General features: G+C 63.3%; 48 protein-coding genes and 1 tRNA gene. 29 read left to right on the top strand and 20 right to left on the bottom strand.

The genetic code is table 11. From position 1 onward, the window contains the following. Positions 1-799: putative DNA modification/repair radical SAM protein (locus I6E39_RS06750; RefSeq protein WP_235380844.1), on the bottom strand; the 799-nt coding region annotated here is incomplete at its 3' end. A 249-nt stretch (positions 800-1,048) separates the two neighbouring features. Here I6E39_RS06750 and acpP point away from each other — a divergent pair. The 13 genes from acpP (at position 1,049) to I6E39_RS06685 (ending at position 12,045) form a co-directional block, all read left to right on the top strand. Then, a complete protein-coding gene (acpP, locus tag I6E39_RS06745) occupies positions 1,049-1,285 on the top strand; it encodes an acyl carrier protein (RefSeq protein ID WP_268842221.1) in 237 nt (78 codons plus the stop codon). Between the two features lie 90 nt (positions 1,286-1,375). Beyond that, positions 1,376-1,801 carry an acetyl-CoA carboxylase biotin carboxyl carrier protein gene (locus I6E39_RS06740; protein WP_235380843.1) on the top strand — a complete coding sequence of 142 codons (426 nt, stop codon included), beginning with the start codon at positions 1,376-1,378 and terminating at the stop codon, positions 1,799-1,801. 4 nt (positions 1,802-1,805) lie between these two features. Continuing rightward, positions 1,806-3,191, top strand: coding sequence for an acetyl-CoA carboxylase biotin carboxylase subunit (accC, locus tag I6E39_RS06735; protein WP_235380842.1), 1,386 nt, complete (start codon positions 1,806-1,808; stop codon positions 3,189-3,191). 42 nt (positions 3,192-3,233) lie between these two features. Next, positions 3,234-4,088, top strand: a complete 855-nt coding sequence (accD, locus tag I6E39_RS06730) for an acetyl-CoA carboxylase, carboxyltransferase subunit beta (RefSeq protein ID WP_235380841.1) — start codon at positions 3,234-3,236, stop codon at positions 4,086-4,088. Next, positions 4,088-4,912 (top strand): acetyl-CoA carboxylase carboxyltransferase subunit alpha, encoded by an 825-nt coding sequence (locus I6E39_RS06725; RefSeq protein ID WP_235380840.1) that lies wholly within the window; start codon positions 4,088-4,090, stop codon positions 4,910-4,912. The genes accD and I6E39_RS06725 overlap by 1 nt, the downstream gene beginning before the upstream one ends. Beyond that, positions 4,909-5,847, top strand: coding sequence for a beta-ketoacyl-ACP synthase III (locus I6E39_RS06720; RefSeq protein ID WP_235380839.1), 939 nt, complete (start codon positions 4,909-4,911; stop codon positions 5,845-5,847). The genes I6E39_RS06725 and I6E39_RS06720 overlap by 4 nt, the downstream gene beginning before the upstream one ends. 270 nt (positions 5,848-6,117) lie before the next feature. After that, positions 6,118-7,053, top strand: a complete 936-nt coding sequence (locus tag I6E39_RS06715; RefSeq protein ID WP_235380838.1) for a nitronate monooxygenase — start codon at positions 6,118-6,120, stop codon at positions 7,051-7,053. Next, a complete protein-coding gene (locus tag I6E39_RS06710) occupies positions 7,044-8,135 on the top strand; it encodes an NAD(P)H-dependent flavin oxidoreductase (protein WP_235380837.1) in 1,092 nt (363 codons plus the stop codon). The genes I6E39_RS06715 and I6E39_RS06710 overlap by 10 nt, the downstream gene beginning before the upstream one ends. Then, on the top strand, positions 8,132-9,064 hold the full coding sequence (fabD, locus tag I6E39_RS06705; protein WP_235380836.1) for an ACP S-malonyltransferase: 933 nt from the start codon (positions 8,132-8,134) through the stop codon (positions 9,062-9,064). Before I6E39_RS06710 ends, fabD begins: the two co-directional genes overlap by 4 nt. Then, positions 9,061-9,804, top strand: coding sequence for a 3-oxoacyl-[acyl-carrier-protein] reductase (fabG, locus tag I6E39_RS06700; RefSeq protein WP_235380835.1), 744 nt, complete (start codon positions 9,061-9,063; stop codon positions 9,802-9,804). The genes fabD and fabG overlap by 4 nt, the downstream gene beginning before the upstream one ends. A 13-nt stretch (positions 9,805-9,817) precedes the next feature. Then, positions 9,818-11,059, top strand: coding sequence for a beta-ketoacyl-ACP synthase II (gene fabF / locus I6E39_RS06695; RefSeq protein WP_235380834.1), 1,242 nt, complete (start codon positions 9,818-9,820; stop codon positions 11,057-11,059). A gap of 4 nt (positions 11,060-11,063) precedes the next feature. Further along, positions 11,064-11,510: a 3-hydroxyacyl-ACP dehydratase FabZ gene (gene fabZ / locus I6E39_RS06690; protein WP_235380833.1), complete on the top strand. Its 447-nt coding sequence runs from the start codon at positions 11,064-11,066 to the stop codon at positions 11,508-11,510. 85 nt (positions 11,511-11,595) lie between these two features. Next, the gene (locus tag I6E39_RS06685; RefSeq protein WP_235380832.1) at positions 11,596-12,045 is read left to right on the top strand and encodes a MarR family winged helix-turn-helix transcriptional regulator; all 450 of its coding nucleotides are present in this window, start codon (positions 11,596-11,598) and stop codon (positions 12,043-12,045) included. A 53-nt stretch (positions 12,046-12,098) separates the two neighbouring features. Here I6E39_RS06685 and ptsP read toward each other — a convergent pair whose 3' ends face one another. The 3 genes from ptsP to I6E39_RS06670 are packed head-to-tail and all read right to left on the bottom strand — an operon-like array spanning position 12,099 to position 14,939. Next, positions 12,099-13,694 carry a phosphoenolpyruvate--protein phosphotransferase gene (gene ptsP, locus I6E39_RS06680; protein ID WP_235380831.1) on the bottom strand — a complete coding sequence of 532 codons (1,596 nt, stop codon included), beginning with the start codon at positions 13,692-13,694 and terminating at the stop codon, positions 12,099-12,101. Positions 13,695-13,716: 22 nt separating this feature from the next. Next, positions 13,717-13,974: an HPr family phosphocarrier protein gene (locus I6E39_RS06675; RefSeq protein WP_235380830.1), complete on the bottom strand. Its 258-nt coding sequence runs from the start codon at positions 13,972-13,974 to the stop codon at positions 13,717-13,719. Further along, on the bottom strand, positions 13,971-14,939 hold the full coding sequence (locus I6E39_RS06670) for a carbohydrate kinase family protein (protein WP_235380829.1): 969 nt from the start codon (positions 14,937-14,939) through the stop codon (positions 13,971-13,973). The genes I6E39_RS06675 and I6E39_RS06670 overlap by 4 nt, the downstream gene beginning before the upstream one ends. Positions 14,940-15,176: 237 nt before the next feature. Between I6E39_RS06670 and I6E39_RS06665 the strand changes: the two genes are divergently transcribed. The 4 genes from I6E39_RS06665 (at position 15,177) to glsA (ending at position 21,219) form a co-directional block, all read left to right on the top strand. Beyond that, positions 15,177-16,559: a sodium-dependent transporter gene (locus tag I6E39_RS06665; RefSeq protein ID WP_235380828.1), complete on the top strand. Its 1,383-nt coding sequence runs from the start codon at positions 15,177-15,179 to the stop codon at positions 16,557-16,559. 466 nt (positions 16,560-17,025) lie between these two features. Continuing rightward, positions 17,026-18,042 carry a TAXI family TRAP transporter solute-binding subunit gene (locus I6E39_RS06660; RefSeq protein WP_235380827.1) on the top strand — a complete coding sequence of 339 codons (1,017 nt, stop codon included), beginning with the start codon at positions 17,026-17,028 and terminating at the stop codon, positions 18,040-18,042. Between the two features lie 146 nt (positions 18,043-18,188). Further along, positions 18,189-20,159, top strand: coding sequence for a TRAP transporter permease (locus I6E39_RS06655; protein ID WP_235380826.1), 1,971 nt, complete (start codon positions 18,189-18,191; stop codon positions 20,157-20,159). 142 nt (positions 20,160-20,301) lie between these two features. Beyond that, positions 20,302-21,219 carry a glutaminase A gene (gene glsA / locus I6E39_RS06650; protein ID WP_235380825.1) on the top strand — a complete coding sequence of 306 codons (918 nt, stop codon included), beginning with the start codon at positions 20,302-20,304 and terminating at the stop codon, positions 21,217-21,219. Positions 21,220-21,271: 52 nt separating this feature from the next. On the opposite strand, the gene I6E39_RS06645 is transcribed toward glsA, so the two are convergent. From I6E39_RS06645 to murJ, 12 genes are all read right to left on the bottom strand, one after another. Continuing rightward, entirely contained in the window at positions 21,272-22,219 is a 948-nt protein-coding gene (locus I6E39_RS06645) for a TIGR03943 family putative permease subunit (protein WP_235380824.1), read from the bottom strand. An 11-nt stretch (positions 22,220-22,230) separates the two neighbouring features. Beyond that, complete coding sequence (locus I6E39_RS06640; RefSeq protein WP_235380823.1) at positions 22,231-23,484, bottom strand: CobW family GTP-binding protein; 1,254 nt, start codon at positions 23,482-23,484, stop codon at positions 22,231-22,233. Between the two features lie 29 nt (positions 23,485-23,513). Next, positions 23,514-25,418: a S41 family peptidase gene (locus I6E39_RS06635; RefSeq protein ID WP_235380822.1), complete on the bottom strand. Its 1,905-nt coding sequence runs from the start codon at positions 25,416-25,418 to the stop codon at positions 23,514-23,516. 91 nt (positions 25,419-25,509) lie between these two features. Further along, positions 25,510-26,802, bottom strand: coding sequence for an adenylosuccinate synthase (locus I6E39_RS06630; RefSeq protein WP_235380821.1), 1,293 nt, complete (start codon positions 26,800-26,802; stop codon positions 25,510-25,512). A gap of 371 nt (positions 26,803-27,173) precedes the next feature. Beyond that, positions 27,174-27,365, bottom strand: a complete 192-nt coding sequence (locus I6E39_RS06625; RefSeq protein ID WP_235380820.1) for a hypothetical protein — start codon at positions 27,363-27,365, stop codon at positions 27,174-27,176. Between the two features lie 90 nt (positions 27,366-27,455). Continuing rightward, a tRNA-Ser gene (locus tag I6E39_RS06620) sits at positions 27,456-27,547 on the bottom strand. 284 nt (positions 27,548-27,831) lie between these two features. Then, on the bottom strand, positions 27,832-30,042 hold the full coding sequence (gene csaB, locus I6E39_RS06615; protein WP_235380819.1) for a polysaccharide pyruvyl transferase CsaB: 2,211 nt from the start codon (positions 30,040-30,042) through the stop codon (positions 27,832-27,834). Positions 30,043-30,064: 22 nt separating this feature from the next. After that, complete coding sequence (locus tag I6E39_RS06610) at positions 30,065-30,565, bottom strand: DUF4330 domain-containing protein (protein WP_235380818.1); 501 nt, start codon at positions 30,563-30,565, stop codon at positions 30,065-30,067. Then, positions 30,562-31,068, bottom strand: coding sequence for a DUF4330 domain-containing protein (locus tag I6E39_RS06605; RefSeq protein ID WP_235380817.1), 507 nt, complete (start codon positions 31,066-31,068; stop codon positions 30,562-30,564). The genes I6E39_RS06610 and I6E39_RS06605 overlap by 4 nt, the downstream gene beginning before the upstream one ends. Continuing rightward, positions 31,069-32,190 carry a glycosyltransferase gene (locus tag I6E39_RS06600; RefSeq protein WP_235380816.1) on the bottom strand — a complete coding sequence of 374 codons (1,122 nt, stop codon included), beginning with the start codon at positions 32,188-32,190 and terminating at the stop codon, positions 31,069-31,071. Continuing rightward, a complete protein-coding gene (locus I6E39_RS06595) occupies positions 32,187-33,647 on the bottom strand; it encodes an O-antigen ligase family protein (protein WP_235380815.1) in 1,461 nt (486 codons plus the stop codon). Before I6E39_RS06595 ends, I6E39_RS06600 begins: the two co-directional genes overlap by 4 nt. A gap of 3 nt (positions 33,648-33,650) precedes the next feature. After that, complete coding sequence (gene murJ / locus I6E39_RS06590; protein WP_235380814.1) at positions 33,651-35,213, bottom strand: murein biosynthesis integral membrane protein MurJ; 1,563 nt, start codon at positions 35,211-35,213, stop codon at positions 33,651-33,653. Between the two features lie 252 nt (positions 35,214-35,465). On the opposite strand from murJ, the gene I6E39_RS06585 reads away from it, so the two are divergent. The 11 genes from I6E39_RS06585 (at position 35,466) to sigG (ending at position 47,421) form a co-directional block, all read left to right on the top strand. Then, positions 35,466-38,345 (top strand): phosphodiester glycosidase family protein, encoded by a 2,880-nt coding sequence (locus I6E39_RS06585; protein WP_235380813.1) that lies wholly within the window; start codon positions 35,466-35,468, stop codon positions 38,343-38,345. 22 nt (positions 38,346-38,367) lie between these two features. Next, complete coding sequence (locus I6E39_RS06580) at positions 38,368-38,871, top strand: O-acetyl-ADP-ribose deacetylase (RefSeq protein WP_235380812.1); 504 nt, start codon at positions 38,368-38,370, stop codon at positions 38,869-38,871. Positions 38,872-39,058: 187 nt separating this feature from the next. Continuing rightward, positions 39,059-39,772 (top strand): ClpP family protease, encoded by a 714-nt coding sequence (locus I6E39_RS06575; RefSeq protein WP_235380811.1) that lies wholly within the window; start codon positions 39,059-39,061, stop codon positions 39,770-39,772. Further along, positions 39,769-40,002 carry a hypothetical protein gene (locus I6E39_RS06570; protein WP_235380810.1) on the top strand — a complete coding sequence of 78 codons (234 nt, stop codon included), beginning with the start codon at positions 39,769-39,771 and terminating at the stop codon, positions 40,000-40,002. Before I6E39_RS06575 ends, I6E39_RS06570 begins: the two co-directional genes overlap by 4 nt. 113 nt (positions 40,003-40,115) lie before the next feature. Continuing rightward, positions 40,116-40,952 carry an undecaprenyl-diphosphate phosphatase gene (locus I6E39_RS06565; protein WP_235380809.1) on the top strand — a complete coding sequence of 279 codons (837 nt, stop codon included), beginning with the start codon at positions 40,116-40,118 and terminating at the stop codon, positions 40,950-40,952. 76 nt (positions 40,953-41,028) lie between these two features. Next, entirely contained in the window at positions 41,029-43,791 is a 2,763-nt protein-coding gene (locus I6E39_RS06560; protein ID WP_235380808.1) for an FtsK/SpoIIIE family DNA translocase, read from the top strand. An 89-nt stretch (positions 43,792-43,880) separates the two neighbouring features. Further along, a complete protein-coding gene (locus I6E39_RS06555) occupies positions 43,881-45,101 on the top strand; it encodes an MFS transporter (RefSeq protein WP_235380807.1) in 1,221 nt (406 codons plus the stop codon). Between the two features lie 18 nt (positions 45,102-45,119). After that, positions 45,120-45,653, top strand: a complete 534-nt coding sequence (locus tag I6E39_RS06550; RefSeq protein ID WP_235380806.1) for a hypothetical protein — start codon at positions 45,120-45,122, stop codon at positions 45,651-45,653. Positions 45,654-45,774: 121 nt separating this feature from the next. Further along, positions 45,775-46,026, top strand: a complete 252-nt coding sequence (locus I6E39_RS06545; protein WP_087393812.1) for an IreB family regulatory phosphoprotein — start codon at positions 45,775-45,777, stop codon at positions 46,024-46,026. 59 nt (positions 46,027-46,085) lie between these two features. Further along, positions 46,086-46,520 (top strand): 2-thiouracil desulfurase family protein, encoded by a 435-nt coding sequence (locus tag I6E39_RS06540; protein WP_235380805.1) that lies wholly within the window; start codon positions 46,086-46,088, stop codon positions 46,518-46,520. A 130-nt stretch (positions 46,521-46,650) separates the two neighbouring features. Continuing rightward, the gene (sigG, locus tag I6E39_RS06535) at positions 46,651-47,421 is read left to right on the top strand and encodes an RNA polymerase sporulation sigma factor SigG (protein ID WP_235380804.1); all 771 of its coding nucleotides are present in this window, start codon (positions 46,651-46,653) and stop codon (positions 47,419-47,421) included. Positions 47,422-47,498: 77 nt separating this feature from the next. Here sigG and I6E39_RS06530 read toward each other — a convergent pair whose 3' ends face one another. The 3 genes from I6E39_RS06530 to dinB form a co-directional block, all read right to left on the bottom strand. After that, positions 47,499-48,299, bottom strand: coding sequence for a ZIP family metal transporter (locus tag I6E39_RS06530; protein ID WP_235380803.1), 801 nt, complete (start codon positions 48,297-48,299; stop codon positions 47,499-47,501). Between the two features lie 131 nt (positions 48,300-48,430). Continuing rightward, positions 48,431-49,468 carry an inorganic phosphate transporter gene (locus I6E39_RS06525; RefSeq protein ID WP_235380802.1) on the bottom strand — a complete coding sequence of 346 codons (1,038 nt, stop codon included), beginning with the start codon at positions 49,466-49,468 and terminating at the stop codon, positions 48,431-48,433. A 27-nt stretch (positions 49,469-49,495) separates the two neighbouring features. After that, positions 49,496-50,749: a DNA polymerase IV gene (dinB, locus tag I6E39_RS06520; RefSeq protein ID WP_235380801.1), complete on the bottom strand. Its 1,254-nt coding sequence runs from the start codon at positions 50,747-50,749 to the stop codon at positions 49,496-49,498. A 196-nt stretch (positions 50,750-50,945) separates the two neighbouring features. Between dinB and I6E39_RS06515 the strand changes: the two genes are divergently transcribed. Then, complete coding sequence (locus I6E39_RS06515; protein ID WP_235380800.1) at positions 50,946-51,836, top strand: SPL family radical SAM protein; 891 nt, start codon at positions 50,946-50,948, stop codon at positions 51,834-51,836. A gap of 45 nt (positions 51,837-51,881) precedes the next feature. Here the strand turns inward: I6E39_RS06515 and I6E39_RS06510 are convergent, their stop codons facing one another. Then, a complete protein-coding gene (locus I6E39_RS06510) occupies positions 51,882-53,021 on the bottom strand; it encodes a YibE/F family protein (RefSeq protein ID WP_235380799.1) in 1,140 nt (379 codons plus the stop codon). Positions 53,022-53,158 lie beyond the last annotated feature (137 nt).

The following is a 53,158-nucleotide window of genomic DNA, read 5'->3' as shown; positions in this document are numbered from 1 at the left end:
GGGCGGGGAGCAGGGGGCTGGAGGACACGGGCATATAGGCGGAGTAGAACACCCGCTTCAAGTGGAATTTATCATATAGGTTTTGGGTCAGAGTCAGGATCTGGCGGTCGCTCTCCGGGGTGGCTCCCACGATCATCTGGGTGGACTGGCCCGCCGGGGCGAACCGGGGGGCGTGGCGGTACACCTTCAGTTCCTCTTGGGAGACGGCGATGCCGTCCCGGATCTGTTTCATGGGGGCCAGAATGGCCTCCTTTTTCTTGTCCGGGGCCAGGAGGGCCAGACTGGGGGAGCTGGGCAGCTCAATATTCACTGACAGCCGGTCAGCCAGCAGCCCCAGCCGCCGGGTCAGCAGAGGGTCCGCCCCTGGGATGGCCTTGGCGTGGACGTAGCCCCCGAAGCGGTACTCCTCCCGGAGCAGACGCAGGGTCTGGATCATCAGCTCTGTGGTGTGATCGGGATTTTGGATGACCGCCGAGGAGAGGAACAGACCCTCGATATAGTTGCGGCGGTAAAAGCCCATGGTCAGCTCGCACAGCTCCCTGGGAGAAAAGGCGGCCCGGGGCACGTCGTTGGAGCGGCGGTTGACACAGTACTGGCAGTCATAGACACAAAAGTTAGTCATCAGCACCTTCAGCAGGGAGACGCACCGCCCGTCGGCGGAGAAGGAGTGGCAGCAGCCGGCCATGGTGGTGCTGCCGATGGCCCCGGGCCTGCCTGCGCGGTCCAGGCCGCTGGAGGTGCAGGCGGCGTCATACTTGGCGGCGTCAGCCAGAATGTTCAGCTTGTCCAGCAGTTCCATAGGATGACCCCCACGTCTGAAACAAACATTTGTACTACTATTATAGAACTAACGTTTGATATGTCAAGTGGAAAATGAAGTAAAAATGGGCGAAGGCAGCAGTCTGCTTTGTGGAGAATGGGAAAAGCAGCCAAACCCCCAAAAATTCAGCTTGACATTTGACGGAAAGTTCCTATAATAATTCTCAAGCATTTTACCTAAAATATTTTAACTAAAATGCTTGAACAAATTTGAGAGGAAGTTTGACCTATGGAGATCAATTTTGAAACTGTACGCGACATCATTGTGAACACCCTGAGCTGCGACGCGGAGCAGGTGACTGCCGAGACCAACCTGTTCGAGGATCTGGACGCCGACTCCCTGGAGGCGGTGGAGCTGTCTCTGGCGCTGGAGGAGGCTTTCGGCGTGGGCATTGCCGACGAGGACATGACCAAGATCCAGACCGTCAGCGACATTGTGGCCTATCTGGCGAGCAAGAAGCAGTAATGCGGAAACGCGGGGGCGGCGTGGCGTTGCCCTCCCGTTCGGCTCTTTGCGGGTCGAAGATATTTGCGTTTTTAGGATAAGGAGTTGTCCATGGAATTACAGGAACTTTACGGTCTGATGGAGCGCTTTGCCTCTTCCGGCCTGACGGAGCTGGAGTGGCAGCGGGAGGACGGGAAGGTCCGTCTGTGCCGGGCTCCGGCCTCCGGAGTCCGGGGGGAGAGCGCCCCTGCCGCGGCACCCGTCCCCGCCCCTGTCCCGGCGGAACGGGGAGAGGAAAACGATTTGGTGAAGGCTCCGCTGGTGGGCGTCTTTTATGCCGCCCCCGCCCCGGGAGAGGCTCCCTTTGTCGCTCCCGGCGCCCAGGTGAAAAAGGGGGAGACCCTCTGCCTCATTGAGGCCATGAAGATGATGAGCGAGATCCCCGCCCCTGCCGACTGCGTGGTGGAGGAGGTCCTGGCCCGGGACGGGGAGCTGGTGGGATACGGCGACCCGCTCTTCCGGATTCGGAAGGTGTAAGGCCATGCTGAAGCGCGTTTTGATCGCCAACCGGGGCGAGATCGCTCTGCGGATCATCCGGGCCTGCCGGGAGCTGGACGTGGAGACGGTGGCCGTCTATTCCCAGGCCGACGAGAGCTCCCTGGCCGCCCAGGTGGCGACCCGGTCCCTGTGTATCGGACCCGCCCGGGCGTCGGACAGCTACTTGAACCAGGAGGCCCTGCTGACGGCGGCAAAGGCCACCGGCTGCGACGCCATCCACCCGGGCTATGGCTTTTTGTCGGAGAACCCGGACTTTGCCGACCGGTGTGTGGAGGCCGGCCTGCGGTATATCGGCCCCTCCGGCGACGTGATCCGGAAGATGGGCAGCAAGGCCGCTGCCCGCACCCTGGCCCAGAACGCCGGGGTGCCGGTGGTCCCCGGCTCCGACGGCCCTCTTTCCGGGGTGGTCCAGGCCAGGGAACTGGCTGACCGGGTGGGCTATCCCGTCCTGCTGAAGGCCTCGGCCGGAGGCGGAGGCAGAGGGATGCGCCAGGTGGATGGCCCCGAGGACTTGGAGCGGGCCTACCAGGCCGCTCAGGCCGAGGCGGTGGCCTGCTTCGGAAACGGGGAGATGTATCTGGAGAAGCTGATCCTCCACCCCCGGCACATCGAGTTCCAGATCATGGCGGACGGCCAGGGCCATGTGGTCCACCTGGGGGAGCGGGACTGCTCCATCCAGCGCCGCCGCCAGAAGCTGGTGGAGGAGTCTCCCTCCCGGGCCCTGACCCCGGAGCTGCGGGAGCGGATGGGGGCGGCCGCCGTGGCCGCCGCCCGGGCCGCCGGCTATGTGGGGGCGGGCACAGTGGAATTTGTCCTGTCCCCGGAGGGTGACTTTTATTTTATCGAGATGAACACCCGTATTCAGGTGGAGCACCCGGTCACCGAGCTGGTCACCGGCGTGGACCTTGTGCGGGAGCAGCTGCGGGTGGCCGCGGGCCTGCCCCTGTCCTTCACCCAGGAGGACGTGCGGGTGTCCGGTCACGCCATCGAGTGCCGTATCAACGCCGAGGACCCGGAGCACGACTTCCATCCCTGTCCGGGGAAGACGGAGTTCCTCCACCTTCCCGGCGGACCGGGGGTCCGGGTGGACACCGCCCTGTACACCGGCTATGAGGTGCCGCCTTATTACGACTCCCTGGTGGCCAAGGTGCTGGTCCACGCCCCTACCCGGCTGGAGGCCATCCGGCGGATGCGCCGGGCGCTGGAGGAGCTGGTCATCGAGGGCTACCCCACCAACGCCGCCCTGGCCCATCTCATCATGCACGACCCGGAGTTTGTCCGGGGCCAGTACGACACCAGCTTCCTGGACCGAAATCTGGAAAAGCTGCTGGAGCTGGCCCGGACCTGTGACCATCTGATGGACGGATAAGACGGAACTGCGTGGACGTTGCGACGACGAAAGGAGTAAGCGGTGAATCGACTATTCAGCCAGCGCCGGGACCGGCTGCTGACTTATCAGGCCATGCGGGAGGGAAAGACTGCCTCCTCCCGGCGGGTGTCCTGCCCCGGCTGCGGAGAGGAGAGCGGCGCCTTGGACTGGAGCCGCAACGGACAGGTCTGTCCCCGGTGCGGCTGTCACGGGCCCATCGGAGCCTACTACCGCCTGTCCATGATCCTGGACCCCGGCTCCTTCCGGGAGCTGGAGGAAAAGCTTGCTCCCGCCGATCCCCTGGACTTCCCCGGCTATCCGGAGAAGCTGGCGGCGCTGAGAGAGGACACCGGCCTGCGGGACGCCGCCGTGGCGGCTTTGGGCAGGATCGAGGACCACAAGGCGGTCTTTGTGGTTCTGGACAGCCGGTTTCTCATGGGCAGCATGGGAACGGCGGTGGGGGAGAAGGTGACCCGGGCGGCGGAGTACGCGGAAAAGCGGAAGCTGCCCCTGGTCATTTTTTCCGCCAGCGGCGGAGCACGGATGCAGGAGGGGATCTTCTCCCTGATGCAGATGGCCAAGACCGCCGCCGCCATCCAGCGGTTCCAGAGCGGGGGCGGGCTGTACATCTCCTGCCTCACCCACCCAACCACTGGCGGGGTGACCGCCAGCTTCGCCTCTCTGGGAGACATCATGCTGGCGGAGCCCGGGGCCCTCGTCGGCTTTGCGGGCCCCCGGGTCATCGAGCAGACCATCGGGGAGAAGCTGCCGGAGGGCTTCCAGCGGGCCGAGTACTTGCTGGACCACGGCTTTCTGGACCAGATCGTCCCCCGGAGCCAGTGGCGGCCTGTGTTGGGCCGGCTGCTGGCCCTCCATGAGAAGGGGGGACGCGGCTGATGAGCAAGTACACGCCGGAGGAGAAGGTAAAGATCGCCCGGAACCCGGGACGGCCGGGAACGGCGGATTTTATCGACGCGCTGTTTACCGATTTCTTTGAGCAGCGGGGGGACCGGCTCAGCCGGGAGGACGGCAGTATCCTGGGCGGCATCGCCCGGTTCCATGGCCGTCCTGTCACGGTGCTGGGCCACCGGAAGGGAAAGAACCTGGAGGAGAACCTCCGCTGCAACTTTGGAATGCCCGGGCCTGAGGGCTACCGGAAGGCTCAGCGTCTGATGGCCCAGGCGGAAAAGTTTGGCCGGCCCATCATCACCTTTGTGGATACTCCCGGGGCCTACCCGGGGAAAGAAGCTGAGGAGCGGGGCCAGGGCGAGGCCATCGCCCGGTGTCTGGCTCTGATGAGCTCCCTCACCGTCCCGGTCATCGCCGTTGTTACCGGTGAGGGAGGGAGCGGCGGAGCTCTGGCTCTGGCCGTGGCCAACCGGGTGCTCATGCTGGAGCACGCCGTCTATTCGGTCCTGTCCCCCGAGGGCTTCGCCTCCATCCTGTGGAAGGACGCCTCCCGCAGCGGGGAGGCCTGCGCCGTCATGAAGCTTACCGCCCAGGACCTGCGCCGGGGCGGCATCGTCCAGGGGGTCCTGCGGGAGCCGGAGGGAGGCGCCCATACCGACTGGCAGGCCACCTTCCACACGGTGGACGCGGCCCTGAAAAAGGAGCTGGCCGCCCTGGACAAGCTGAAGGGCCCCGCTCTGGCCCAGCAGCGCTATCAAATGTTCCGCGCCATGGGGCAGGGCCTGCCCCCGGCCGGAAAGGAGGAACCATGAGCGCACCCAAGATCCTCGCCACCGGCCGGTGTCTGCCCAGCCGGGTGGTGACCAACGAAGAACTGAGCCGGCAGGTGGACACCAGCGACCAGTGGGTGTTCAGCCGCACCGGCATCCACAGCCGCCGCTTCTGTACCGGAGAGTCGGGCCTGGACCTGGCGGCGGGGGCGGCCCGTCAGGCGCTGGACCGGGCGGGGCTGAAGCCGGAGGAGGTGGGGGTGTGCCTGGTGGCCACCTTTACCCCCGACTATGCCAGCCCCTCCATGGCCTGCCTGCTGCAAGAGCGGCTGGGACTGAAGGAGGATACCCTCTGCTTTGATCTGAATGCCGCCTGCGCCGGTTTTCTGTACGGCCTGAAAACGGCCCACGCCCTGCTGGCCGAGGCCGCCCGGCCCTATGCCCTGGTGGTGGGCTGCGAGGTGATCAGCCGGGTGCTGGACATGACCGACCGGAACACCTGCGTCCTCTTTGGGGACGGCTGCGGCGCGGCGGTCATGGAGCGGGACGAGTCCGCCGTCTGGCACACTGTATTCGGCTCCCGGGGAGACCCGGCCAGCATCATGGTGGAGGGACCCGGTCCCGTCCCTTCCGCCGTTCATATGGACGGCAAGGCGGTGTTCCGCTTCGCGGTGGAGGTGGTGGAGGCTTCCATCCGGCAGCTGTTGGAGGCGGAGGGCTGCTCCATCGACGATCTGGACCTGGTGGTCTGCCACCAGGCCAACGCCCGGATCATCGACCATGTGGCCAGAAAGCTGAAGGCTCGGGAGGGGCTCTTTTATAAGAATATGGCCCGCTACGGCAACACGTCGGCGGCCAGTATCCCCATAGCTCTGGACGAGCTGGTCCAGGAGGGGAGTCTGAGTCCCGGAATGCGGGTGCTCACTGTGGGCTTTGGCGGCGGCCTCACCTGGGCCGGCGCCCTGCTGAGATGGTAAATTTTAGTTTATCGTTTCATGTAGGGTGAGGGCTTGGTAGGGCGGGGGCTTGCCCCCGCCGTATTTTGGCGGCGTCTTGCCCCCGCCGTATTTTGGCGGCGGCCCCAAGGGGCCGCCCTACGGGCGGGGCGTCCAGAGGCCGCCCCCTACGAAGCCATATTGTGAACCGTGCGTAGGGGGCGGCGTCCCCGACGCCCCATAATACATCCATAAACTAAAATTTACCGTCCACTCATTCAACCAACGGAATCATCCGTAAGGAGAAAAATTATGAAGCTGAACGAATTGCTGGGGACTGAGTTCCCACTGATCCAGGGCGGCATGGCCAACATCGCCACCGGAGAGTTTGCCGCCGCCGTGTCCAACGCAGGGGCCCTGGGCCTCATCGGCGCGGGCGGAATGAACGCCGACATGCTGCGTGAGCACATCCGCCGCTGCAAGGAGCTGACGGATCGGCCTTTCGGCGTCAACATTATGCTCATGAACCCCGCTGCCCCCGAAATGGCCAAAGTTGTGGTAGAGGAGGGCGTAAAGGTGGTCACCACCGGCGCCGGCGTCCCCAGCCAGTTTGTCCCCGCCTGGAAGGAGGCCGGCATCAAGGTATTCCCTGTGGTGTCCGCCACCGCGCTGGTCCGCCGTCTGGCCCCCCTGGGTGTGGACGGCTTCATCGCCGAGGGCACGGAAAGCGGCGGCCATGTGGGGGAACTGACCACCATGGCCCTGGTGCCTCAGGTCTGTGACATGACCGACCTGCCCGTCATCGCCGCCGGCGGTATTGCCAGCGGACGGCAGCTGGCCGCCGCCTTCGCCCTGGGGGCCTGCGGCGCTCAGATCGGCACCTGCCTGCTGGTCAGCGAGGAGTGTCCCATCCATGACAACTACAAGCAGGCCCTGCTGAAAGCCAAGGACAGCGACACCACCGTGACCGGCCGTTCCGTGGGAGCTCCCGTCCGTATTCTGAAAAACAAGATGGCCCGGGAGTACCTGGCCCGGGAGAGGGCCGGCGCCGACAAGATGGAGCTGGAAAAATATACGCTGGGCTCCCTGCGCCGGGCGGTTTTTGAGGGCGACACCAAAACCGGCTCCCTCATGGCCGGCCAGGTGGCGGGAATGCTCCATGAGATCCGTCCCCTGCGCCAGATCCTGGAGGAGCTGTACCGGGATGGAACGTCTGTTTTAAAGACAGCGGAGGAGACATGGCGGTAACGATCGGGAGCAAGACCCTCCCCCTGCCCATTTTGCAGGGCGGAATGGGCGTGGGCGTCAGTCTGGACCGGCTGGCAGGGGCCGTGGCCGCCTGCGGCGGGATGGGGACCATCTCCACAGCCGCCTGCGGATTCCAGGAACCGGACTTTGACCGGGACCCCAGGGAAGCCAACCTGCGGGCTCTGGCCAGACAGGTCCGAAGGGCCAGGGAAATGGCCAAGGGGGCGGGACTGGTGGCGGTCAATGCCATGGTAGCCACCACCCAGTATGCCGACAGCATCCGTACCGCCCTGCGGGCCGGGGTGGACGCGGTGGTCAGCGGCGCGGGCCTGCCCATGGATCTGCCCGCCATCGCCGCCGAGGTGCCGGAAAACCCCGCCGCCCTGGCCCCGGTAGTCAGCAGCGGCCGTGCCGCCGGACTGATCTGTAAGGTGTGGGACCGCCGCTACCACAGGGTCCCGGATTTTGTGGTGCTGGAGGGCCCCCTGGCGGGAGGGCACCTGGGCTTTTCCCCGGAAGAGGCCAGCCAGGCCCAGGCCGGACGGCCCAAGTCTCTCAACGTCCTGCTCCGGGAGGTGCGGGAGGCCCTGGCGCCCTTTCAGGAGAAATACCGGCGGGACATCCCGGTCTTTGTGGCCGGCGGCGTCCGTAACGGCGGCGAGATGGCCCGCTACATGAAGGAGGGCGCCGCGGGAGCGCAGTTCGCCACCCGGTTCATCGCCACCGAGGAGTGCGACGCCAGCGAGGGATACAAGCAGGCCCTGCTGAAGGCCACGTCCGAGGATGTGGTCATTGTCAAAAGCCCCGTGGGGCTGCCCGGCCGGGCCCTTCACAGTCCGCTGATCCGGCGGGTGGAGGCGGGCGTCCAGCCCAAGCCGGAGCGGTGTATCCGCTGTCTGGCGGCCTGCGACCCGGGGAATGCCCCCTACTGTATCTCCAGGGCCCTGGTCGCGGCCCACCGGGGGGACTGGGAAAACGGGTTGTTTTTCTGCGGCGCCCATGTGGAAGACGTCACCAGCATGTCCACGGTGCGGGCCCAGATGGATCAAATTATGGAAGAATGGAGGAACGCCTCAGTATGATCGCGTTCGTATACGCCGGCCAGGGAAGCCAGAAAGTGGGCATGGGCCGGGACTTTTATGAGCGGTATCCGGATTTCCGTACCGTCCTCAACAGCGCCCCTGCCGACTTCGATCTGAAGGAGCTGTCCTTCCAGGGACCGGAGGAGAAGCTGGCCCAGACCCGGTATACCCAGCCCTGCATGGTGGCCTTCGCCGTGGGAGTTACCGACCTGCTGTACCGGCGGGGCGTCTATCCCCAGGCGGCGGCGGGCCTGTCTCTGGGGGAGTACTCCGCCCTGTATGCCGCCGGGGTACTGGACCGGGACACCGTCATCCGCACCGTCGCCCTCCGGGGCCGGGCCATGGAGGAGGCCGCCGCCGGTCTGGACTGCGGTATGACCGCCGTCTTGGCGCTGGACCGGGAAAAGCTCCAGCAGGCCTGTGACGAAGCTTCTTTGCTGGGTGTGGTCCAGATCTGCAATTATAACTGTCCCGGCCAGCTGGTCATCGGCGGCGAGCGGGCCGCTGTGGACAGGGCAGGCGAGATCGCCAAAGAGCTGGGTGCCAAGCGCTGCATGCCTCTGAAGGTCAGCGGCCCCTTCCATACCCGGCTGATGAAGCCGGCGGGAGACGTGCTGAACCGGCATTTTCAGACCATTTCCTTCCATAAAATGGAGATGCCTGTCTACTTCAACTGCAAGGGCGCGCCCAAGTCGGAGGAGGAGTCCATTCCCGCACTGCTGGAGCGGCAGGTCCAGTCCTCCGTCTACTGGGAGGACACTATCCGCCGCATGGAGGCGGACGGGGTGGATACCATCGTGGAGATCGGGCCGGGCAAGACCCTGTCCTCCTTTGTGAAAAAGACCGCCCCCTCCATCAAGACTTACAACATCGACACCGCCGACGACTTTGAGCGGGTGACGGCGGCGCTGAAAGGAGAAGACCTATGACCATGAAGGGATCTGTGGCTCTGGTCACCGGCGGAAGCCGGGGGATCGGCCGGGCTATCTGTTTGGAGCTGGCCTGCCGGGGGGCGTCTGTGGCCGTCAACTACGCCGGGAATGAGGCGGCGGCCCGGGAGACCGTGGAGGCCTGCCGTGCCCTTGGGGCGGAGGCGGAGCCCTTCCGGGCCGACGTGTCCCAACCGGAGGCCTGTGAGGAGCTGGTGAAGGCGGTGAAGGACCGCTTCGGTAAACTGGACATCCTGGTCAACAACGCCGGGATCACCCGGGACGGTCTGCTGATGACCGCCAAGGAAAGTGACTTTACACAGACTCTGGACACAAACCTGAAAGGGGCCTACTTCTGCATGAAGGCCGCCTCCAAGCTGATGATGCGCCAGCGCTTCGGCCGGATCGTCAACCTGTCCAGCGTGGTGGGCCTGCGGGGTAACCCGGGCCAGACCAGTTACGCCGCCAGCAAGGCGGGCATCCTGGGCCTGACCAAGTCCGCGGCCAAGGAACTGGCCGCCCGGGGGATCACCGTCAACGCCGTGGCCCCCGGCTTCATCGACACAGATATGACCGCCGTTCTGCCCGAGAAGGCCAGAGAGGCTATGCTGTCCACCATCCCCATGGCCCGCCCCGGTGCCCCGGAGGACGTGGCCCGGGCGGTGGCCTTTTTCGCGGAACAGGATTCCGCCTATATCACCGGCCAGGTGCTGTGTGTAGACGGCGGCATGGCCGTTTGACGAGGTGAAGAAGATGGAAAAGCGCAGAGTAGTCATCACCGGCATGGGCACGGTGAACCCCATCGGCAACACAGTGGCCGAGAGTTGGGAGGCGGTGAAGGCGGGCAAGTGCGGCATCGCCCCCATCACCCGTTACGACACCGCCAACCAGAAGGTAAAGCTGGTCGGCGAGGTGAAAAATCTGGACGTGGACGGCCTGCTGGGCAAGCGGGAGAGCAAGCGGATGGACCCCTTTACCCGGTTTGCCCTCATTGCTGCCGATCAGGCCGTGGCCGACAGCGGCCTGGACCTGGAGAAAGAGGATCTGGACCGCTGCGGCGTCCTCATCTCCAGCGGGATCGGCGGCTTCGAAACGGTGGGGGAGGCCTATGAACGGGGCCTGGCCCGGGGATTTGACTCCGTGTCCCCCTTTATGATCCCCATGATCATCTCCAACATGGCCGCCGGCCACGCCGCCATCCGCTATGGCTTCCGGGGCATGTGTTCCTGCGTGGTCACCGCCTGCGCCGGCGGCACCAACGCCCTGGGCGACGCCTTCCGCCATATCCGGGACGGCTATGGCGAGGTAATGCTGTGCGGCGGCGCCGAGGCCGCCATCACCCCCCTGGCCATGGGCGGATTCACCTCCATGAAGGCACTCACCGAGAGTCAGGACCCGGCCCGGGCCTCCATTCCCTTTGACGCCCAGCGCTCCGGCTTCGTCATGGGGGAAGGAGCGGGCGTCCTGATGCTGGAGGAGTATGAGCACGCCAAGTCCCGGGGCGCCAAAATCTACGCCGAGGTCATCGGCTACGGCGCCAACTGCGACGCCCACCACATCACTGCTCCCGCGCCCGGCGGGGCGGGGGGCGCCGCCTGCATGACGCAGGCCCTGGCCGACGCGGGGATCGCCCCGGAGGAGGTGGACTATATCAACGCCCACGGCACCTCCACCCCCATGAATGACGCCTGCGAGACGGCTGCCATCCACAGCACCTTCGGCGGTCATGCCCAGAAACTGCTGGTCAGCTCCACCAAGTCCATGACCGGCCACCTGCTGGGGGCCGCCGGCGCGGTGGAAGCCATTTTCACCGCACTGGCCCTGAAGGAGGGCTTCGTCCCCGCCACCATCGGTTACCGGGAAGCGGACCCGGCCTGCGACCTGGACATTGTGCCCAATGAGGGACGTAAGGCGGATATTCGGGTCGCCCTGTCCAACTCCCTGGGCTTCGGGGGCCACAATGCCGCCATTGTCCTGAGAAAATGGGAGGTGTGACGGGATGGAACTGAACATCGACCAGATCGAGGCCCTGCTGCCCCACCGCTACCCCTTCCTGCTGGTGGACAAGATCACCGACTGCCAGTCCGGACAGAGCGCCCGGGGCCTCAAGTGCGTGACTGCCAATGAGCCCTTCTTCCAGGGCCATTTCCCGGGCTATAAGGTGATGCCCGGAGTCCTCATCATAGAGGCGCTGGCTCAGGTGGGGGCGGTGGCCATCCTCACCGTGCCGGAGAACCGGGGCAAGCTGGCACTCTTCGGCGGCATCAAGAACGCCCGCTTCAAGCGGCAGGTCCGCCCCGGCGACGTGTTGGAGCTGGAATGTGAGCTCACCGCCCAGCGTGGACCGGTGGGCTTTGGCACCGCGACCGCCGCGGTGAACGGAAAGACCGTCTGCAAGGCGGAGCTGACCTTCGCGCTGACGGAAAATCCTGCCTCCCCTTGCTGAACGGTCAAACTTTTGGTATACTGGTTTCAAGACAAGGAGAAGGGCGGCTCCAAATGGGAGATCGGCCGGAGAGGGAGGAAGAACGTTGCTGGAGGATAGCTTTGCTGAGGTGTACACCAAATTCAAGCTTCATTTTTACCAGGAGATCTTTTCCCGGTTTCAAAGCCGGGAGGCTACGCTGACGGCGGTGGAGACCTTTTGCATGGAGATCATCCTGGCGCTGAAGGAGCCCACCATCAATGAATTTGCCTCCTTCGTCCATATTTCTTCCCCCAACGCCGCTTATAAGGTGAACAGCCTGATCCAGAAGGGGTATGTGGAGAAGATCCAGTCCCCCAAGGACCGGCGGGAGTATCATCTTCGTCCCACTCAGAAGTATATGGACTACTACAACATCAGCAGCAACTACCTCCAGGAGGTCATGGACCGGATCAAGAACCGGTTTACCCCGGAGGAGGCCAGCCAGCTGGACCGGATGCTCCAGGTGGTGGGCCAAGAGCTGATGCCCGAGGTCGCATTGAAGGAAAAGGATTAAAAGGACGCGAAAAGTCCCCGCTTGAGCGGGGACTTTTTTGTGTCAGAAGGCTTTCAGTTCAGATTCAGCTGCCGGATGTGCCGCCGCAGGGGGAGCAGGGTGGAGGGGGAGACAGACAGCTCGTCCACCCCCAGGCGGAGCAGCTGGGCGGTCATCTCCAGGTCGGCAGCCAGCTCGCCGCAAACGGCTGCCCGGCAGCCGTGGCGGTGGGCGCTCTCCACGCTCATTCGGATCAGTTCCAGCACCGCCGGGTGGTGCGGGTCGTAGGAGCCGGCGCTCTGCCGGTCGGCGGCCAGGGTGTACTGGGTCAGGTCGTTGGTGCCGATGGAGAAGAAAGACACCTCCTGGGCCAGTTGGTCAGCCATCAGGGCGGCGGCGGGGGTTTCAATCATGACCCCGATCTCCAGGGGGCCGGCGGCAGTCCCCTCCGCCTCCAGAGCCCGGCGGCACTCCTCCAGCAGCTTCTTGGCCCGGATCACTTCCTGGGGAGCGGACACCATGGGGAACATGACAGAGACGGGGCCGTAGACGGCGGCGCGGAGGATGGCCCGCAGCTGGGGACGGAACAGCTCGGGGCGGGCCAGGGACAGACGGATGCCCCGGCAGCCCAATGCGGGGTTCTCCTCGGCAGGCAGGTCCAGATAGGGGAGGGGCTTGTCCGCCCCCGCGTCCAGTGTGCGGATGACCACCCGGCGTCCGGCCATGGCCTGGACCGCCTGACGGTAGAGGGCGAACTGGGTTTCCTCGTCGGGACAACGCTCCCAATCCAGAAAGAGAAATTCGCTGCGGAACAGTCCAACCCCTTCGGCGCCTTGCTCCAGAGCGGCGGACGCTTCCGCTGGGCCTCCTATATTGGCAAGTAAGATCACCTTACGGCCATCCTGGGTCACAGACGGCAGGGTGGCCAGCTGATCCGGTGGTTGGCAGCTGGCCTGCGCCGCGGTGAAGCGGTCGAGAACAGCTTCGTCCGGGTCCAGCCACAGCTGCCCGGCGGACCCGTCCAGAGCGGCCCTTTGGCCCTGCCAGTTCTGGGACAGAGTGGGGACTACGATCAGGGGCAGCCCCATAGTCCGGGCCAGAATAGCGGTGTGGCTGGTGGGGGTGCAGGCGGTCAGGATTAGTCCCAACAGCCGCTCCTTGCCCCAACGCAGCAGCTGGCCCGGGGCCAGAGCTTCCGCTGCCAGCAGGACGGGGGAGGGGGGCAGAGGGTCTTCCTGCCGCCCGGTCAGATGGTCGGCCACCTGCTGTGCCACCTCTGTCACATCCGCCGACCGGGCCCGCAGATAGGGGTCCTCCAGAGCGGAAAAGGCGGCAGCGAAGCACCGGCCCGCCTCCAGAGCGGCTTGGTGGGCGGGAGTTCCCCCGCGGATCAGCGCCTCGGCGGCCTCCAGAAAGTCCGGGTCCTCCAGCAGCATGGCATGGATGTGGAGAATGTCGGCTCCGGTCTGGCCCGCTTGGGTCCGGGCGCTGTCCTCCTGGGTACGGAGGGCTTGCGCCGTCTGGCGGCAGGCCAGATGAAAGCGCTCCAGCTCCCGCTGAGGTATGGTGGACGCAGAGGACGGGGAGGCCTGCTCCCCGTCCCGCTGAAGAATATGAATGGGTCCCACAGCCATGCCGGGGGAGATGGGACGGCCGGTGATCAGTTCCATGCGCATACCTCCCGGAGCACGGTCACAGGTTCTGCCGGAAAAAGGCTTCCAGCAGGGCGGCGTCCTGCTCCTCCTCCGGCCCCTCCAGCGTGACGGTGACCTGATCCCCTTGGACCACGCCCAGGAGCATCAGCGCCATCAGCCGGTCGGCGGAGGCGGAGCGCTCCCCCTTCCGAACGGTGACCGCGCTGGTCAACCCCCTGGCCGTCTCCACCAAAAGAGCGGCCGGACGGGCATGAATTCCTACGGGATTCGTAATTGTATAGGAAAATTCCTTCACAGTGATACGCCTCCTGATGCGAATGTCTCCGGGTAGCTGAGCTCGGCCAAAGTTGGCATGGCGGGAATGGCTCCGCTGCGGGAGCAGGTCAGGGCGGCGGCCCGGTTGGCAAAGAAGAGGATCTCCTCCAGCTCGGCGAGGGAGAGGCCCTCCAAAGGCCCTGGAGTCCGCCGTGCCAGCCGGCTGAGGACCGCCCCCAGGAAGGTGTCGCCGGCGCCGTTGGTGTCGGCCACCTGGACGGGAACGCCGGGGACCAGGCCTGTGTTCCCGTGCCAGCGGTAAAAGACCCCCTTGGCGCCCAGGGTGACCAGGACCAGACGGATGCCCTTGCGGGCCAGCGCTAGGCAGCCTATCTCCAGATCCTCCGTGCCGGTGACCAGGGACAGCTCCTCATCGGACAGCTTGATAATGTCCACCAGGGGCAGGGGGAGGGTCATCCATTCAACGGCGGACTCCTGCGAGGGCCAGAGGGCGGGGCGGTAATTGGGGTCAAAGCTGATGAGAGCGCCGTTGGCCCGGGCCTGCCGGGCGGCAAAGATGGTGGCGGAACGGGACGGCCCGGCGGTCAGACTGACGGACCCGAAGTGGAGAAAGGTGGTATGCTCCGGCAGGTGGTCCTCCGCTTCCCGGGTATCCAGCGTCTGGTCGGAGCCACGGAGGAACCGGAAAGACCGCTCTCCTTGGGGGGAGACGGTCACCGTGGCCATGGTGGTGGGCAGGTCGCCCCGGCAGACGCCGTCAGCGTCCACGCCGTTGTCCCGGAGGGTGCGGATCAGGGTATCCCCAAAGCCGTCCCGGCCCACTTTGCCCAGAAAAGCGCAGGAGGCCCCCAGTCTGGCGGCGGCCACTGCCACGTTGGCGGGAGCGCCGCCGGGGTAGGCCGCGAACAGGCCGACCCCCTGGGAATCGGTCCCGATCTGGGTCAGATCAATGAGAATCTCGCCGATGGCGGTGATGTCGGGCATATCAGACTCCTCCTTTTCTCAAAATTTACAGGATCGACAGCGGCCGACCGCCGCCTGATCCTCTTTTTCTCATTAACATACTATATCATATTCCAAAAGGGGGAACAAGACCAATCGGTGCCAGAATCGGGCAATCCTTGACAGAATGGTTGACCGTCAGGGAAAATTTTAGTACAATGGACCCGTTGTAAAATGCACGGCCTTGGGCCGGCTGGATAGAAAAAGGAGGTTCTCCGAATGGAGAAAAGAGAAACATTTTCCTCGCGCCTGGGATTTTTGCTGATCTCGGCGGGATGCGCCATCGGACTGGGCAATGTCTGGCGCTTTCCTTACATTACCGGGCAATACGGCGGCGCCGCTTTCGTACTGGTATATCTGATGTTCCTGGTGATTTTGGGTCTGCCCGTCATGGTCATGGAGCTGGCCGTGGGCCGGGGGAGCCAGCGCAGCATCGCCCGTTCCTTCGATGTGCTGGAGCCCAAGGGCTCCAAGTGGCACTGCTACCGCTGGGTGGGCTTTGCCGGCAACTATCTGCTGATGATGTTCTATACCGTGATTGCCGGCTGGCTGGTGCTTTACTGCATCAAGATGGCGAAGGGCGACTTTGTGGGCCTGAATGCCGACGGCGTGGCCGGAGAGTTTGGGGGTCTGATGGGCCAGCCCATCACCATGCTGCTCTTTATGACCATCGTCATCGTGTTGGGTATGGCGGTCTGTCTCCGGGGCCTGCAAAACGGCGTGGAGAAGGTCAACAAGCCCATGATGCTGTGCCTGCTGGCGCTGATGCTGGTGCTGGCCGTCCGTTCCCTGACCCTGGAGGGGGGCGGAGAGGGACTGCGGTTCTACCTTCAGCCCAACTTCCGTAATCTGGTGTACGACGCCGATGGAAAGTGGATCCTGGGAGAGGTCATCTTCGCCGCCATGGGCCAGGCGTTCTTCACCCTCTCTCTGGGCATCGGCGCCATTACCATCTTCGGCAGCTACATTGGCAAAGAGCACTCCCTGGGCGGCGAGGCCCTGCGGATCTGCGCCCTGGATACCTTCGTGGCCTTTGTGGCGGGACTGATTATTTTCCCCGCCTGCTCCGCCTACGGGGTGGCCCCCGGCACCGGTCCCTCGCTGGTGTTCATCACCCTGCCCAATATTTTTAATGAGATGCCCATGGGACGGCTGTGGGGGACCATGTTCTTCGTATTCCTGTCCTTTGCCGCCATGTCCACCATCATCGCCGTGTTTGAGAATATTATTTCGTTCTCCATGGATCTGCTGGGCTGGAGCCGGAAAAAGGCGGTGCTGGTCAACTTTGTGGCCATCCTGCTCCTGTCCGCTCCCTGCGCCCTTGGCTTTAACCTTTGGTCCGGCTTTACCGTTCTGGGTATGGACATCTCCACCATTGAGGACTTTCTGGTCAGCCAGAACATCCTGCCCCTGGGCTCTTTGCTGTTTGTGCTGTTCTGTGTCAGCAAAAAGGGCTGGGGCTGGGATCATTTTCTGGCGGAGGCCAATACGGGCCATGGCCTGATGTTCCCCAAGGGCGTGCGGTTCTATGTGACTTATATCCTGCCCCTGATCGTGCTGTTCATCTTTGTCATGGGCTATTGGAACCAGTTTGGCGGCTGAGGAGGTCCATGAGGGGAGAACACAGGCGAGACAGCGGAGACTGGTTGATTTCAACAGAAATTTACCTGTGTTTTCGTCAAAATCACAACGATCTGAAAATTGGAAATGGGACGGCATAGAAAAGAAAAATAGGTAATTTTTCGGGACAAAACAGTTTGCCCATGGGAAGAACGAAACGAAAATATCTATTTTATGGAAAATTTCCTTGGAAATTCCAGCCGCGTCTGGAAGGCGGAACATTCGCAATCGGGAAAGGTTCCTTGTGAGGATTGACAAAGTTTTTGGATCGAAATGGTTTTTTGTTGCGGGAGGCAAATAAATATAGTATAATTTGCCGTGTTAATTGAATGGTGTGTAAATTCGGGGAGCCGCGCGGCTTCCGGCCGTCCATGGGAGGGACGGTGCTGAACTCGTTGCCCATTACAAGGTACGAACCAAAATTTTGGGAAAAAAGGAGTAAAAGAGTATGAAAAGAGTGTTTGCGACCCTTCTGGCTTCTGCGATGCTGCTGACCTGCCTGGCTGGCTGCGGCGGCAAGACTGACGGCGGTGCGGCTTCCGGCGGCGCTGCCTCCGGGAGTGCGGCTCCGGCCCCCTCCGGAAAGACTCAGATCCTGACCATCGGAACCGCCGATTCTACCGGCACCATGTATCCCGTGGGCGCCGGCGTGGCCTCCGTCATCAACGACAATGTGCCCGGCTTCAAGGTCAACGTTGAGACCTCCAAGGGCTCTCCCGCCAACTGCGTGAACATCCAGCAGGGCAACGTCCAGCTGGCCACCATCGCCGGCGATACCGCCCTGCAGGCCGTTGAGGGCAAGGGCAAGTTTGAAGGCCAGGCCTGCCCCGACATCCGCGCCCTGTGCGCCGTGTACGCCTCCCTGTCCAACTGGATCGCCCTGAAGGACAGCGGCCTGACCATGGTCCATGACCTGGCCGGCAAGAACGTCGCCGTGGGTCCTGAGGCCTCCACCACTGAGATCGCCGGTCTGGCCGGTCTGGCCGCCTGCGGCGTGGAGCCCGCTGAGAAGGTCAACCTGGGCCTGGGCGACGGCGCCAACGAGGTTGGCGATGGTGTCCGCGACGCCTCCCACGGCTTCGCCGGCGTGCCCATCGGCGGCCAGCTGTCTGTGGCCCAGACCAAGGACTGCGTGTTCCTGGGCTATACCGATGAGGAGCTGGATAAGGTCATCGAGGGCAACCCCTCCTACTACAAGACCGTCATCCCCGCCAACACCTACCCCGGCCAGACTGAGGACGTGGCTACCTTCGGCGTGAAGTGCCTGGTCTGCGTCAACGCCAGCCTGGATGATGAGACCGCTTACGCCTTTGCCGAGGCCATCGCCACCCACGTGGACGATCTGGTGGCCGCCCACGCCTCCATGACCTCCATGAAGGACCCCGACTTCATCTGCAACGATCTGCCCATCGAGCTGCACCCCGGCGCTGCCAATTACTATAAGGACGCTGGCATGCTGAAGTAATAGGCTGCGGTCTCGAAGCTAAAATAGTGTCAAGCCTTGTGCCGTACTGCCGTTTGAGTATTTGCTCAAACGGCAGTACGGGGTAATGGGAGGATTTAACAGTTTCTTTATAGCTTACCGCATTTGTGGAATTAAAGGAGAACTATATGGCTAAGGAAAAAAAGGTCAAGGAAATTGATGTGACCAGCCTTGACAGTGAATTGGCCGCCGCCAAAACACTGGAGGAGGGGAAGGGCTCGCCGTTTATCAAGGCAGCCTCTCTGGTCGCCATCCTCATGAGCCTGTTTCATATTTTTACCGGCTATCTGGGCCAGCTGTCCTATGTACAGCAGCGCGGCTACCATCTGGCCTTTGGTATCACCATCGTTTTGCTGGCCAATCCCCTGCATGAGCACTTCTTCAAGAAAAAATTCGCCCACGTCAAGCCCTTCGCGGTGTTCTCCCGCATCCTGGACGTGCTGCTGATCGTGGCGGTCTGGGCCGCTGTCTTCATGGCACAGGACGAGGTCTCCAAGATCTCCGACCGCCTGGGCGTGGTCACGCCTATGGCGACCCTGGCCGGCGCCTTGCTGCTGTTCATCGTGCTGGAGGCCACCCGCCGCTGCCTGGGCTGGATCATGCCCATCCTGGCGTTGATCTTTATCGGGTATGCCCTGGCTGGTCCCTATCTGCCGCTGGCGATTGCCCACCGGGGCTACTCCTGGACCCGCATCTTCCAGTTCCTGGCCACCGACCTGGACGGTATCTTCGGTACCACAATGAGCGTGTCGGCCACGGTCATCTTCATGTTCGTCATGTTTGGCTCTTTCCTGGAGCAGTCGGGGGCCAGCTCTTTCATCAACAACATGGCCTTCTCCCTGACAGGTAAGATCCGCTCCGGCGCGGCTCTGTCCGCCGTGGTGGCCTCCGCTCTGATGGGCACCATCAACGGCTCCGCCGTGGCCAACGTGGTGGGCACCGGTACCTTTACCATCCCTCTGATGAAGTCCCGTGGCTACAAAGCCCCCTTTGCCGGCGGCGTGGAGTCCGTGGCTTCCACCGGCGGTCAGATCCTGCCCCCGGTCATGGGTTCGGGCGCCTTCCTGATGGTCGCCTTTACCAATGAGCCCTACATTTCCATTGTTATCTGCGCCGTGGTGCCCGCTCTGCTGTACTTCATCGGCGCCGGCACCGCCGTGGTCTCCCAGTCTGAGATCGCGGAGATCGAGAAGGTGGACCCCAAGGATATTCCCAGAGCCCGGGATGTGCTGAAGGACGGCTGGATCTATCTGGTCATCATCGGCGTGCTGATCTACTGCCTGCTGGTGGCTCAGCTGTCCCCCCTGCGCTCCGCCCTGTACGCGTCCACCGCCGTTCCCATTGTCATGCTGTTTGACAAGAAGAAGCGGTTCCGTCCCAAGCACATCATCACCTCTATGGTGAAGTCCGGCTTCGGCGCTATGTCCATCGTCATGGGTTGTGCCTGCGCCGGTATCGTGGTGGCTATGACCTCCCTGACTGGCATCGGCGTGGTCTTCGGCGACATGATGATCAAGGCCGCCGGCGGCAACCTGTTCCTGTCTCTGGTCTTTACCGCCATGGCCTGTATCATCCTGGGCATGGGCCTGCCCACCACTTCCGCCTACGTCATCGCCGCCTCCATCCTGGCGCCCTCGCTGGTGACCCTGGGTCTGGAGACGCTTACCGCGCACCTGTTCGTGTTCTACTTCGCCTGCCTGTCCGCCATCACGCCTCCTGTGGCTCTGGCCGCCTACGCCGGCGCCGGTCTGGCCAAGTGCAGCCCCATGACCACCGCTGTGGAGGCCTGTAAGCTGGGCTTTGCCGGGTTTATCGCCCCCTTCGCCTTCTGCTACAGCGAGGCGCTGCTGCTCCGGGGCACTCCGATGGAGATCATCTCCGTGTGTATCTCCGCCCTCATCGGTACCGTTGTCATCTCCATGGGCTTCCAGGGCTGGCTGCTGTGGAAGCTGAATCTGCTGGAGCGGGCGGTCTTTGTGGCCGGAGGTCTGCTGATGTTTGTCCCCGGCACCATGACCGATATCGCCGGTCTGGCCGTGATCGCGCTGATGCTCCTCATCAACGTGAAGAAGTGGAAAAAAGTCCGAGCCGCTGCCTGATCCGTTTTGTTCACAAAAAGGGGACTGCCGTATATACGGCAGCCCCCTTTTTCTCTGTTATTTGACATTCTTCCGGGGATAAGATACAATATTTTTGAGGGACAATGGGGTCCCGGAAAAAAGGTCCAAGGAGGGACTTGATATGGAAGAACTGCTGGAGCAGCTGTTGGAGGAGTGCCGTCCCTACACGCAGAAGGGCCAGGTGGCCACCTATATTCCGGAGCTGGCAAAGGGCAACCGCGACGATCTTGGCATCTATGTGCTCCGCAGCGACGGAAGACATTACCAGGCAGGCGACTATCAGAAGTGTTTCACCATCCAGAGCGTGGTCAAGCCCATTCTGCTGCTGTTGGCGCTGATGGACAATGGGGAGGAGTACGTCCGTGCCCGGGTAGGTGTGGAGGCCACCGGCAAACCCTTTGACGCCATTAATGTCACAGACCAGACCCTGCTCAGCGACCATCTGAACCCGATGGTGAACATGGGGGCCATCGCCATGTGCAGCCTGCTCAAGGGTGCGGACTATCACGAGCGCTTCCAGCGCCTGCTGGAGCTGACCCGGAAGCTGGCCAACAACCCGGACATCCAGCTGGACGAGGCGGTCTATCTCTCGGAAAAGCGGACGGGCAACAAGAACCGTGCCCTGGCCTTCCTGCTGAAGAGCTACGGTCTGCTCCAGGACGATGTGGAAGAGGTGCTGGACTGCTATTTCAAGGCCTGCTCCATTTCGGTGAACAGCAAGGATCTGGCCAATATCGGCTTCGTCCTGGCCAACCGGGGCAAGCACCCCCAATCCGACGAGCGGATCTTCCCTAGCCGTTACGCCAACTATGTCAACGCCATCCTCATGACCTGCGGCATGTACGACGGCTCCGGCGACTTCGCCGTCAACGTGGGCGTCCCCGCCAAGAGCGGCGTGGGGGGCGGCATCATGGCCGTGGTGCCCACCCGCATGGGCATCGGCATTTTCTCACCCGGCCTGGATTCCAAGGGCAACAGTCTGGCGGGCATCCAGGTGCTGGAACGCCTGTCCAAGCGGATGTATCTGAGTATTTTCTGAATCAAAGCCAAAAAAGTTCCCGGCACGTTGTGCCGGGAACTTTTTTGTGTCTTTATCTGAAATAGACCAGAGGGTCCTCGGGCCGCTCCGCTTTTTCCACGCTCTGGGCATAGAGGACAACGCCCTCGCCCTCGTAGACGGCGGCCTCCTCCCATTTGATCTCGGCGGTGACGGTGATCCACTCGCCCTTTTTCAGGGACCGGACCTTGTCGTACTTGCACAAAAAGCCAAAGAACCGGATGTCCTCGGCACAGCAGGTCATGGCGTTGCGGCCGGGGACGAAGGAGCCCTTGGGCAGCCGCATCCCGGTCATGGCCTGGGCCTTGTAGGTGATGGTCTTGCCCACATAGCGCTCCGGGTGCTCCTGAATGTCCAGATACCAAATGCCGTAATCCGGGTCCTCCAGAGTGATGTGGGGCTCCTCCAGGGAGTAGGGGAGGATGTCCTCCACCTCCAGCTCCTCGCCCCGGTCGTCCTCAAAGACGATCTCACACATGCGGTTGGCCGCCCGGATGGAGCGCTTCCAGCCCGACATGGGCATGTCGGCGGTGCAGCGGTTGAAGAGGACCATGTCCGCCTCGGTGACCATGTCGATGATCATGGACTGCATGTTGTTCCGGTACGTCTCAAAGGTGGTGCCGTCGATGACGTCAATGGCCTGATAGAGACCCCAGTTTTTGGGCAGCTTCAGGTCCCGGAGGATCTGGATGGGCCACATGCCGTTGTACTCCATCAACACCCGCTCGGGCTGATAGCGGCGGTCGATCTCCTGGAGAAAAGCGGTATTCAGCTGCTCCTGGCTCTCAATGGGGATCAGACGGCAATTACGGTGGGACAGCTGCTGCTGGTCATACTCCTCCTCGCCGTCCTCGCACATGAGCAGAACGGTGCGCTGGCCGTCGTTGAAGTAGTCCATGTTCAGCGTGTCGGTGAGCAGGGTGGTCTTGCCGCTGTCCAGAAAGCCGGTGATCAGGTACAGGGGGATACGGGAATCTTTCATCCTCATTCACCTCACGCCAGCAGGAACAGTTTTTCCAGCTCCGCTTCCTTCAGATCGGAGCCGATGACACACAGGCGGCCGGTGTAGTCAGCGCCGCCTTCCCGGATCTGGAATTCGCCGGGCACCAGGTCGAAGTGGAGCCAGCTCTCGCCCTCCTCGCTGGGCACCATGCCCTTGGCGCGGAGGATGATGCCCATGTCCTCGCTCATGGCCAGAACGGACAGAATGTCCTGGAGCTCCTCACGGCTGTATTTCCGGGGCGTCTCACGGCCCCAGGAGGTGAACACCTCGTCGGCGTGGTGGTGATGGTGCATGGTGGAGTGGAGGCAGCTGTCGCACAGGTCGCAGTCATTGCAGGCGCCCTCACAGCCCAGCTCGGCGTGGATGGCGTCCAGCTCCTCCTGGGTGTGGTGGTGGCCGCAGCCGCAGGCATCATGGTCGTGCTCATGGTCATGGTGGTGCTCGTGCTCGTGGTGGTGATCATGGCAGTCGCAGTGCTCATCGTGGTCGTGATGATGCTCATGCTCATGGTCGTGCTCATGGTCGTGCTCATGGTCGTGATGGTGGTGCTCATGGTCATGGTCATGGCAGCCGCAGTCGCAGTGCTCGTCGTGCTCATGGTGGTGCTGGTGCTCGATCTCCTCCATCAGCTCCTGGGCCAGGGAGTGGCCGCCCTCCATGGCGGCAATGATCTGGGCCCCGGTGAGCTGGTCCCAGGGAGTGGTGAGGATGGCGGCCTTGGCGTTCTTTTCACGCAGGAGATGGACGGCGGCGTTCAGCTTGCCCTGGTCCATCTTCTGGGTCCGGGACAGGAGGATGGCGGAGGCGTGCTCCACCTGGTTGTTGAAGAACTCGCCGAAATTCTTCATATACACCTTGGCCTTGGTGGCGTCCACCACGGTGACAAAGCTGTTCAGATGCAGGTCGGGGGTGTCCTTCTGGACCCGCTCCACGGCGGCGATGACGTCGGACAGCTTGCCCACGCCGGAGGGCTCGATGACGATACGGTCGGGGGCGTAGTCGACCAGCACCTGCTTCAGAGCGGTACCAAAGTCGCCCACCAGGGAGCAGCAGATGCAGCCGGAGTTCATCTCGGTGATCTCCACGCCGGCGTCCTTCAGAAAGCCGCCGTCAATGCCGATCTCACCAAACTCGTTTTCGATGAGGACGATCTTCTCGCCCTTGAAGGACTCGTCCAGCAGCTTTTTGATCAGGGTAGTCTTGCCAGCCCCGAGAAAGCCGGAGATAATGTCAACTTTAGTCATAAAATGGTCAGTTCCTTTCCATAATTAGGTTACGAATTTTGAGAGGCGCCGCACCAGAACAGGTGGGTGACGTCCATCAGCTGATACAGTAGGCCCGCGGCCTGTCCCCGGTCGGCGGGAGCGGAGGGCTGGGACAGGTCCAGAGTGACGCCCAGCTCGGTCAGGTTCCGTGCCGGGACCTGGGCCCAGAGGGCGAAGTCATGGAACTTGCCCCAATCCCCGATGGTCAGCGGCTGCTGGCTGAGTTCATAGCCGTCCATGCTGATCCAGGCGGAGGCGGAGGAGAGGATGGTAACGATCTCCTGGTAAGTGATGGTGTCGTCAGGCCGGAAGGTGCCGTCCTCATAGCCGGCGATAAAGCCTTTGGAGGCCATAGCGGACACATAGGGGGCGTACCAGGCGCCGGCGCTGGTGTCGGAAAAGGCGGGGGCCTGACTGCCGGCGGGCAGATTCAGGGCGTTGGCCAGCAGAGCGCAGAACTCCGCCCGGGTGATGGTCTCCTGGGGGCGGAAGGTGCCGTCCTCATAGCCGGAGACCAGGCCATAGCTGGCCAGAGTGGCGACCTGCTCCTCCAGAGCCGGCTCGCCGGTCAGATCGGAGAAGGGGCAGCGGCTGGCATAGGGAAGCCCCAGTTCCCGGGTCGCGGTCTCGGGAGAGACGGCCTGCCAGCAGTTCCCATTCCCCCGGTAAAGGGCGGAAAAGGCGGGGGGGAGGGATTCCAAAAGCTCGGTAAAGGCGGGCTGGTTTTCCTTCTCCATGGCCCGGTCCAGGTCGATGTAAAAGGAGAAGCCGTTCAGCTCCAGCTTCAGATAGTCCTCCCGCTGGGAGATACGGGGTTCCTTGCCGGACAGCAGCAGGGCGGCCGCGGCGGTGTTCTCCGGGGAGAGCATCAGAGTGGGGAGGACCCCTACGATGTGGTTGGTGGTGCCGTCAGGGGAGAAGAAGCGGTAGGTGGTGATCTTCAGCGCGTCGCCATCAAAGATATCTCCGCCGGTATTGCTCTCGTCGAAGATGACCTGTGCGATGCCCTTGCCGAAGGTGCGCTGTCCCACGGCAATACCGAAGCCGTGGTCCCGGGCCGCGCCGGCAAAAAGCTCCGAGCCGCTGGCGGAGTGGGGGCTGGTGAGGATAATCAGGGGCTTGTCGGTCAGATCGGGGAAAGAGGAGCGGGTAAAGACGTAGTTATAGTTTCCCGCAGAGTCCCGGAAATAGACCATGATGGCGCCGCCCGCGAACAGACCGGCGGAGCCGGCCGCGGCTTCGCTGGTACCGCCGGGATTGCTGCGAAGATCCATGATCCAGACGGACACGTCCTGGTCCAGTGACTCCAGGGCCTCCTGAATGGTATCCACGGTACTGTCGCCAAAGCTGAGACAGTCGATGAGGCCGGCGTTGTCCAACTTGTCATATGTGACGATGGGGATGACCACGGCGCGGCGGACCAGGGTGTAGTCCCTCAGGGCGCCGTCGGCTTGACGGGCCACGGTGATGGTGACGGAGGTGCCCTCCGCACCGGAGATCATGGAGCGGACGTCGGAGCCCTCGGTCAGTGTGACGCCGTCCACCGCCACGATCCGGTCTCCGGCCTCCAAACCGGCCTCCAGGGCGGGGGAGTCGGGCAGGATGGACATGATGCGAAAGCCGCTGTCAAAGGCGGTCTGGATGGAGACGCCGATCCCCACCACCGCCTCGCCGTTGACCGAGGACAGGAAGCTCTGGTACTCCTCGGCGGACAGATAGACGGTGTAGGGGTCGTTGAGAGCCGCCAGGATCTGGTCCAGGGACTCCAGCGACAAGATCTCCTCCGGGATCTCGTCCACATAGTATTTCTGGAGCAGGTCCCGGGCGTCCTCCACCTCCAGCGCCGCGGCGGGCGAGGCGAAGAGGCCGAGGGTGAGGAGCAGGGCGAGAAGGGAAGCGAGTCGTTTTTTCATGAGCTGGTTCTCCTTGATGTGGGGGAAGGGAAGTGCGGTCGTACATACGCCGGATGCCACACTGTGGCACCCGGCGTGGTGGATAGTCGTATTACAGCTTGGAGGCGCGGTGGGTGATCTCATCGCGCTTGGGGCCGGTGGAGACCAGGGTGATGGGGTAGCCGATCTGAGCCTCCAAAAAGTCCACATAGGCCTTGGCGTTCTCAGGCAGGGCGTTATAGTCCTTGCAGCCCCGGATGTCGCACCGCCAGCCGGGCAGAGTGGTGAACACAGGCTTGGCCCGCATCAGCGCAGGGGTGGTGGGGAACTTGTCGGTGACCTGGCCGTCGATCTCATAGCCGGTGCACACGGGGATCTCGTCCAGATAGCCCAGCACGTCCAGACAGGTCAGAGCCACCTGGGTAGCGCCCTGGACCATACAGCCGTACTTGGTGGCCACAGCGTCGAACCAGCCCACACGGCGGGGACGGCCGGTGGTGGCGCCGAACTCGCCCTTGTCACCGCCGCGGCGGCGCAGCTCGTCTCCGTCCTCGCCGGTGACCTCGCTGACGAAGGGCTCCTTATTGGAACCCACGGAAGAGGAGTAGGCCTTGGTGACGCAGATCACGTCCTCCACGGCGGTGGGAGGCACCGCGGCGCCCACACAGCCGAAGCCGGCCAGGGTGTGGGAGGAGGTGGTCATGGGGAAGATGCCCAGATCCGGGTCCTTCATGGAGCCCAGCTGGCCCTCCAGCAGAATGGTCTTGCCGGCCTTCAGAGCGTCGTGGACAAAGCCCACCGCGTCGCCCACATAGGGGCGGATGACCTCACGCAGCTCCAGCAGCTGGGCCATCAGCTCGTCCACGTCCAGGGCGGGCTTATGGTACAGGTGCTCGAAGAGCACGTTCTTGATGGCCACGGCGGCAGTGAGCCGCTCCCGCAGACGGGGCTCGTCAAAGAGGTCGCAGACCTGGATGCCGATCTTGGCGTACTTGTCGGAGTAGAAGGGGGCGATGCCGCTCTTGGTGGAGCCGAAGGCCTTGCCGCCCAGACGCTCCTCCTCATAGGCATCCTGAAGCACATGATAAGGCATCAGCAGCTGGGCACGCTCGGAGACGATCAGGTTGGGGGCGGGAACACCCTGGTCCGTGATGGACTTCAGTTCCGCCACCAGCTTTTTGGCGTCCAGTGCCACGCCGTTGCCGATGATGTTGGTGATGTGGGGATAGAAGGTGCCGGACGGCAGGATGTGGAGGGCGAACCGGCCATAATCATTGATGATGGTGTGGCCCGCGTTGGCGCCGCCCTGAAAGCGGATGACCACGTCGGATTGCTCCGCCAGCATGTCGGTGATCTTGCCTTTGCCCTCGTCGCCCCAGTTGGCGCCTACGATCGCTTTTACCATAACTGTTACCTCCGTGGACCGGGATTCGCAACCGCTTTGCGGATTTGCCTTATCCGGCTCATAACGCAACATCACTATTATACTGCTTTTTTCCCCTACTGGCAAGGGGAAAGTGGTGAGAAAATAGCTGAAAACCTGTCGGAGGTCCGGAATGGTGACCGTCAGAGGGGCGGCGTGACGGGAATGGAGGGCGCTGCGAAGTCCCAGCCGCCCCCCCACACGGCTGTGCGGCTGCCTGCGCCGTACCATCTCTGACGTAAAAAACGCCTGAGGACCGGGACAGATGGCAGGAGATCATCCGGGAGTTCTCCGCCTGTGAGGCGAAATCAAGAAATGGGCAATAAAAAACCGCCCTCGGGGGAGGGCGGAAGTCAATCTTTTGGAGTGAAGCTGGCCCAGATGGACCACAACAGAGAGAGAATGAAGAGAACAACGATCATTGCGGTCAGCCATGCCTCGCCGGTTTGGAACAGCATACAAAATCCAAGTCCGGCTGTCATAATCCAAAGAATACCACGCATGGAATGAGATTCCTTTTGAAATTCTTTTGCGAAGTGACCCATCGTTTTCACCCCTAATAAATCCTATGCGGAATATGCAGTCCGGGTAAAGGAAAACCCCCGAAACCGTTGAGGCTTCGGGGGGTCTCATTTTGGCGGAGTAGGAGGGATTCGAACCCTCGGGCCGCTTTTGACGGCCACACGATTTCCAGTCGTGCTCGTTATGACCACTTCGATACTACTCCATCGCAGTGCTGCCTACGGTCATCGCGGACAGCAACATGTATTATACCAGCTTTTCGACAAGAGTCAAGCCCCTTTTCAAAAAAATAGAAAATTTTTTGTAGGAAGGAGAGGGACGCATCCAGGAGTTTTGGCGGAGAGGCCTCCGCGCGCCGCAATCAGAAGGGACCGGGGATCACACAGGAGCCGGGAGCCTCCAAAAACCGGGCAGAGCGCGTTGGCCGCCGGGGCTGCCTGCCGGCCAGCAGAAAACCCAGGCCGGTCAAAGACCGGCCTGGGTTGGGCGTCAGTTCTCATGCTGCTCCAGCATCTCCAGCAGCAGCCGTTCGTTTTCCCGGGCGGCCTGGGTCAGCTGGGCGGACTTTTGCCGCAGACGGGCCAGAACGGTGTCGTAGTCGGCCATCATGGCGTCTGCCCGGCGGATGGCCTCGTCCCCGTCGAAGGAGTCCACATGGCCGGCGGCGGGCAGCTCCAGCTCCTGAAGGTAGCTGTCCACCTTGGGGTCGTATACCAGGCCCATGGAGGGCACCGCCATCCGGGCGGCGAAGATCAGCGTATGCAGCCGCATGGCCAGACACAGGCGGGCCTGTCCCAAAACGGACATCAGCTCCCGGGGGGTGCAGGGCTCGTCCAGCAGGAAGGAGGGCTCCTTCATCAGCCCCTGGACCTGCCGGGCGGCGGCCCGGTCCCGGCTGGGCTGCATGAGGAGGAACAGTACCTCCATTCCGTGGGCACGGCGCAGGTGGTCGCACAGCCGGGCCAGCTCCCGGCAGAAGTCTCCGGTGTTGGGCCAGTCCCGGACGGACACGGCCACAAAGGGGGCGCCGGGGGTCAGGCCAGCCGTTTGGAGCAGCTCCTGTCCGCGTTCCACCGGGGCGGGGGAGAGGTGGAACACCGGGTCGGCCGTGACGTGGAGGTCCCGGCGGGACACCCCCATGTCGGCCAGCTCCCGGGCGGAGCTGTGGTCCCGCAGGGTGACCAGAGTGGCCCGCTCCACCACCTTTTTCACCCGCCGGCGGTTGGCGGGCCGGCGGACGGGGCCGATGCCGTTGGCGTACAGCATCACCGGCTTGCCCAGCCACTGGGCGCAGCGGATAACGGACAGGTAGTAGAGCAGGGACCGGGTGGAGGTGGTGTCCTGAAGCAGGCTGCCGCCTCCGGACAGCAGGGCGTCGCTGCGGCGCAGGGCGGAAAAGACCTTACATACCCGGAACCGGGGGATGGCGTCCATGCCGTACTGCTTCCGGGTCAGCTCCGGGTCGTTGGACAGGACGGTGACGGCCACGTCGTCGCTGGCCTCGTGGATGGCCTGCTTGATGGCCTCCAGAATGGCGTCATCCCCGGCGTTGGAGAAGCCGTAGTAGCCGCTCATCACCACCCGGTGACGGCGGCGGCGCACCTGGTCATAGACGGACAGGCAGTCGTCGGTCATGCGGTGGACGGAGTAGTGCTGCTGGACCACGCTCCGGCCGTATTGGCCCAGCTTTTCGCGCTCCCCGGCGGGGAGGGACAGGGCGGCGGTGACGTCGGCCAGCAGCTGTGCCTGGGTGGCGGCGGGGTCGGTGCGGCAGCAGAAATTGGTGTCCACCGCCTTGTCCAGCAGGTCGGGGGTAAACAGGCCGGTGTGGCCCTGGGCCCCGGAGAGGATCACCGGACGGCAGGCGGCCATGGCCTCCAGCGCCGCCCGGGACACGCCCACGAAGAGGTCGCAGGCGGCGGCCAACAGATTCACGTCGGTGCGGGGGCCGGTGAGGACCAGACAGTCCCGTCCCATGGTCCGGTTGACTTCCCGGGCCCGGGAGAGAAGCTCCTCATAGGCCGTTCCGCCGCCCACAATGAGGATGCGGACGCCGGGGAAGGCCCGGTCCAGGGCCGGAGCGCTTTCGATGAGCTGCCGGGCGGTCAGGGCGGTCTCCGCGTCCAGACGGCTGACATGCCCGACCACGGGGGCGTCCCCCAGTTGGAACTCCCGGCGGACCGCCTCGCCCGAGATCTCCGGGGAGAATTTGTCGGTGTCGATGCCGTTGATGGTGAGGGTGATGTGCTGGGGCGGAATGTTGTATTGCCGGATCAGGTAGTCCCGGATGTCCTCGGAGACTGCCAGAGTCCGGTCCCCCCAGTTGGACAGCAGGCGCAGGGCGCCGCTGACCTGGTACACGCCGTGGCAGGAGGTGACGAAGGGGAAGCCCATGGATTTCTGAAGCCGTCCGCAGAGGAAAGCGGGGATCCGGGCGTGGGCGTGGACCACGTCGGGCTTCTCGGTCCGGATCACCTCCCGCAGGACGGTCAGGGACCGGCGCATGTCGGACAGGGTGCGCCGGTGCAGGGGGGCTTCATAATGCCGGATACCGGCGGCGGTGATCTCCGGGACATAGACGCCGCCGTTGGACACGACGGCGATCTCGTGTCCCCGGTGCTTCAGCTCCTTGGCCAGCTCCACGATGTGGGTCTCCGCGCCGCCGATGTCCAGACCCATGGTGGCCATTAAAATCTTCATGGCGGATGCTCCTTACAGTGGTTTAGGGGACCTGGATGTCGGTGACGGTGCCGGTGAACTGGGCGTACTTGGTGTAGAAATTCCGGGAGGAATTGACGCCCAGATCATAGATCCGGTTCAGCAGGCAGCGGCCCTCGCTGACGATGCCCTCGCCCTGAATGGTCAGAAGGAGGTTGACGCAGTCCTCGGCGGGCACCACGTCCACAGTGCCATCGTTGAACTCGGCCATCTTGGCGCTGGGCAGCACCTCAATGTCCACAATCTTGCCCAGGGTGCCGCCGCTGCTCCGGTCCTGGTCAAACATCTTGTCCTCGGTTCGGATGGCGTCGGCCACATAGCCGCGGACTCCGCTGACCTGGACCTGATAGGTGATGGGGAGGTTGGTGACGCTGGTGCTGGTGTGGGACAGGTGGTTGTTCTTCACGTTGAGAGCCACGGCCAGAACCAGGACCACCGCCACTACCAGTACGTCGATGATGCTGACCTTGCCGAACAGCCGGCCGTTATGATCGATAATTTTCATGCCTGACCCTCCCGCTCAATGGAAATAATGGGGCCGCTGGCCATATAGCCCTCGCCCCGGATATAGGCCACGGAGCCCACCCGCAGGGCGTAGCCGCCCCCCAGCAGGATGGACTCGTCACTGGTGGTGCAGGGCGCCTCCACGGTGACAAGCACGTCCTCATAGCCGGGGATGTCGGCCAGCACATACTGGCGGCTCTGGTGGTCCAGCTGAAGGGACTGGGCGGGGACGGCCTCGGCGGAGACCACGGTGCCCAGCTCATAGTTCTTGATGTTGTCCACCAGCTTGTCCCCGGACTCCACCAGGACACTGGTCCCCTCGATCCACTTTTGGAAGCGGACGGTGTACCGGACGGTGGCGGTGCTGGGGGCCGCTCCCTCCGCGGGGGCGGCGGGCTTCAGGGCGCTCCACAGCAGGAAAGCGCCCACGGCCAGGGCCAGAACCAGGACGATGCCGTCAAACAGGTTCAGGCGCAGGCGGAATTTCGGTGTGTTCTGTTCCATTTATTTTGCTCCTTTCAGGATGTTGTAATAGATCTGCTCCGTGTTCCGGGCGAAGACCTGGCCGGTGAACTGGGATTCAAACCGCTCCCTGGCCTTTTGGCCCATGGCCGCCCGCTTTTCAGGCCGGTCGATGAGGTCGGCCATGGCGTCGGCCAGAGCCTCGCTGTCCCGGCTGGGGAAGACGAGACCGTTTTCTCCGTGGCTGATGACCCAGGGGTTGCCGCCGTAGTCGCTGACGATGGAGGGCAGTCCCAGACTCATGCCCTCCAGCAGGGCCATGCTGGTGGCCTCGGTGCCGTAGGAGGCGTTGAGCTGAACGTCCAGGATGTTGAGCAGGGCGGCCACGTCGGACCGGAAGCCCAGCATTTGGACCACGTCCTCCACGCCCATCTCCACCACGGCCCGCCTGACTTCCTCCTCAAAGGGGCCCGTGCCCGCCACCAGCACCCGGAAGTTGTCATATCCCCGGTCTTTGAGCAGCTTGGCCGCGTGGGTCAGATACAGGTGGCCTTTATAATCCTCGATGCGGGCCAGGATGCCGAAGACGGTGACGCCGTCCTCCAGCCCCAGCTCGGCGCGCAGTCTGGCCCGGTCCTCCTGAGAGGTGCGCTCCATGGGGGCCACCCCGTTCATCACCACGGTGATCTTCTTGGGGGAGATGCCGCCCTCGGTGAGGTTGTCCCGGGTGGCGGGACTGACGGCGATGATGTGGTCGGCGTAGTGCTCGTTGAGCAGCTTATTGACCCAACGGCCGGGGGGATACTTCAGCTTGGCCGGAACGGGGAAGGCGGAGTGGCGGCTGTATACCACCGGCACATGGCACCGCTTGGCAGCCACCCGGCCGGAGAGGGCGCCGTGGGTGTGGACCAGATCGGGCTTCACCCGGCGGATCAGCTCCTCCAGGGCCTTTACGTCCTCCTTGGCATAGGAGCGGTCGGCCATGCCGTCCACCTCCAGGACTTGGACCCCAGCCTCCTCCAGGGAGGGCTTGAGCAGAGAATCCCGGGGGACGGCCACCAGGGTCTCGAAGGCGTCCCGGTCGGAATAGCGCAGGTAGTTCAGAATGACCCGGCCCGCGCCGCCGATGTTGGTGTCACTGATGATGTTTAAAACACGAATCATACCAGCAGCCTCCCTTTGGGCAGTTGACTGCGCCGGGCGGAGGCGGCTCCCAGAGCCAGGTAGGCCCAGAACAGGAACATGACCCGGTAATTATAGAAGGAGTAGTCCGTCATGGCCTGGACCAGGAAACCGCACACTCCGGCGGTAAAGGCGATCTGGAGCAGACGGCTGGTCCAGTCCTTTTCCCGGGACAGGGAGACGCACATCATGCGGAAGTAGACGAACAGGAGCAGCAGGAAGACGGCCAGGGCCACCACCCCCGCGTCGCACAGGATCTGCAAAAACAGGTTGTGGGAGTGGGGGGCCACGATGGCGTTGTAGCTGTAGGCGGGATAGACCATGTTGAAGGCCGCGTCCCCGGGGCCGATGCCGCACAGCCAGTAGTCCTTCAGCATGGCCAGCACCCCCATCCAGATATAGACCCGGTAGGAGGTGGAGTTGTCCCCCAGGTTGCCGATGCTGGTGAACCGGGAGATGACGGTGTCAGGCAGCACGAAGTACAGGGCTACCAGAGCGAAGGGGGCCAGAAGGATGAACCGGGGGTTGAGCAGGACCACGAAGACCGCTCCGGCGAAGAGCAGGCCCAGCCAGGCCCCCCGGGAGAAGGTGAGGATCATGCACACGCACATGACGCCGCAGCAGCAGAAATAGTAGGCCCGGCTGCCCCAGCTCTTGGCGGACAGCAGCTTGGCCCCGCCCAGGGGGATGGCCAGGATCAGATACTGGCCCAGCATGTTGGGGTTGTCCAGGGTGGAGGGGACCCGGAAGCTGATGGAGGAGAACATGTCGCTGTCCACCCAGGCCGCCGACTGGTAGCCCCAGCCGAAGAGGTACTGAAGAATGCCGTAGAAGGACACCAGGGCCGCCACAAGCACCATGAGGGCCACCAGGGTGTCCAGCTGCTTTCTTCCGGTGATGGCGTTGTACAGGACCACTGAGAACAGGATAAAGACCACCGACAGCAGGCCGGGCTGGAGACTGCCCCGCAGATTGACGGAGAACAGGGTGCCCGCCAGATAGACGGCGGCATAGAGGATGATATAGCGGTTGATAGGGGCCCAGGCCAGCTCCCGCTTCCGGTCCCGCACCAGATTGAGCAGCAGGGAGGCGTACCCGATGAGGGCCAGCCCCATGACCATCAGGGAGGGTCGGAATTTGCACAGGGCAGGGGCCAGGACCACCGGGATGGCGCACCACACCCAGGTCTGGGTAAAGACGCTGCCGGCAAAGAGCTTGTCCAGCCGGAGCAGCTCATACAGCCGGCACAGGGCCCGCCGCACCAGGGACCACAGCTTGAAGAACACGCTGTTTTCCGAGGCGGCCTTGCCCCACCCGGCGGGATGGAGGAACCACTGGATCACCCCGCTGTTCTGCCATTGGCGGCCAAACCAGAGGCACATGGCCGTGATGGCCCGCCAGAGAAGGCTGCCGTCCAATACTTGTTTCATTTGTTCCATAGCTCAACCTCGTTTCCTCAGTTGTTTGATCAGATTTGCCGTCAGTCTGGCCTCCTGGAGCCCCAGGACCAGGGCCAGCAGGAAGTAGACCGCCACGCCCGCCAGAGCGCACAGCCCCAGGCAGAGCAGCTCCCCCAACTTGCCGCCGGGGAGGAGGGGGGTAAGGCCGGTCAGGACCAGATGGGCGCACAGGCCCATGGCCAGGGCGGCTGCCGCCATTTTGACCAGATCCAGCACCATGTCCCGGTCCAGGATCCCCTCGCCCCCGCGTTCCATGGGCAGGAGGAGGAGCAGGGCGTACACCGTGGAGGATACCGCCGAGGCCAGAGCCAGTCCGGCCACCTGGAAGCGGTCCATGAGCAGGGCGCACAGCAGGATATTGACGCCGATGGACAAAGCGCCGGCCACCAGGGGAGTCCTGCCGTCCTGCTTGGCGAAATAGGCCCGGCTGAGAATATTCTGAAGGGCGTAGCCCGCCATGCCCAAGGAGACCCAGACGAGGGCGGTGGAGGTGATCTGGGTGGCGAAGTCGCCGAATTCCCGGCCGCCATATATAAAGGAGATGAGGGGACGGGCCACCACCATCAGTCCCGCCGACATGGGCAGGACGAAGAAGAGGCTGCTGTGGACGGTCTGGCGGATGGTGTCCCGGAACTGCCCCTGCTGGCCCCCGGCGGTGAGCCGGGACAGGCGGGGGAAGATCACGTTGGTGATGGACAGGATAAAGGTGCCCGCGATGACCAGATACAGGTTGGTGGAATACTCCAGCGCGGCCACCCCCGCGCCGTCATAGAGGCGGGAGCCGAACCGGGAGTTGATGACCAAATTGATGGGCTGGACCCAGGTGGATACCATCACCGGGCCCATGAGGGCAAAGACCTTTTTCATCCCCTCGGACCGGAAGTTGGGGTCGGGCCGGAAGCGGCAGCCCAGCCGCACTAGAGGCGGCAGCTGGATCAGCCCCTGAAGGAGCCAGCCCGCCAGATAGGCAAGCGCCAGTCCGTAGATGCCCAGCTTGGAGTCCAGCAGAAGAAAATACAGGATAATGACCAGATTGGAGGCCGCCGACATGAGGGCCGGGGCGGTGAAGTGGTCCTGAGCCTGAAGTACCCCCACCAGGGAGAAGGCGATGCCGGAAAACAGGACGGTGGGGAACATAATTCGGGTCAGTGAGGCGGCCAGAGCGGTGGTCCTGGGGTCGGCGTAGTCGGCGAAGACGGCCACCAGCGCCTGGGGAAAGGCCATGCCCAGCAGGGTGAGGGCCGCCGTCAGCAGGGCCATGACGGTGATAAAATTGCCCGCGAAGCGGAACGCCTCTTTTTTCCCTTTCTTCTCCAGATACTCGCTGAAGACCGGGATGAAGCAGGCGGCGATGGCCGAGGCGAATACCGCGTCAAAAAAGACCCGAGGGATGCGGCTGGCGGTAAAAAAGGCGTTGGCCTCCATGCCAACACTGTAATGAATGGCCAATAACCGGTCGCGGTAAAGGCCTAATACTTTACCGATCAGGGTGACGATCATCACCATGCTGATGGTTTTTGTGGCGTTATTCTGCCGTTCTTCCACGGCGTCTCCTCCTTATCATGAGGTATGGGACGGCAGGTTTCGATACCGTCGAAATCATCTCATTGTACACCAAGAGGAACCTTTTTTCAACCTTTCCCGCCTGCCATTCACAGCTTGTTCACAGTTGCGCGGGCGCGGCGTTTTTTTCCAGGGACTTTTCTCCCCTTTCTCCCTTTTTGCCATTGAAACGCCATAGAGGACCTGATATAATGTAGGGCGTTCCTCAGGTTTACATATTACAAAGGAGTGTCCATGAAACATACCGCTTTACCACAGATCCTGCGCCGGGCTGCGGCCCTGGCATTGGCCGCCGCGCTGGCACTTCCCACGGTCTACGCCGCCGCGGGAGAGCAGAAGCTCCAGACCACCAGCACCCTGGTGGACGGCCTGACCTACCGCAACACCGTCACCGTCAACAACTCCAGCCGGGTCGAGAGCTTTTCCATGGAGCTGGAGGAGGGGAGCGAAGCCTACCCCATCCTGCTTCAGGCCTCGGGCACCGTTTACGGCGCCGCCACCATCAATAAGGCGGTCAGCCACGCCCAGGAATTGGGCTGCCATGTGCTGGGCGCCATCAATACCGACTTTTTCTCCACCACCTCCGGCGTGCCCATCGGCATCGTCGTGGAAGACGGAGTGTATAAATCCAGTCCGGAGAACGAGGCCGCCATGGTTATCACCGACGGGCGGGTCTCCTTTACCGAGACGCCGCAAGTGACCATCACCCTGACCAATGAGCGGGACGGAAGCCAAGTGCAGCCCCATCACCTGAACAAGTGGCGCAATGCCAGCGGCGGACTGTACCTGCTCAACCAGGACTTTTCCAGCGTGTCCACCCGCACCTCCACCCCCGGCTGGTATGTGCGGATGAAGGTGCTGCCGGACCAGGGCGGGGAGGTACCCGCTCTGGGGGTGAACAGTACCCTGACCCTGGAGGTCACCGAGGTGCTGGAGAGCGACCAGGCGGCGGTCATCGGGGCGGATGAATATATCCTCACCGCCGACAGCAGCTCTGGCTACTATGCGGCGTACCAGTCCTTCCAGGTGGGAGACCGGATCACTTTGACCACCTCCTGCCAGGACGAGAGCCTGTCCCAGGCCCAGTGGGCCGGGGGCGTCGGCGATGTGATGGTCCGGGACGGGAAGATCACCGACAGCTCCAACTGGACCTATGCCAAGGACGGACGGGCTCCCCGCACCGCTCTGGGCGTCAAGGCGGACGGCACCCTCCTGGTCTACGCCGTGGACGGCCGCCAGTCCGGCTACTCCATGGGCCTGAGCCAGATGGATCTGGCGGAAGAGATGCGGGACCAGGGCTGCACCTGGGCAGTCAACCTGGACGGCGGCGGTTCCACCGCCATCTCCGTGTGGCTCCCCGGCCAGAGCGGACCCGCCGTGCGGAATATTCCCTCTGACGGCCGGCTGCGCAGCTGCGCCACCTACCTGCTTCTGGTCACCGACCAGGCGGGGGATGGGAAGCCGGACCGTCTGGCCATGCAGGAAGAGGGACTGACCGTCCTGGCCGGCTCCTCCGTGACACTGCCTGAGACGGTGGTACTGGACAGCGGCCTGAACATTCTGGACCGGGAGCTGAGCGATCTCACCGTCACCTCCCGGAAGGGACTGGGCGACGTGGAGGAGGGCGTCTACCTGGCCGGAGGGACGGCGGGCACCGATACCCTCCGTCTGCGCTCCCGGAAGCTGGGAGTCGAGGGCGAGGCCCAGATCCATGTGGTGGACCAACTGACCTCCCTCACCGTTTCCAAGGCGGGCAGTTCCTCCGCCCTGACCTCCCTCACCGTCAAGCCCGGCGAGACCGTCCAGCTGGCCGTAACCGGCAGCTACTGGAACCGCACCGCCCTCCGGGATCTGGGCCCCGTCACCTGGACGGTGACCAACGGCATTGGCTCCGTGGATGAGAACGGCCTGTTCACCGCCTCGGAAGCCGGAGGCAGCGGCGTCATCACCGCCTCCGCCGGCGGCGTGACCCAGACCATCCAGGTGTCCATGACCAACGTCCACAACGACGTCACCGAGGACCACTGGTCCTATGAGGCGGTGGAGTACTGCTACCAGCATAACATCGTGGGCGGCGTCTCCACCACGGAGTTTGGCCGGGACAACCAGATCCGCCGGGCTGATTTTATGCTGATGCTGTATAACGCCGTGGGCAAGCCTGCCGTCACCGGGGGCTGCGACTTTACCGACGTGTCCGCCGCGGACTACTACTATACGGCCCTGTCCTGGGGCCAGAGCGCCGGCCTGGCTTCCGGGACCGGAAACGGCGCATACTCGCCCAACGCTCCTGTCACCCGGGAGCAGGCCTTCACCATCCTGCACCAGGCCATGCCCATCCTGGGCAAGGAGTGCCCCACCGGCAGTCTGACGGTGCTGGACCAGTTCTCGGACAAGGACCAGATCGCCGACTACGCCAAGGGCCACACCGCCACTCTGGTGGCCCAGGGAGTGGTCAGCGGCAAGGGCAGCGGCATCGACCCCAGGGGCAACCTGACCCGGGCGGAGATGGCGGCCCTGCTGTATAAGCTCATCACCTATACGCCCATCACCGACCTGCCTGCCGACCCTGTCGACCCCGCCCAGCCCGAAGTCCCTGTGACCCCGGTGGAGCCTCCGCAGCCGGAGGAGCCCACCTTGCCCAATCCCGCCGGCTATACCCTGACTCTGGACCGGACTGAGGCGACCCTGAAGTCTGGGGAGAGCGTTGCCCTCACCGCCGTGCTGGACCCCGCCTTTGAGGGCGCGGAGATCACCTGGACCAGCAGCGATCCCCAGGCCGCCGTGGTGACGGAGAAGGGTGTGGTCACCAATCTGTTCCCCGGGACCGGGACCGCCCAGGTCACGGTCACCGCCCAGTGGAACGGTCTGAACGCCGAGTGTACCGTGACCTGCCAGGAGGCGGAACTCACCGGTACCGTGGTGAATGCGGAGAAGGGGCTGAACGTCCGCTCCGGTCCCAGCACCGAAAACCCGGTCATCGGTGGCTTGACCGACGGGGCCCGGGTGGTGGTTCTGAAGGCGGAAAACGGCTGGTGCCATGTGCTGTACCGGAACAAGGACGGACAAGCCGCCCTGGGCTATGTGTCCAAGGACTACATCCAGCTGTCCAAATAACGATGGAAAAGGGGAGAGGACCATGAAGCTCAGCCTTTATACCGGAGATATCACAAAAATGGAGGTGGACGCCATCGTCAACGCCGCCAACAACTCCCTGCTGGGGGGAGGCGGAGTGGACGGGGCCATCCACCGGGCGGCGGGACCGGAGCTGCTGGCCGAGTGCCGTACCCTCCACGGCTGTCCCACCGGGCAGGCCAAGGCCACCAAAGGTTACCGCCTGCCCGCCAAGTACGTCATCCACACCGTGGGTCCCGTCTGGCACGGCGGCGCCCAGGGAGAGGCGCAGCTGCTGGCGGATTGCTACCGGAACTCCCTGGCCCTGGCCCTGGAGCTGGGGTGCAGGACCGTGGCCTTCCCCGCCATCAGCACCGGGGTGTACCACTACCCCCCGGAGGAGGCCGCCGCCATCGCCGTCTCCACCGTCCGGCAGTTCTTGGCGGACCACCCCGACGGCCCCCAGGTCATTTTCGTCTGCTTCAACGCCGCCGCCCAGGCGGCCTACCGCAAAGTGCTGGAGCAGTAAGGTTTTTTCAATCAAAACGGTCTCTCTGACAACAGGGGCGGTCCGAAGGACCGCCCCTGTTGTTGTGAGGAAGAAAGAAGACTTGTCTGCATATCCCGGCGGAAGAATGCGGATTTTTTTAAAACCCTTTGGAGTAAAATTCCCCTCCCTGGCGCACTCTAAGTGGGAAGCGCAAGGAGGGATCGTTTTGGAAGAAAAGGAAGAGAAGCAGGAGGTCAAGAACCAGGACCAGATCATCCAGCCCATCGTGGACCTGGGGTCCTCCCTGATCCAGACGGAGAAGGGGACCATCTATGTGCTGACCATCGTGGGGCAGATCGAGGGGCACCAGCTGCTGCCGCCCACCAGCAAGAGCACCAAATATGAACATGTCCTGCCCCTGCTGGCCATGGTGGAGGAGAGCGACCAGATCGACGGGCTTCTCATCCTGCTGAACACCGGGGGAGGAGACGTGGAGGCGGGGCTGGCCATCTCCGAGCTCATCGCCTCCATGTCCAAGCCCACGGTGTCCCTGGTACTGGGCGGCAGTCATTCCATCGGGGTGCCCCTGGCGGTGGCGGCCAAGCGGTCCTTCATCGCCCCCTCGGCGGCCATGACCATCCATCCGGTGCGGCTCAACGGTCTGGTCATCGGGGTGCCCCAGACCTTCTACTATTTTGAACGCATCCAGGAGCGGATCATCCAGTTCGTCACGGCCAACAGCGCCATCAAGCGGGAAGACTTTACACGCCTGATGCTTCAAACCGGGGAGCTGGCCGCCGATGTGGGCAGCGTAATCTACGGGGAGGAGGCGGTGAAGCTGGGCCTCATCGACCGGATCGGCGGGCTGTCCGATGCCACGGCCTGTCTGCACGAGATGATCCGGCAGCGGAAGACGGAGAAGCAGGAGGAGCAGGGGTGACCCTGCTCCTTGAGACTGTCGAAAAAGTGGCTATGCCACTTTTTCGAATGAGAAAGCACGAAATTTTCACCTCGATTTCTGGCGAAATTGTCGGCAAAAATTTCGCGAGAGGTGTCATTTCCGACGCGCATGTCATCGGAAATGACGTGATGGAACTCTATTCCGTCGCCTGCGGGCGACGGAACTCCTTGCAGGAGGGCTTTTTTCACAAGCTGGAGGAGCAGGGGTGACCCTGCTCCTTGTGTTTACATAATTCGAATGAAAAAGACTGGAATTCCTGGCCTGCTTGTGCTAATATAGTATCAGTGATTTTATGGGCATTTTGCCATTGGAGGTACATATTGTGACATACCTGATGTCTGCCGTCCTGGGCTTTGTACAGGGTGTAGCTGAGTTTCTGCCCATTTCCAGCTCGGGCCATCTGACCCTGCTCCAGCACTTTTTCGGCATGGAGGAGCCGGACAACCTGTTTAACATCCTGCTCCACTTCGCCACGCTGCTGGCGGTGTGCGTGTACTATTTCCAGGATGTGGTGGAAATGATCCTGGAGTTTTTCCGGGCCATCCGGGACATGTTCTCCCGCCGCCCCTCCCGGGGCAATCCCCCGGAGGCCCGGCGGCTGGTGCTGCTCATCATCGTGGGCACCCTGCCCCTGTTCGTGGTCATGCTGGTGAAGGACTATGTGGAGGCGCTGGGCGGCAGCCCGGTCTTTGTCAGCTGCGCCCTGCTGGTCACCGGCTGTATCCTGTTTGTGTCTGACCGGATGGCCGGCGGGAGAAAGACCGCCCGGAACGCCACGCTGAAGGACGTGCTGCTGGTGGGCCTGGCCCAGGGCTGCGCCACCATTCCCGGCCTGTCCCGGTCCGGCTGCACCATCTCCGCCGGTATGGCGGTGGGCTTTGACCGGAAGTTTGCCGTCCGGTACTCCTTCCTGCTGTCCCTGCCCGCTGTCCTGGGCGCCACCATTTTGGAGATCAAGGACGTAATCGTAGCGGAGAGCGGCCTGGCCCAGGGCGTGCTGCCCATGTATTTGCTGGGCATGGTCATTGCCGGGGTGGTGGGTTACTTCTCCATCCGCCTGGTGAACCTGCTGGCGTCCAAGGGCAAGTTCGGCGCCTTTGCGTACTATTGCTGGGCCGTGGGTCTGGTGGCCTTGATCGCCAGCGTCGTGCTGCTCTGAGCAGCGGCACCTTCACCCAGGCTGTCCCAGGGACGGCATATGCCCCAAACGATACTCCGGAAAGGAACGAACCGATATGGCAACGACACAAAAGAAAACAGGCGGCAGCCGAACCGCCTCCTCCGGGGGGAAACGGACCGCCGCCTCCGGTCCCTCCCGGGCGAAAAGCGGGGGGAAGGGGCGGCCTGTTCAGCCCGCGCCCCGGCCCTTCCGCCGGGAGGTGGGGGCGGTGGTCTGCCTGCTGCTGGCCATCTTCGCCGCTCTGGGCTATCTCAACATAGAGGCTATTTTTATCGACTTCTTCTGCGGCCTGCTGAAGGGGCTGCTGGGCTATGGCTACTGGCTGGTGCCCCCCGCCCTGCTGCTGGGGGCCTATATCCTGGCCTTCCACCGGGGACGCCCGGTGCGTCTGCGGCTGACCTGCGCCCTGCTGCTGCCGCTGATCGTCTCCTGCCTGTTCCACGGCCTGCTGATTGAGCCTCTGCCCTGGGACGGCGCCCTGCTGAAAAGCCTGTGGGCCAGCGGCGGGGCGCTGAAGTCCGGCGGTGCTCTGGGCGGCCTTCTGGCCCAGGGCTGTGTCTGCCTGTTCTCCTCCCTGGGCTGCACCATCATCTTCGCCATGGCGGGGATCCTGGTGGGTCTGGCGGCTTTCAACCGTACCATTCTGGATGTGGCCGACTGGATCTTCAACCGTCCCCGGTACGACTATGAGCCGGAGCCCGAGCCCCAGCGCCCCCGCCGGAGCCGCCGGGAGGAAGCGCGCCCCGCCGCCGAAGCGCTGTCCCAGACCTCCGCCCGCCGGGCCGCCATCGACATCCCGGTGGACGACGGCCCTCTGGTCCGGGCGGAGGAGAAGCCCCAGCCCGTCCCGGAAAAGAAGAAGCGCAGCTTCTTCGACCGGAAACCCAGAGTGCCCGCACCCGACCAGGTGCTGACCGGCAGGAGCGAAACGCCTCAAAAGGAGGAAGTCCAGCCGGAGAAGAAGGAACCGGAGTTTGTGACCCAGCCCATCGTCCCGCCCCAGCCCATTCCGGAGGCGCCTCCGGCGGCAGCGGTCCCACCTGTCCCTCCCGCCGCTCCGGTCCCGGTGGCCGCGGCCCAGGAGATGCCCGAGCCGGAGCCTGCCGTTCCGGTCCAGCCCCCGGCAACCCGGGAGCCCGCCCAGGCCAAGGCGAAGCGCCAGGAGGTGGAGCAGGAGGCGGCCCAGGTGGCCCAGGACATCCAGGGCACTCTGAGCCAGGGCAGCTCCGCCTACCAGTACCCGCCCCTGTCCCTGCTGCAGGAAGGGCCGGGAGGCGTGGGGGGAGAGGCCCTGGCCGAACTCAACGCCAACCGCCAGCGGCTCACCGATACTATCCACTCCTTCGGCATCGACGCCAATATCATCAACGTTACCCGGGGCCCCTCGGTGACCCGGTACGAGCTGGAGCTGGACCAGGGGGTCCGGCTGAACAAGCTGACCAACCTGGCCGATGACATCGCCCTGGCCCTGGGAGCCACCGGTGTGCGCATCGCGCCCATCCCGGACCAGATCTCCATGGTGGGCATCGAGGTGCCCAATAAGATGGTCTCCCCGGTGAACATCCACTCGGTCATCGGCTCCAAAGCCTTTACCGACAGTATCTCCAAGGTGTCCTTCGCCGTGGGCAAGGACATCGGCGGCAACCCCATCGTGGGCAACATCGCCAAGATGCCCCACCTGCTCATCGCCGGTACCACCGGCTCCGGTAAGTCGGTGTGTACCAACTCCATCATCACCTCGCTGCTCTACAAGGCCACCCCCGAGGAGGTCCGTCTCATCATGGTGGACCCCAAAATGGTGGAGCTGGGCATCTATAACGGCATTCCCCACCTGCTGATCCCCGTGGTCACCGACCCCAAAAAGGCTGCCGGTGCCCTCCAGTGGGCGGTCACGGAGATGATGAAGCGGTACCGCACCTTCTCCGAGGTGGGCGTGCGGAAGCTGGAGGAGTACAACGCCCTGGCCGCCAAGACCGAGGGCATGGAGAAGATGCCCTACATCGTGGTCCTCATCGACGAGCTGGCCGACCTGATGCTGGTGGCCGCCAAGGAGGTGGAGGAGTCCATCTGCCGGGTGGCCCAGATGGGCCGTGCCGCTGGGATGCACCTGATCATCGCCACCCAGCGGCCCTCCGCTGACGTGATCACCGGCCTGATGAAGGCCAATATCCCCAGCCGCATCGCCTTCGCCGTGGCCTCCAGTCTGGAGTCCCGGATCATCCTGGACATCACCGGCGCGGAGAAGCTGGTGGGCCGGGGCGATATGCTGTATTTCCCTCTGGGCTCCGGCAAGCCTACCCGGGTCCAGGGCTGCCTCATCTCCGACCAGGAGGTGGCGGCGGTGGTGGACTTTGTGAAGAAGAGCGGCTCGGCCCAGTACGACGACGACGTCATGCAGGAGATCGAGCAGCACGCCGCCGAGAAGGAGAAGGGCGCCAAGGGGGTGGGCGGCTCCGCCCCCGAGGACGTGGACAGCGAGTACGACGAGCTCATCGACGCCGCCGCCGAGGTGGTGGTGGAGACGGGACAAGCCTCCGTGTCCATGCTCCAACGCCGTCTGAAGCTGGGCTACGCCCGGGCCGCCCGGCTGGTGGACCAGCTGGAGGAAAAGGGCATCGTGGGCCCCTTCGAGGGCAGCAAGCCCCGCCAGCTGCTCATCACCAAGGAGCAGTGGCAGGAGCTGAAATACCGCCAGGGGATCACCGGCGGTATGCCGGCCCAGAGCGAGACCCAAGTCCCCGCCGCCGGCCAGGAGTCGGACGCCCCTCCCTTTGATGTGGAGGAGGCTCTGGACCGGACGGAGGAGGACACACTGTAACATACAACACAAATGGGACGGTCCTTCTGCCCGGGAGGGCCGTCCCATTGCGTATTTGGTAGGATAGACAGAGAGTGGGAGAGGGAACGATGAAAGAATCCAGGCAGCGCGCCATCCGGCTGTTTGTGCTGGCGCTGGCCTGTGCGGCCATTGCCGACGGGCTGGGAGCCAAAATTTTTTCCAATTATTTCAATGAGGTATTTTGCATCAGCTCCGTACAGCGGGGCTTTTTGGAAATCCCCCGGGAGAGCCCGGGAATTTTGTGTATGGTGCTGGTGGCCGGCTTGGGCTTTCTGGGTAACCTGTGGATGTCCGTGGTCGCCCAGGCGCTGATGCTGGTGGGACTGGTGGTCATGGGCTTTTTCTCCCCCAGCTACGGGGTCATGCTGGTCTTTCTCTTTATCCATTCCATGGGCCAGCACCTGTTCATGCCCCTGAACGACGCCATCTCCATGGAACTGGCGGAGCAGGGAAAAGTGGGGACCGCCCTGGGCCGGTTCAAGGGCGTCACGACGCTGATGTCCATGGTGTCTGCCTGTATCGTCTTTGTGGGCTTTCGGGGCGGATGGTTCACCTTTGCCAGTCCGGTGATCCTGCCCTTTGTCATCGCGGCGGGAGCCACCGTTCTTGCCATTCTCCTGCTCCTGCTTATGAGACAGTATATGGAGCAGGGCGGCGGGGTCAAAAATCACAAGCTGCTCTTCCGCCGCCGGTACATGCCCTACTACATGGTCACTCTGGCCTACGGCTGCCAGAAGCGGATCAAGCTTGTTTTCGCGCCCTGGGTCATCATCCAGCTGCTGGGGCAGGGGGCGGACACAGTGGCCCTGCTCACCATCGTCACCCATCTGGTGGGCACCTGGATGGCCCCCCTGATCGGCCGGATGCTGGACCGGCTGGGGGTGAGGAAGATGCTGTGGATCGAGGCGGGCTATATCGCCGTCACCTTCTGGGTCATGGGCCTGATGGCCGGACTGTTGGCCGGGGGAGCCTTTGCCGCGGGAAGCTGGCAGACCTGGCTGGTCTTTGGGGCCTATGTGCTGTGCGTCCTCTTTGAGCAGTTCAGCATGGTCCACTCCTTTATGATGCGCTCCATCGCCCTGGACCCCAGCGAGGTGACCCGGACCCTGTCCGTGGGCCTCAGCGTGGACCATGTGATGGCCATTATCGCCTCCCCCATCCTGGGCCTGGTCTGGGAGGGCTGGGGCGTCCAGTACGTCTTTTACCTGACGGCTCTGTCCGCGCTGTTCCAGGTGGCCGCCGCCGCCATGACAGGAAAGAACGTGGGAGCCGCCACACAACATGGTTGACAGAAGGAGGACGGAAATATGGCAGGAAGTCAGATGATCCTTTCCGTGGTCCTGGCCGCGGTCTTGGGACTGGGCGGCTGGAACGGGGCGGAGCTGTCCCCGCCGCCGGAGCCGGAAGGGGCGGAAAACCAGGCGGTGGAGGAGCCGGGGAGCATGGAAGCGGTCCTGGAGGAGCGGAAGCGTCTGTTGGAGGGCGTGGAGCGCAGCGGACTTTCTTATTTCTATGAGCTCTATCCCGGAGAGCTGGGGACCCTGTGCGTGTCCGGCCAGACGGGAACGACCCATGGCACCTCTACCAGTATGCTCTATGTGTCCAAAGACGGGACCTGTACCGAAATTGTGGACCTGCTTCCCAACTATGGCTTTGGGGCCTGCTACTATGTATCCCCCCGGGACATCGCCTTTGCCGACGGCGGGAGGACCCTGACCTTCATCACCCCGGTGAAGGAGGTGCTGGACTGGGAGAAGGGCCAGTGCCGGGACTGGGGCGATACCCTGTGTACCTTTGACACGGTGGAGCGGAAGATGGTCGGCATGGAGCCGCTGAACTGAGCGGAATACGCGTCAGGGCCGCCGGATATATTTCAATTATATTAAATTTTACCACAGACCCTTTACAGATTGGGCATTTTGGAGTAGACTAGGGACAGTTCATGTGTAGGAGGTGTTCCCGATGGGAGAGATGGATTTTACCCGTAAGTTCAGTTTGGGCGACCAGCGGGACCTGGAGATCAAAACCATTTTGTCTACGGTCTATCAGGCGCTTCAGGAAAAGGGCTATAACCCCATCAACCAGATCGTGGGCTATATCCTCTCCGAGGACCCCACCTATATCACCAATCACAATAACGCCCGCGCCCTGATCCGAAAGGTGGACCGGGACGAGCTGCTTCAGACTCTGGTCAAATATTACCTGACCCACTAAACGGCAGGAAACCAAACGCCCGACTCCGTGTCGGGCGTTTTTATATGGAGGAAGCGCGTATGAATATTCTGGTCAGCCGGTGCCTGCTGGGGGAGCCCTGCCGCTACGACGGCCGCAGCGTCCCCGTCCCCGAACTGGAAAAGCTGCGGCAGGCGGGGCACGTCCTGATTCCCGTCTGCCCCGAGGTGCTGGGGGGACTGCCCACGCCACGGTCTCCGGCGGAGCGCCAGCCGGACGGCCGGGTGGTCAACCGGGCGGGGGAGGACGTGACCGCCGCCTATCTGGAGGGGGCCGGACGGACCCTGGCGCTTGCCCGGGAGGCGGGCTGTACCCTGGCCGTCCTCAAGGCCAAATCCCCCTCCTGCGGCTGCCATGAAATCTATGACGGCTCCTTCACCGGGCGGTTGGTCCCGGGACAGGGGGTAGCCGCCCGGCTGCTGGAGGAGTCCGGCGTCCGGGTGGTGGACGAGACGGAGCTGGATTCCCTGCTCTGAATACAGTCCCCACAAAAATCCATCGAAAGCGGTCAAACGATAAAAAATTTCGCCCCGCACAGCACCGTATGAAAGCCCCCCGCACGGAGATACTTGGAATACAGTATTTTCGGGCGGGGGGTTTCTTCTGATGCAGCACAAGGTGGAAATCTGCGGGGTGAACACCGCCAAGCTAAAGGTCCTGAAAAGCGAGGAGACCCAGGCCCTGCTGGTCCGGGCAAAGGCGGGGGACAAGCAGGCCAGAGAGGAGCTGATCTCCGGCAATCTGCGGCTGGTGCTGTCGGTGATCCAGCGCTTTGCCAACCGGGGAGAGAATGCCGACGACCTGTTTCAAGTTGGGTGCATCGGCCTCATCAAAGCAATTGACAATTTTGACATAAACTTACAGGTAAAATTTTCCACTTATGGGGTACCCATGATCGTGGGTGAGATCCGCCGCTACCTCCGGGACAACAGCACCATGCGGGTCTCCCGGGCCATGCGGGACACGGCCTATAAGGTGCTCCAGGCCAAGGAGGCCTACATGGCCAAGCATCAGCGGGAGCCCTCGGTGGATGAGATCGCCAAGACGCTGGACCTGAAGCGGGAGGACGTGGTCTTTGCCCTGGACGCCATTTTGGAGCCGGTGTCCCTCTATGAGCCGGTATACTCCGACAGCGGGGACACAGTGTGCGTCATGGACCAGGTGAAGGACAGCCGGAACACCGACGAGATGTGGCTGGAGCGCATCGCCCTGAAGGAGGCGGTGGCCCGGCTCAGCGAGCGGGAGCGGAAGATCCTGTCCATGCGGTTCTTCCAGGGCAAGACCCAGATGGAGGTATCCGGTGAGATCGGCATCTCCCAGGCCCAGGTGTCCCGGCTGGAAAAGAACGCCCTGCGCCAGATCCGAAAGGAATTGTGACGAAGCAGCGGTAGTTTTGAATGGAAAGAGTCCGCAGCGCCTGACAAGCTTTTTCCCTTGTCAGGCGCTGCGGTTCGTTATCCCAGAGCCACATCCAGGATCATCATGATGAGAAAGCCCGCCATGACTCCCAAGGTACCGGTGTGTCCCCCCTCGGACAGGTTGGCCTCCGGGATCAGCTCCTCCACCACCACATAGAGCATGGCTCCGGCGGCAAAGGAGAGCAGCCAGGGCATGAGAGGCTGGATGGACCCCACCGCCAGCACCGTCAGCAGTCCGAACAGGGGCTCCACCAGCCCGGACAAAGCGCCCATGGCAAAGGCCTTTCCGCGGCCCATCCCCTCCTGGCGCAGGGGGAGGGCGATGGCGGCGCCTTCGGGGAAATTCTGGATGCCGATGCCCATGGCCAGGGCTGCGGCGGCGGTGAGCAGAGCCGGGTCCCCGCTGTGGGCGGCCAGGGCAAAGGAGATGCCCACCGCCATCCCCTCGGGTATGTTGTGGAGGGTCACCGCCAGCACCAGCAGGGCGGTGCGCTTCCGGGAGGTCTGGCCCTCCTTCCAGTGGAAGGACTCGGGCGTAAAGTGGGGGAGGAGGGAATCCATGGCCAGCAGGAAGGCAATGCCCAGCACCGACCCTCCCGCAGCGGGGAGCCAGCCCGTCAGTCCCATGGCCTCCGCCTCCTCAATGGCGGGAATGAGGAGGGACCACATGCTGGCGGCGATCATCACCCCGGCGGCAAAGCCGAGCATGACCCGGTGAAGGGAGGGGGAGGGCTGCCTCCGAAACAAGAATACCATGGAAGCCCCCAGAGCGGTCATCAGCGCGGTAAATCCGGTCCCGCCTGCGGCCCAAAGAAATGCCTGCGTCACGATGTACATCCTTTCTGAACGAGGGCGGCGGCGTTTGGACAGCGCCGCCGCCTGTGCGTCTGCGTCCAGAATAGGCTATGACAGAGGCGGAACAGATGTGAAGGAGACCTGCCGGAAAGGCCGGATCACACAAGTTTCGGTCAGGGCAGGAACAGGGCCAGGTACAGGCGGCTCATCCAGTAGCCGATGGCCATGCAGCCCGGAAAGGTGAGCAGCCAGGCCAGGGCCACGCTCCCCGCTACCCGCCAGTCCACCGGAGTCTCGGCGGCACAGCCCACGCCCAGCAGGGCGGCGGTGCGGGTGTGGGTGGTGGAGACGGGGAGCCCCAGTATGGTGGCCGTCAGCAGGCAGAGAATGCTGCCCAGATCGGCGGCCAGCCCCTCCCTGGGCCCCAGAGTCACCATCTCCCGGCCTACCTTGTCGATGATGCGCCGCCCCCCCATCAGCGTCCCCAGAGCCATGAACAGGGCGCACAGGACCATGAGCCAGAAGGGGATGGGGAAGGTCTGCTCGTCCGCCCGGCCTTGGGCCAGAGCGGTCCCCAGAAGAAAAACGCCCAGAAATTTCTGACCATCCTGGGCGCCATGAAAAAAAGCGGTTCCAGCGGCTCCTGGGATTTGGGATAAAAGGAATGTACGGTTTTTCCACTTTACGGATAAAAGCCCCCGCTCCGCCCACCTGCCCGCCCAGGAACCGGCGGCCGCAGACAGGATCAGTCCCAGCAACACCTTGCCCCAGCTGTCCCAGCGGACGCAGGACAGTCCTCCTTCCAAAGCTATGGCAGCTCCCGACAGTCCGGCCACCAGGGCGTGGCTCTCGCTGGTGGGGATACCGAACCACCAGGCCAGACCGGCCCACAGGACGATGGCCGTCATGGCGGCGCACAGAGCGGTGAGGGCCGCGGGAGGCCCGCCCTCAAAGACGGCAATGGAGTAAATGGTCTCCGCCACCGAGGCATTGACCGCTGTGACGCACAGCACGCCCAAAACATTGCACCCCGCCGCCAGCAGCACCGCCAGCCGGAAGGGGAGGGCGCCGGTGACCACCGCTCCGGCAATGGCGTTGGGGGCATCGGTCCAGCCGTTGACCAGCAGGACGGCCAGACACAGCAGGAATGTGAACGCCAGAGGGGGACTGTGGACTGCTTGGCTGACAAATTCGGCAAAAGAAAGGGGCATGGAACCACCTCCATACCCCAATTTATGTCAGCTGTCCTCCAAATATGACCGGCTCCCGCCGGGCGGGGGCGCGTGGCGGTCAACGCCTGGGTCCAGAGGGGCCGAGGCGGGCGCGATGGCCCCCTTTCCATATTTGGCCCGAATGGAATCCAGAGTACCCTCCAGTTTCTCCAGCCGTTCCCGCTTCCGGTCCTGGGTGTCGGCCAGCAGGTCCAGCTGGGCCCCTGCCTCCTCCTCCGAAATCAGGTAGATGGCGGTCACCGTCAGGGCACGGACCGGGCGGTCCATGGCCCAGCAGCTCTCCGCCAGCTCCATGGCAGCCTGGGCGATCTCCCGGGACAGACAGGTGGGGGAGCGCAGGCGCTGCTGACGGCTGAGATCCCGAAAATCCGGGTCCCGGATGGCAAGGGATACTCCTTGACATTTCATGTGATGCCGGCGCAGACGGGCGCCCACCTGATCGGAAAGCTGAGTGATCCCCGCACGGATCTCCTCCCGTCCCTGGAGGTTGCGGGGAAAGGTGAGGCCGTTGCCCACCGACTTGGGCGGTGTCTGCTGGGCGGCGGGCGCCACGGGGGACCGGTCCAGGCCGCAGGCAAAGTCGTGGAGCTGGGCGCCGTTTTTGCCCAGCAGGGTGAACAGGGACTCCCGGTCGAACCGGGCCAGGTCCCCGATGGTGCGGATGTTGAATTTCTGAAAGGTCTGGGCCGCCGCGCGCCCCACATAGAGCAGGTCGGTGACAGGCAGGGGCCAGACGATCTGCCGGAAGTTTTCCCGGGTGATGACGGTGGTGGCGTCGGGCTTTTTGTAGTCGCTGCCCAGCTTGGCAAAGACCTTGTTGAAGGACACCCCCACTGATATGGTCAGTCCCAACTCCCCCCGGAGCCGGTCCCGGATCTGGTCGGCCAGGGCTCTGGCATTGCCGCCGAAGAGATGGAGGGTGCCGGTGAGATCCAGCCAGCTCTCGTCGATGCCGAAGGGCTCCACCAGATCGGTGTACTCCTGATAGATCCGGTTGACCCGGCGGGAAAACTCCCGGTACTTGTCGTGGTGGGCGGGGAGGAGGACCAAATCGGGGCACTTTTTTCGGGCCTGCCAGATGGTCTCGGCGGTTTTGACGCCAAAGGTTTTGGCGGGCTCGTTTTTGGCAAGGATGATACCGTGGCGGCTGTCCGGATCGCCGCAGACGGCCACCGGTAGGTGCCGCAGCTCTGGGTGGTCCAGCAGCTCCACCGAGGCGTAAAAACTGTTCAGATCGCAGTGAAAAATGACCCGCTCCACCCGTATCCCTCCTTTGACTTCCGAATCCTGCCTACGGAACCGGCAGCGCGTCGGCCGGTCCGTTCCCTACAACTGATTATAATCGGTCCTGACCGAAAAGTCAAACGAATGTTCTAAAATTCGTTGACAAATGGCGGAAGAGCTGATAGGATGTAAAAAAGGACCTCCGGCCATCCGGAGGCTGCGGGAGGGCTTTATGGAATACATCCCCGCCAAGCACCTGCTCCAGCGGAACAGGTCCACCGAGTGGTTCGGCACCGACCACACGATGAATCTCTACCGGGGCTGCTGCCACGGCTGCATCTACTGCGACAGCCGCAGCGCCTGCTACCAGGACCCGGAATTTGACCGGGTGAAGGCCAAGGCTGACGCGCTGAGGATCCTGCGGGACGACCTGGCCCGAAAGGCCAGACCCGCCCTGATCGGTATGGGCTCCATGAGCGATCCCTACAACCCCTTTGAGCGGGAACTGCTGCTGACCCGCCATGCCCTGGAGCTCATCGACGCCTACCAGTGCGGGGTGGCCGTGGCCACCAAGAGCGATCTGATCGTCCGGGATGCGGACCTGTACGGGATGATCCGGGAGCACTCCCCGGTGATCTGCAAAGTGACCGTCACCACTGCCGACGACGCTCTGGCGGCGAAGCTCGAGCCGGGAGCGCCCCCTCCCAGCCGCCGGCTGGAGGCGGTGCGCCGGCTGTCGGAGGCCGGGATCTTTACCGGCGTGCTGCTGATGCCGGTGCTGCCCTTCGTGGAGGACTCGGAGGAAAACGTGCTGGCCGTCACGGAGGCGGCGGCCCGGGCGGGGGCCAAGTTCGTCTGCGCCGCCTTTGGAGTCACCATGCGGGAGGGCCAACGGGAGTATTTTCTGGGGCAGCTGGACCGGGCCTTCCCTGGCCAGGGGCTGGGGGAGCGGTATCGAAAGAGATACGGGTACCGCTATCAGTGCTCCAGTCCCAGGGCCCGGGAGCTGTGGGAGGGATTCTCCCGGCGGTGCCGGGAGCTGGGTCTGCTGTATGAGATGGGGCACATCGTCTCCGCCGCCACCCGGCCCTACGCCGACCGGCAGCTGACCTTCTTTGATTGAGAAAAACAAGAGCGGCTCCGAACAATCGGAGCCGTTCGTTTTTTGTCAGGAGGCTTTGCTTCGTGTCAGGAACAGTCCCGCGCACAGGGCGGTAAAGGGGGCCACGGTGACCAGCCCGAAGGAGCCAATCACGGTGTGGATGATCTCGGCGGCCACATATTTGTAGTTGAAGATATTGGACAGGGGGGTGCCTTGGGCCATAAAGACCATGAGCAGGGCCACATAGCCTCCGGAGTAGGCGAAGAGCAGGGTGGTGGTCATGGTGCCCATGGCGGCTCGGCCCACGTTCATCCCGGAACGGGCGGCCTCCCACCAGCTCAGGTCGGGCCGCTTTTCCACCACCTCGGCCACGGCGGAAGTGATGTCCACCGACAGGTCCATGATGGCCCCCGAGGCGCCGATAAAGACGGACGCCATGAAGATGCTGGTCAGGTTCAGGTGCTGGTAGCCGGCGTACAGCAGACTTTCCGAGTAGGCCATCACCGCCCCGTGGATCTTGAACAGGTCGGTGAACAGGATGCCCAGAACGCAGGTGACGAGAATGCCCAGAAAGGAGCCGGAGACGGCGGCCAGGCACCGCCGGTCAAAGCCGTAGACCAGGGCGATGATAAGGACGGTCAACGCCAAGGTGATGGCCAGCCCCACATAAATCGGGTTCCAGCCCCGGAGGTACAGAGGGACCAGCAGCTTCCAGATCATCAGCACGGTGAGGATGAAGGAGAGTACCGCCCGCAGCCCCGCCGGTCCGGCGAAGAGGAGCAGCAGAAGGACAAACAGCCCGGCCAGAAGCAGCTCCCAAGGTGTGCGGTAGTGGTCGATCATGGAGACACTGAGGATCTGGTCCCCCTGGTAGCTGACGCGGACCAGCGCCTTGTCCCCGGCGGAAAAGATCTTGTCCTGCTCCAGGGAGCCGTTCAGAGCGTTTTTGCCCTCCGTGGTCCGCCCCTGAAAGGGACCGGACAGGATCTCCAGCTGACAGCGCTGTTCCCCGGAGCGGACCAGGCCGGTGTCCACCACCGTGGACTCATCGGTGGAGAGGACCAGAGCGGGGCGGATGTCCGATTCCTGAAAGACCAGGTTTTCCTCGAATCCGGTGGGGAGGAAAAGGAGAATGAGGGCGAGCAGCGCGCAGCTCCAGACGGGAGCACGGGAGGAGAGAGAGATACCGGATAGAATATGTTTCATAACATGCGGTTCCTTTGTCGGAATATAGTGCAAATTTTAGTTTATTGGTGTATTATGGGGAGGGTTTCGCCCTGCTGGGCGAGTTCCTTTGCCCGCGGCGGCAAAGGAACCAAAACGCCGCCGGGGACGGCGGCAGG

It is taken from the genome of Pseudoflavonifractor phocaeensis (assembly GCF_021531375.1).
GTDB classification, from domain to species: domain Bacteria; phylum Bacillota; class Clostridia; order Oscillospirales; family Oscillospiraceae; genus Lawsonibacter; species Lawsonibacter phocaeensis_B.
The sequence above is the reverse complement of the archived record's forward strand: the minus strand, read 5'-3'. Positions and strand labels throughout refer to the sequence as shown.

Excerpts from the sequence above, each read along its gene's own strand:
- acpP (WP_268842221.1), top strand. The coding sequence starts at position 1,049 with ATGGAGATCAATTTTGAAACTGTACGCGACATCATTGTGAACACCCTG.
- I6E39_RS06740 (WP_235380843.1), top strand. The coding sequence starts at position 1,376 with ATGGAATTACAGGAACTTTACGGTCTGATGGAGCGCTTTGCCTCTTCC.
- accC (WP_235380842.1), top strand. The coding sequence starts at position 1,806 with ATGCTGAAGCGCGTTTTGATCGCCAACCGGGGCGAGATCGCTCTGCGG.
- I6E39_RS06725 (WP_235380840.1), top strand. The coding sequence starts at position 4,088 with ATGAGCAAGTACACGCCGGAGGAGAAGGTAAAGATCGCCCGGAACCCG.
- I6E39_RS06720 (WP_235380839.1), top strand. The coding sequence starts at position 4,909 with ATGAGCGCACCCAAGATCCTCGCCACCGGCCGGTGTCTGCCCAGCCGG.
- I6E39_RS06715 (WP_235380838.1), top strand. The coding sequence starts at position 6,118 with ATGAAGCTGAACGAATTGCTGGGGACTGAGTTCCCACTGATCCAGGGC.
- I6E39_RS06710 (WP_235380837.1), top strand. The coding sequence starts at position 7,044 with ATGGCGGTAACGATCGGGAGCAAGACCCTCCCCCTGCCCATTTTGCAG.
- fabD (WP_235380836.1), top strand. The coding sequence starts at position 8,132 with ATGATCGCGTTCGTATACGCCGGCCAGGGAAGCCAGAAAGTGGGCATG.
- fabG (WP_235380835.1), top strand. The coding sequence starts at position 9,061 with ATGACCATGAAGGGATCTGTGGCTCTGGTCACCGGCGGAAGCCGGGGG.
- fabF (WP_235380834.1), top strand. The coding sequence starts at position 9,818 with ATGGAAAAGCGCAGAGTAGTCATCACCGGCATGGGCACGGTGAACCCC.
- fabZ (WP_235380833.1), top strand. The coding sequence starts at position 11,064 with ATGGAACTGAACATCGACCAGATCGAGGCCCTGCTGCCCCACCGCTAC.
- ptsP (WP_235380831.1), bottom strand. The coding sequence starts at position 13,694 with ATGGAACTGATCACCGGCCGTCCCATCTCCCCCGGCATGGCTGTGGGA.
- I6E39_RS06670 (WP_235380829.1), bottom strand. The coding sequence starts at position 14,939 with ATGCCCGACATCACCGCCATCGGCGAGATTCTCATTGATCTGACCCAG.
- I6E39_RS06665 (WP_235380828.1), top strand. The coding sequence starts at position 15,177 with ATGGAGAAAAGAGAAACATTTTCCTCGCGCCTGGGATTTTTGCTGATC.
- I6E39_RS06660 (WP_235380827.1), top strand. The coding sequence starts at position 17,026 with ATGAAAAGAGTGTTTGCGACCCTTCTGGCTTCTGCGATGCTGCTGACC.
- I6E39_RS06655 (WP_235380826.1), top strand. The coding sequence starts at position 18,189 with ATGGCTAAGGAAAAAAAGGTCAAGGAAATTGATGTGACCAGCCTTGAC.
- glsA (WP_235380825.1), top strand. The coding sequence starts at position 20,302 with ATGGAAGAACTGCTGGAGCAGCTGTTGGAGGAGTGCCGTCCCTACACG.
- I6E39_RS06645 (WP_235380824.1), bottom strand. The coding sequence starts at position 22,219 with ATGAAAGATTCCCGTATCCCCCTGTACCTGATCACCGGCTTTCTGGAC.
- I6E39_RS06640 (WP_235380823.1), bottom strand. The coding sequence starts at position 23,484 with ATGACTAAAGTTGACATTATCTCCGGCTTTCTCGGGGCTGGCAAGACT.
- I6E39_RS06635 (WP_235380822.1), bottom strand. The coding sequence starts at position 25,418 with ATGAAAAAACGACTCGCTTCCCTTCTCGCCCTGCTCCTCACCCTCGGC.
- I6E39_RS06630 (WP_235380821.1), bottom strand. The coding sequence starts at position 26,802 with ATGGTAAAAGCGATCGTAGGCGCCAACTGGGGCGACGAGGGCAAAGGC.
- I6E39_RS06625 (WP_235380820.1), bottom strand. The coding sequence starts at position 27,365 with ATGGGTCACTTCGCAAAAGAATTTCAAAAGGAATCTCATTCCATGCGT.
- csaB (WP_235380819.1), bottom strand. The coding sequence starts at position 30,042 with ATGAAGATTTTAATGGCCACCATGGGTCTGGACATCGGCGGCGCGGAG.
- I6E39_RS06610 (WP_235380818.1), bottom strand. The coding sequence starts at position 30,565 with ATGAAAATTATCGATCATAACGGCCGGCTGTTCGGCAAGGTCAGCATC.
- I6E39_RS06605 (WP_235380817.1), bottom strand. The coding sequence starts at position 31,068 with ATGGAACAGAACACACCGAAATTCCGCCTGCGCCTGAACCTGTTTGAC.
- I6E39_RS06600 (WP_235380816.1), bottom strand. The coding sequence starts at position 32,190 with ATGATTCGTGTTTTAAACATCATCAGTGACACCAACATCGGCGGCGCG.
- I6E39_RS06595 (WP_235380815.1), bottom strand. The coding sequence starts at position 33,647 with ATGGAACAAATGAAACAAGTATTGGACGGCAGCCTTCTCTGGCGGGCC.
- I6E39_RS06585 (WP_235380813.1), top strand. The coding sequence starts at position 35,466 with ATGAAACATACCGCTTTACCACAGATCCTGCGCCGGGCTGCGGCCCTG.
- I6E39_RS06580 (WP_235380812.1), top strand. The coding sequence starts at position 38,368 with ATGAAGCTCAGCCTTTATACCGGAGATATCACAAAAATGGAGGTGGAC.
- I6E39_RS06560 (WP_235380808.1), top strand. The coding sequence starts at position 41,029 with ATGGCAACGACACAAAAGAAAACAGGCGGCAGCCGAACCGCCTCCTCC.
- I6E39_RS06555 (WP_235380807.1), top strand. The coding sequence starts at position 43,881 with ATGAAAGAATCCAGGCAGCGCGCCATCCGGCTGTTTGTGCTGGCGCTG.
- I6E39_RS06550 (WP_235380806.1), top strand. The coding sequence starts at position 45,120 with ATGGCAGGAAGTCAGATGATCCTTTCCGTGGTCCTGGCCGCGGTCTTG.
- I6E39_RS06545 (WP_087393812.1), top strand. The coding sequence starts at position 45,775 with ATGGGAGAGATGGATTTTACCCGTAAGTTCAGTTTGGGCGACCAGCGG.
- I6E39_RS06540 (WP_235380805.1), top strand. The coding sequence starts at position 46,086 with ATGAATATTCTGGTCAGCCGGTGCCTGCTGGGGGAGCCCTGCCGCTAC.
- sigG (WP_235380804.1), top strand. The coding sequence starts at position 46,651 with ATGCAGCACAAGGTGGAAATCTGCGGGGTGAACACCGCCAAGCTAAAG.
- I6E39_RS06530 (WP_235380803.1), bottom strand. The coding sequence starts at position 48,299 with ATGTACATCGTGACGCAGGCATTTCTTTGGGCCGCAGGCGGGACCGGA.
- I6E39_RS06525 (WP_235380802.1), bottom strand. The coding sequence starts at position 49,468 with ATGCCCCTTTCTTTTGCCGAATTTGTCAGCCAAGCAGTCCACAGTCCC.
- I6E39_RS06515 (WP_235380800.1), top strand. The coding sequence starts at position 50,946 with ATGGAATACATCCCCGCCAAGCACCTGCTCCAGCGGAACAGGTCCACC.
- I6E39_RS06510 (WP_235380799.1), bottom strand. The coding sequence starts at position 53,021 with ATGAAACATATTCTATCCGGTATCTCTCTCTCCTCCCGTGCTCCCGTC.